The 55,241-nt window shown below is 73.5% G+C and carries 53 protein-coding genes (1 of these 53 running past the window's edge); 31 read left to right on the plus strand and 22 right to left on the minus strand.

Annotated elements, in window-relative coordinates; all coding sequences use genetic code 11:
- The 4 genes from ACYVO2_RS28555 to ACYVO2_RS28570 form a co-directional block, all read left to right on the plus strand.
- Positions 1 to 128 (plus strand): DUF6009 family protein (locus ACYVO2_RS28555; RefSeq protein ID WP_461010976.1); only part of this gene is annotated, 128 nt, incomplete at its 5' end.
- A 550-nt stretch (positions 129 to 678) separates the two neighbouring features.
- Positions 679 to 1,062, plus strand: coding sequence for a DoxX family protein (locus tag ACYVO2_RS28560; protein WP_461010915.1), 384 nt, complete (start codon positions 679 to 681; stop codon positions 1,060 to 1,062).
- Between the two features lie 13 nt (positions 1,063 to 1,075).
- Complete coding sequence (locus ACYVO2_RS28565; protein WP_461010916.1) at positions 1,076 to 1,999, plus strand: RNA polymerase sigma-70 factor; 924 nt, start codon at positions 1,076 to 1,078, stop codon at positions 1,997 to 1,999.
- A 142-nt stretch (positions 2,000 to 2,141) separates the two neighbouring features.
- Positions 2,142 to 2,711, plus strand: coding sequence for a hypothetical protein (locus tag ACYVO2_RS28570; protein ID WP_461010917.1), 570 nt, complete (start codon positions 2,142 to 2,144; stop codon positions 2,709 to 2,711).
- Positions 2,712 to 2,730: 19 nt separating this feature from the next.
- Here the strand turns inward: ACYVO2_RS28570 and ACYVO2_RS28575 are convergent, their stop codons facing one another.
- From ACYVO2_RS28575 to ACYVO2_RS28595, 5 genes are all read right to left on the minus strand, one after another.
- Positions 2,731 to 3,609, minus strand: a complete 879-nt coding sequence (locus ACYVO2_RS28575; RefSeq protein ID WP_461010918.1) for a TauD/TfdA dioxygenase family protein — start codon at positions 3,607 to 3,609, stop codon at positions 2,731 to 2,733.
- Between the two features lie 46 nt (positions 3,610 to 3,655).
- A complete protein-coding gene (locus ACYVO2_RS28580) occupies positions 3,656 to 4,522 on the minus strand; it encodes an ABC transporter ATP-binding protein (RefSeq protein WP_461010919.1) in 867 nt (288 codons plus the stop codon).
- Positions 4,506 to 5,555 (minus strand): taurine ABC transporter substrate-binding protein, encoded by a 1,050-nt coding sequence (locus tag ACYVO2_RS28585; RefSeq protein WP_461010920.1) that lies wholly within the window; start codon positions 5,553 to 5,555, stop codon positions 4,506 to 4,508. Before ACYVO2_RS28585 ends, ACYVO2_RS28580 begins: the two co-directional genes overlap by 17 nt.
- Before the next feature lie 67 nt (positions 5,556 to 5,622).
- Entirely contained in the window at positions 5,623 to 6,498 is an 876-nt protein-coding gene (locus ACYVO2_RS28590) for an ABC transporter permease (protein ID WP_461010921.1), read from the minus strand.
- Between the two features lie 459 nt (positions 6,499 to 6,957).
- The gene (locus ACYVO2_RS28595; RefSeq protein WP_461010922.1) at positions 6,958 to 7,602 is read right to left on the minus strand and encodes a TetR/AcrR family transcriptional regulator; all 645 of its coding nucleotides are present in this window, start codon (positions 7,600 to 7,602) and stop codon (positions 6,958 to 6,960) included.
- Between the two features lie 153 nt (positions 7,603 to 7,755).
- On the opposite strand from ACYVO2_RS28595, the gene ACYVO2_RS28600 reads away from it, so the two are divergent.
- Positions 7,756 to 8,655, plus strand: a complete 900-nt coding sequence (locus ACYVO2_RS28600) for a Vgb family protein (protein ID WP_461010923.1) — start codon at positions 7,756 to 7,758, stop codon at positions 8,653 to 8,655.
- 98 nt (positions 8,656 to 8,753) lie between these two features.
- The gene (locus ACYVO2_RS28605) at positions 8,754 to 9,425 is read left to right on the plus strand and encodes a DUF5701 family protein (protein ID WP_461010924.1); all 672 of its coding nucleotides are present in this window, start codon (positions 8,754 to 8,756) and stop codon (positions 9,423 to 9,425) included.
- A 6-nt stretch (positions 9,426 to 9,431) separates the two neighbouring features.
- On the opposite strand, the gene ACYVO2_RS28610 is transcribed toward ACYVO2_RS28605, so the two are convergent.
- On the minus strand, positions 9,432 to 10,118 hold the full coding sequence (locus tag ACYVO2_RS28610) for a TetR/AcrR family transcriptional regulator (protein ID WP_461010925.1): 687 nt from the start codon (positions 10,116 to 10,118) through the stop codon (positions 9,432 to 9,434).
- Positions 10,119 to 10,235: 117 nt separating this feature from the next.
- Between ACYVO2_RS28610 and ACYVO2_RS28615 the strand changes: the two genes are divergently transcribed.
- From ACYVO2_RS28615 to ACYVO2_RS28630, 4 genes are all read left to right on the plus strand, one after another.
- Positions 10,236 to 10,610 (plus strand): cupin domain-containing protein, encoded by a 375-nt coding sequence (locus ACYVO2_RS28615; RefSeq protein WP_461010977.1) that lies wholly within the window; start codon positions 10,236 to 10,238, stop codon positions 10,608 to 10,610.
- 86 nt (positions 10,611 to 10,696) lie between these two features.
- Entirely contained in the window at positions 10,697 to 12,133 is a 1,437-nt protein-coding gene (locus ACYVO2_RS28620; protein ID WP_461010978.1) for an MFS transporter, read from the plus strand.
- Between the two features lie 2,353 nt (positions 12,134 to 14,486).
- Entirely contained in the window at positions 14,487 to 15,407 is a 921-nt protein-coding gene (locus tag ACYVO2_RS28625; RefSeq protein ID WP_461010926.1) for a ParA family protein, read from the plus strand.
- Positions 15,404 to 16,012, plus strand: a complete 609-nt coding sequence (locus ACYVO2_RS28630; protein WP_461010927.1) for a hypothetical protein — start codon at positions 15,404 to 15,406, stop codon at positions 16,010 to 16,012. The genes ACYVO2_RS28625 and ACYVO2_RS28630 overlap by 4 nt, the downstream gene beginning before the upstream one ends.
- A gap of 108 nt (positions 16,013 to 16,120) precedes the next feature.
- Here the strand turns inward: ACYVO2_RS28630 and ACYVO2_RS28635 are convergent, their stop codons facing one another.
- The gene (locus tag ACYVO2_RS28635; RefSeq protein ID WP_461010928.1) at positions 16,121 to 17,086 is read right to left on the minus strand and encodes a helix-turn-helix transcriptional regulator; all 966 of its coding nucleotides are present in this window, start codon (positions 17,084 to 17,086) and stop codon (positions 16,121 to 16,123) included.
- Positions 17,087 to 17,163: 77 nt separating this feature from the next.
- Here ACYVO2_RS28635 and ACYVO2_RS28640 point away from each other — a divergent pair, with 77 nt between their 5' ends.
- A complete protein-coding gene (locus ACYVO2_RS28640; protein WP_461010929.1) occupies positions 17,164 to 18,543 on the plus strand; it encodes an FAD-binding oxidoreductase in 1,380 nt (459 codons plus the stop codon).
- 35 nt (positions 18,544 to 18,578) lie between these two features.
- The gene (locus ACYVO2_RS28645; RefSeq protein WP_461010930.1) at positions 18,579 to 18,947 is read left to right on the plus strand and encodes an antibiotic biosynthesis monooxygenase family protein; all 369 of its coding nucleotides are present in this window, start codon (positions 18,579 to 18,581) and stop codon (positions 18,945 to 18,947) included.
- Positions 18,948 to 18,996: 49 nt separating this feature from the next.
- Here the strand turns inward: ACYVO2_RS28645 and ACYVO2_RS28650 are convergent, their stop codons facing one another.
- Together ACYVO2_RS28650 and ACYVO2_RS28655 are read right to left on the minus strand one after the other, a co-directional pair.
- Positions 18,997 to 19,464, minus strand: a complete 468-nt coding sequence (locus ACYVO2_RS28650) for a PaaI family thioesterase (protein WP_461010931.1) — start codon at positions 19,462 to 19,464, stop codon at positions 18,997 to 18,999.
- Positions 19,465 to 19,593: 129 nt separating this feature from the next.
- Positions 19,594 to 20,889, minus strand: coding sequence for an MFS transporter (locus ACYVO2_RS28655; RefSeq protein WP_461010932.1), 1,296 nt, complete (start codon positions 20,887 to 20,889; stop codon positions 19,594 to 19,596).
- A 100-nt stretch (positions 20,890 to 20,989) separates the two neighbouring features.
- Between ACYVO2_RS28655 and ACYVO2_RS28660 the strand changes: the two genes are divergently transcribed.
- The 5 genes from ACYVO2_RS28660 (at position 20,990) to ACYVO2_RS28680 (ending at position 28,201) form a co-directional block, all read left to right on the plus strand.
- Complete coding sequence (locus tag ACYVO2_RS28660; protein WP_461010933.1) at positions 20,990 to 22,072, plus strand: DUF5937 family protein; 1,083 nt, start codon at positions 20,990 to 20,992, stop codon at positions 22,070 to 22,072.
- Positions 22,073 to 22,234: 162 nt separating this feature from the next.
- Positions 22,235 to 23,572 (plus strand): MFS transporter, encoded by a 1,338-nt coding sequence (locus ACYVO2_RS28665; RefSeq protein WP_461010934.1) that lies wholly within the window; start codon positions 22,235 to 22,237, stop codon positions 23,570 to 23,572.
- Between the two features lie 1,416 nt (positions 23,573 to 24,988).
- Positions 24,989 to 26,074 (plus strand): bifunctional DNA primase/polymerase, encoded by a 1,086-nt coding sequence (locus ACYVO2_RS28670; protein WP_461010935.1) that lies wholly within the window; start codon positions 24,989 to 24,991, stop codon positions 26,072 to 26,074.
- A complete protein-coding gene (locus ACYVO2_RS28675) occupies positions 26,071 to 27,618 on the plus strand; it encodes a DNA primase family protein (protein WP_461010936.1) in 1,548 nt (515 codons plus the stop codon). The genes ACYVO2_RS28670 and ACYVO2_RS28675 overlap by 4 nt, the downstream gene beginning before the upstream one ends.
- Positions 27,619 to 27,817: 199 nt before the next feature.
- On the plus strand, positions 27,818 to 28,201 hold the full coding sequence (locus ACYVO2_RS28680) for a DUF6009 family protein (protein ID WP_461010937.1): 384 nt from the start codon (positions 27,818 to 27,820) through the stop codon (positions 28,199 to 28,201).
- 106 nt (positions 28,202 to 28,307) lie between these two features.
- On the opposite strand, the gene ACYVO2_RS28685 is transcribed toward ACYVO2_RS28680, so the two are convergent.
- Positions 28,308 to 29,609: a right-handed parallel beta-helix repeat-containing protein gene (locus ACYVO2_RS28685; protein WP_461010938.1), complete on the minus strand. Its 1,302-nt coding sequence runs from the start codon at positions 29,607 to 29,609 to the stop codon at positions 28,308 to 28,310.
- 282 nt (positions 29,610 to 29,891) lie between these two features.
- Positions 29,892 to 31,196, minus strand: coding sequence for a DUF4158 domain-containing protein (locus ACYVO2_RS28690; protein ID WP_461010939.1), 1,305 nt, complete (start codon positions 31,194 to 31,196; stop codon positions 29,892 to 29,894).
- A 145-nt stretch (positions 31,197 to 31,341) separates the two neighbouring features.
- On the opposite strand from ACYVO2_RS28690, the gene ACYVO2_RS28695 reads away from it, so the two are divergent.
- From ACYVO2_RS28695 to ACYVO2_RS28710, 4 genes are all read left to right on the plus strand, one after another.
- Positions 31,342 to 31,512, plus strand: a complete 171-nt coding sequence (locus tag ACYVO2_RS28695) for a hypothetical protein (protein WP_461010940.1) — start codon at positions 31,342 to 31,344, stop codon at positions 31,510 to 31,512.
- A 45-nt stretch (positions 31,513 to 31,557) separates the two neighbouring features.
- On the plus strand, positions 31,558 to 32,430 hold the full coding sequence (locus ACYVO2_RS28700) for an SDR family NAD(P)-dependent oxidoreductase (RefSeq protein WP_461010941.1): 873 nt from the start codon (positions 31,558 to 31,560) through the stop codon (positions 32,428 to 32,430).
- A gap of 19 nt (positions 32,431 to 32,449) precedes the next feature.
- Entirely contained in the window at positions 32,450 to 32,923 is a 474-nt protein-coding gene (locus tag ACYVO2_RS28705; protein ID WP_461010942.1) for a MerR family transcriptional regulator, read from the plus strand.
- A gap of 351 nt (positions 32,924 to 33,274) precedes the next feature.
- On the plus strand, positions 33,275 to 34,078 hold the full coding sequence (locus ACYVO2_RS28710) for a DUF4253 domain-containing protein (protein WP_461010943.1): 804 nt from the start codon (positions 33,275 to 33,277) through the stop codon (positions 34,076 to 34,078).
- Positions 34,079 to 34,156: 78 nt separating this feature from the next.
- Here ACYVO2_RS28710 and ACYVO2_RS28715 read toward each other — a convergent pair whose 3' ends face one another.
- Both ACYVO2_RS28715 and ACYVO2_RS28720 read right to left on the minus strand, forming a co-directional pair.
- Complete coding sequence (locus ACYVO2_RS28715) at positions 34,157 to 35,266, minus strand: pyridoxal-phosphate dependent enzyme (protein WP_461010944.1); 1,110 nt, start codon at positions 35,264 to 35,266, stop codon at positions 34,157 to 34,159.
- Positions 35,212 to 36,369, minus strand: a complete 1,158-nt coding sequence (locus ACYVO2_RS28720) for an acyl-CoA dehydrogenase family protein (protein ID WP_461010945.1) — start codon at positions 36,367 to 36,369, stop codon at positions 35,212 to 35,214. The genes ACYVO2_RS28715 and ACYVO2_RS28720 overlap by 55 nt, the downstream gene beginning before the upstream one ends.
- 317 nt (positions 36,370 to 36,686) lie before the next feature.
- On the opposite strand from ACYVO2_RS28720, the gene ACYVO2_RS28725 reads away from it, so the two are divergent.
- From ACYVO2_RS28725 to ACYVO2_RS28735, 3 genes are all read left to right on the plus strand, one after another.
- A complete protein-coding gene (locus tag ACYVO2_RS28725; protein WP_461010946.1) occupies positions 36,687 to 37,394 on the plus strand; it encodes a helix-turn-helix transcriptional regulator in 708 nt (235 codons plus the stop codon).
- Positions 37,391 to 38,563, plus strand: coding sequence for an alanine racemase (locus ACYVO2_RS28730; RefSeq protein ID WP_461010947.1), 1,173 nt, complete (start codon positions 37,391 to 37,393; stop codon positions 38,561 to 38,563). Before ACYVO2_RS28725 ends, ACYVO2_RS28730 begins: the two co-directional genes overlap by 4 nt.
- Before the next feature lie 124 nt (positions 38,564 to 38,687).
- Positions 38,688 to 39,881, plus strand: coding sequence for a serine hydrolase domain-containing protein (locus tag ACYVO2_RS28735; RefSeq protein ID WP_461010948.1), 1,194 nt, complete (start codon positions 38,688 to 38,690; stop codon positions 39,879 to 39,881).
- Between the two features lie 333 nt (positions 39,882 to 40,214).
- Here ACYVO2_RS28735 and ACYVO2_RS28740 read toward each other — a convergent pair whose 3' ends face one another.
- Positions 40,215 to 40,577, minus strand: coding sequence for a MerR family transcriptional regulator (locus ACYVO2_RS28740; RefSeq protein WP_461010979.1), 363 nt, complete (start codon positions 40,575 to 40,577; stop codon positions 40,215 to 40,217).
- A gap of 52 nt (positions 40,578 to 40,629) precedes the next feature.
- Here ACYVO2_RS28740 and ACYVO2_RS28745 point away from each other — a divergent pair, with 52 nt between their 5' ends.
- Positions 40,630 to 41,466 (plus strand): NAD(P)-dependent oxidoreductase, encoded by an 837-nt coding sequence (locus ACYVO2_RS28745; RefSeq protein WP_461010949.1) that lies wholly within the window; start codon positions 40,630 to 40,632, stop codon positions 41,464 to 41,466.
- A 131-nt stretch (positions 41,467 to 41,597) separates the two neighbouring features.
- The gene (locus tag ACYVO2_RS28750; RefSeq protein WP_461010950.1) at positions 41,598 to 41,993 is read left to right on the plus strand and encodes a hypothetical protein; all 396 of its coding nucleotides are present in this window, start codon (positions 41,598 to 41,600) and stop codon (positions 41,991 to 41,993) included.
- Here ACYVO2_RS28750 and ACYVO2_RS28755 read toward each other — a convergent pair.
- On the minus strand, positions 41,973 to 43,508 hold the full coding sequence (locus ACYVO2_RS28755) for an MFS transporter (RefSeq protein ID WP_461010951.1): 1,536 nt from the start codon (positions 43,506 to 43,508) through the stop codon (positions 41,973 to 41,975). The two genes, ACYVO2_RS28750 and ACYVO2_RS28755, sit on opposite strands and share 21 nt — an antisense overlap.
- A 104-nt stretch (positions 43,509 to 43,612) precedes the next feature.
- Between ACYVO2_RS28755 and ACYVO2_RS28760 the strand changes: the two genes are divergently transcribed.
- Entirely contained in the window at positions 43,613 to 44,512 is a 900-nt protein-coding gene (locus ACYVO2_RS28760; RefSeq protein ID WP_461010952.1) for a helix-turn-helix transcriptional regulator, read from the plus strand.
- Between the two features lie 44 nt (positions 44,513 to 44,556).
- Here the strand turns inward: ACYVO2_RS28760 and ACYVO2_RS28765 are convergent, their stop codons facing one another.
- The gene (locus tag ACYVO2_RS28765) at positions 44,557 to 45,258 is read right to left on the minus strand and encodes a DUF3152 domain-containing protein (protein WP_461010953.1); all 702 of its coding nucleotides are present in this window, start codon (positions 45,256 to 45,258) and stop codon (positions 44,557 to 44,559) included.
- 78 nt (positions 45,259 to 45,336) lie between these two features.
- On the minus strand, positions 45,337 to 47,319 hold the full coding sequence (locus ACYVO2_RS28770) for an AfsR/SARP family transcriptional regulator (protein ID WP_461010954.1): 1,983 nt from the start codon (positions 47,317 to 47,319) through the stop codon (positions 45,337 to 45,339).
- A 159-nt stretch (positions 47,320 to 47,478) separates the two neighbouring features.
- On the opposite strand from ACYVO2_RS28770, the gene ACYVO2_RS28775 reads away from it, so the two are divergent.
- Positions 47,479 to 48,357 carry an alpha/beta fold hydrolase gene (locus ACYVO2_RS28775; protein ID WP_461010955.1) on the plus strand — a complete coding sequence of 293 codons (879 nt, stop codon included), beginning with the start codon at positions 47,479 to 47,481 and terminating at the stop codon, positions 48,355 to 48,357.
- Between the two features lie 30 nt (positions 48,358 to 48,387).
- Here ACYVO2_RS28775 and ACYVO2_RS28780 read toward each other — a convergent pair whose 3' ends face one another.
- The 3 genes from ACYVO2_RS28780 to ACYVO2_RS28790 all read right to left on the minus strand — a co-directional run bounded on the left by ACYVO2_RS28780 (position 48,388) and on the right by ACYVO2_RS28790 (position 50,387).
- On the minus strand, positions 48,388 to 48,774 hold the full coding sequence (locus ACYVO2_RS28780; protein ID WP_461010980.1) for a VOC family protein: 387 nt from the start codon (positions 48,772 to 48,774) through the stop codon (positions 48,388 to 48,390).
- A complete protein-coding gene (locus ACYVO2_RS28785; RefSeq protein WP_461010956.1) occupies positions 48,771 to 49,064 on the minus strand; it encodes an ArsR/SmtB family transcription factor in 294 nt (97 codons plus the stop codon). Before ACYVO2_RS28785 ends, ACYVO2_RS28780 begins: the two co-directional genes overlap by 4 nt.
- A gap of 117 nt (positions 49,065 to 49,181) precedes the next feature.
- On the minus strand, positions 49,182 to 50,387 hold the full coding sequence (locus tag ACYVO2_RS28790) for an erythromycin esterase family protein (protein WP_461010957.1): 1,206 nt from the start codon (positions 50,385 to 50,387) through the stop codon (positions 49,182 to 49,184).
- 58 nt (positions 50,388 to 50,445) lie between these two features.
- Here ACYVO2_RS28790 and ACYVO2_RS28795 point away from each other — a divergent pair, with 58 nt between their 5' ends.
- Together ACYVO2_RS28795 and ACYVO2_RS28800 are read left to right on the plus strand one after the other, a co-directional pair.
- Complete coding sequence (locus ACYVO2_RS28795) at positions 50,446 to 51,174, plus strand: TioE family transcriptional regulator (RefSeq protein ID WP_461010958.1); 729 nt, start codon at positions 50,446 to 50,448, stop codon at positions 51,172 to 51,174.
- Positions 51,175 to 51,980: 806 nt separating this feature from the next.
- Positions 51,981 to 53,009, plus strand: a complete 1,029-nt coding sequence (locus ACYVO2_RS28800; RefSeq protein WP_461010959.1) for a PLL family lectin — start codon at positions 51,981 to 51,983, stop codon at positions 53,007 to 53,009.
- Between the two features lie 136 nt (positions 53,010 to 53,145).
- On the opposite strand, the gene ACYVO2_RS28805 is transcribed toward ACYVO2_RS28800, so the two are convergent.
- The gene (locus ACYVO2_RS28805; protein WP_461010960.1) at positions 53,146 to 53,973 is read right to left on the minus strand and encodes a hypothetical protein; all 828 of its coding nucleotides are present in this window, start codon (positions 53,971 to 53,973) and stop codon (positions 53,146 to 53,148) included.
- Between the two features lie 145 nt (positions 53,974 to 54,118).
- Positions 54,119 to 55,033, minus strand: coding sequence for a class A beta-lactamase (gene bla, locus ACYVO2_RS28810; RefSeq protein ID WP_461010961.1), 915 nt, complete (start codon positions 55,031 to 55,033; stop codon positions 54,119 to 54,121).
- Between the two features lie 163 nt (positions 55,034 to 55,196).
- Here bla and ACYVO2_RS28815 point away from each other — a divergent pair, with 163 nt between their 5' ends.
- Positions 55,197 to 55,241, plus strand: partial view of a LysR family transcriptional regulator gene (locus ACYVO2_RS28815; protein WP_461010962.1) — the beginning only. Its footprint extends 876 nt past the window's final position; 45 of the gene's 921 nt are visible here — the first part of the coding sequence; its start codon is at positions 55,197 to 55,199; the stop codon falls past the right edge of the window.

Raw genomic sequence — 55,241 nt, forward strand, 5'->3', positions numbered from 1 at the left:
GCCTCTACCACAACGGCACCCCCAGCGAAGCCGTAGACCCCCGCACCCTCGCCCCCCGCATCAAAGGCCACAAAACCAGGCGGTCGGAGGGCCTGGCGGCGAACGACGCGGAGGCGTGCGGCTCCTGAGGCACGGCAGCCCGAGCCCGGGGAGTCGCCGGGGCCGCCGGGCTGCTCGGGCCCGCTCGGAGCTACCGAAGCTACTGACGCCCGGGAACGGGCGGTGCTTCGGCCTGCCTTCCCGGCCGCAGCGACTGAACGCCCAGCGACCGGGATCTGCGACTGGACCGTTCAGTCGCTGCCGCCATTGAGACGCCAAAAGCGCAGGTCAGAGGGGTCGCCACAATGAGGACAGCGACCGAAGCGACTGAAGTTCACGCATTATGACGGCATTGGCGTGCGCGCGTGCGCCCGTGTGCGTCATAGATAGGAGGCTTCAGTCGCTTCAGTCGCTGATTCGGGCTGCGGCCCCTGTGTGACCTGCGGTTTCCTCTGAGCGACCGGAGAGCGACCAAAACAGGCTCGGTCGCTGCTCAGCGACCGAACTTCAGTCGCTGAGCAGCGACCGCGACGGCCTCGCCCTCGCGGGCCTCCCGGCCGCCGCCTCCGGTGATGTCACAGCCGGAGGCCGCTGTCTCGTCGTAGGGGTTGCAGGCAGTTCCCGATCGAGGAGTGGATGATGAACCTGGCGCTGTGGATCGCCGCCGGAGCGCTGGCCGCGCTGGCCCTGGGCGGCGGCGTCACCAAGACCTTCGTGCCCAAGGAGAAGCTGGCCGCGGTCCATGGCGGGGGCTGGACCGGGGACGCCGGCGCCGCCTTCGTCAAGACGCTCGGCGTCCTGGAGCTCCTGGCCGCGGCGGGCCTGGTCCTGCCCGCCGCGCTCGGCGTCGCCCCGGTGCTGGTGCCGGTGACCGCGCTGTGCTGGGTCCTGCTGATGGTCGGCGCGATGGTCACCCACGGCCGCCGCGGCGAGCACGGGTTCGTGGTGCTGAACCTGGCCTACCTCGGGCTCGCTGCTTTCATCGTGTGGGGCCGGTTCGGTCCCGAGTCCTTCACCGGCTGACGGGGGAACCGGCATGAGCAGGATCGAGGAGTTCGAGGAGCTGCGGCCGCTGCTGTTCTCGATCGCCTACCGGATCCTCGGCAGCGTGAGCGAGGCCGAGGACGCGGTCCAGGAGACCTGGTTGCGCTACGAGGCGTCCCCGACGCGCCCCAGGTCGGTCCGGGCCTTCCTGTCGGCCGCGGTGACCCGGATCGCGATCGACGTGCTGCGCTCGGCCCGCGCCCGGCGGGAGGAGTACGTCGGGCCGTGGCTCCCCGAGCCGCTGCTCGCCGACCCTTACCAGGACCCGGCGCGGTCGGCGGAGCTGGCCGACTCCCTGTCGATGGCGGCCCTGCTGCTGCTGGAGCGGCTCAGCCCGCTCGAGCGGGCGGTGTTCGTGCTCCGGGAGGTGTTCGGTTTCGGCTTCCCGGAGATCGCGTCGGCGGTGGGGCGCTCGGAGGCGGCGTGCCGCCAGCTCGCGGTGCGGGCACGGCGTCACATGGCCGAGGGCCGACCGCGCTTCGAGGCGGACCGCAGAGAGCGGGAGGAACTGGCGGCACGGTTCTTCGACGCCCTCCGCGAAGGGGACGTCGACGGCCTGCGGGAACTGCTCGCCGCCGACGTGTCGTTGGTCGGTGACGGCGGCGGCAAGGCCCCGCGACTGGCCAGGGCCGTCGCCGGCGCGGAGAACGTGGCCCGGCTGCTCGCCTCCGTCTTCCCCTGGATGGCCCGGATCGACGTGACGTTCGAGCCGCACGAGGTCAACGGCCAGCCGGGCGCGATCTTCCGCGACGGGCGCGGCAGGGTGCTCCACGCACTGGCGCTGGACGTACTGGACGGGCGGATCCAGACGGTCCGGGCGGTCATCAACCCCGACAAGCTCGGGCACGTGGGCCCGGTGGCGGACGCCTGGGCGATCGACCGCGCGGTCAGACGGGCCCGCAGGCCCACGCGATGAGGCGAGGACGACCGCCTGGGGGCACCCACGCCATGGGCGCCCCTCGGGAACGTTCATCGGATGTTCATCGCCCTGCCCGACCGTGGGCGCGAACCCGGCGGTCAGCCGGGATCGCGCCCCCACGGACCCGGGAGGAACCACCATGAGCACGTTCGCCATCAGACGCACGGCCGCCGCCCTCACCTGCCTGGCCGCGCTGACGGCCCTCGGCACCACCCCGGCGGCGGCCGCTCCCGGCCGCGCCTCGGACACCGCCGCGTCCGAGGGCCCCTCCGCGCAGGCCACCTGGTCCCGCATCAACCTCTCCCGGATCCACGTCATCGACCTGGAGGAGGACGGCTGGCTCGGCAACGGCGACGAGATCCGGGTGGAGGTCTTCTCCCCGCAGAAGGGCTTCGCCCACATCTGGCCCGCCAACGCAGCCACCTTCAAGGTGGGCAAGGACATGACCTGCATCGCCTTCGGCCACGTCTGCGACACCAGCGGCACCAACTACGCCACCGCCCTGGACGGCGGTGGCGTCGCCGTCCAGGACTACACGGTGGGGGACCAGCTCTCCGTCCGCATCGTCGAGGACGACACGGTCGGCCCCGACATCCTGGCCGAGGCCCGGATCACCGTGGACGGGCAGCACCAGACCTTCCACGCCCACAGCCCCGCGGACGCGAGCTTCGCCTACATGATCTACGGCACGCTCACCCCGATCGGCTGACGCCGCCCGCCCCCCGGCCTCAGGCCCCCGGGCCGACCGGGACGTCGCCCTGGAGGGTGACCCGGTGCATGATGCGGCGGAAGTCGCCGTAGTCGCGGTTGGCGTAGTGGGCGGTCGCCCGGTTGTCCCACATGGCCACGTCCCCGGGCGCCCAGCGGTGGCGGACGATGTGCTCCGGCTTGGTGATGTGGGCGTGGAGCAGGTCGAGGATGCCGCGGCTCTCCGCGTCGGACACCCCCACGATGTGCGAGGTGAAGCCGGGGTTGACGAACAGCCCCCGGCGGCCGGTCTCCGGGTGCACCCGCACCACCGGGTGCTCCACCGGGTCCAGGCTGCGGTACCGCTCGCCGTCCCACTCGTTGCCCTCCCCGCCGCGCCGCTGGGCGAGGTAGTAGCCGAACTCCCGCGACCCGTCGTGCACCGCGGTGAGCCGGTCGGCCAGCTCCCGCACCGGCGCGGACAGGGACTCGTACGCCAACTGGAGGTCGGCCCAGCTCGTGTCCCCTCCGGTCGGGGGGAGCTGGACGGCGCGCAGGATCGAGCCCAGGGGCGGGCGGCGCACGAACGTGACGTCGGTGTGCCACACGTCCGCGAACCCGTTGTCGGCGGCGTCGATGGCGTAGATCTCCGGGTGGGCCTCGTCCACGCCGGGGACGACGGGGTGGGAGGCGGTCAGCCGCCCCAGCCGGTTGCCCAGCGCCACCTGGCCGTCCGGGGTCAGGGCGTGCTGCCCGGGGAAGAACAGCACCTTGTGCTCGGTCAGGGCGCGGCGCACCGCGGCGATGCCGGCGTCGTCCGCCGTGGCCAGGTCCAGGCCGTGGACCCGGGCGCCGAACCCCGGGCCGAGGGGTTCGAGGGACAGCCGGGTGCCGGCGGTTGAGGGGGACAGGGTGGACATGGATCCTCCATCCGGGAAGGGGCGGGAACGGTTTGGGGCGCGAGTTTCAGGTGGCGGCCTCGCGGACCGCCGCCGCGATCTCGGCGCGCAGCGCGGCGTACCGGGGCAGGCCGCGCAGCTCGTCCGGTGGCGTGCCGGTGCGGGGCAGGTCCACGGCGATGTCCAGGGCGACGGTGCCGGGCCGCCGGGTGAGCACCACCACGCGGGTGCCGAGGAACACCGCCTCGTCCACGCTGTGGGTGACGAACACCGACGTGGACCCGGTGCCGGAGCTCATCCGGCGCAGGTCCTCCTGCAACCGCTCCCTGGTCAGCGCGTCCAGCGCGGCGAACGGCTCGTCCAGCAGGAGCAGCCCGCGGTCGCCGGCGAGGGCGCGGGCGATGGCGACCCGCTGCTGCTGGCCGCCGGAGATCTCCCAGGTCCTGCGGTCCGCGGTGTCCCCCAGGCCCACCCGCTCCAGGAGGGCGGCGGTGCGCGCGGCGCGTTCCGCGCGGGGGACGCCCGCGTACCGCAGGGCGAGGGAGACGTTGCCGCCGACGGTGCGCCAGGGCAGCAGTCGGGGCTGCTGGAACACCACCCCGGCGTCCCTGCCGGGCCGCGGCGCCTCGCCGTGCACCAGGACCTCGCCGCTCGTGGCCCGTTCGAATCCGGCGATCAGGCGCAGCAGGGTGCTCTTGCCGCAGCCGGACGGGCCGACCAGCACGAGGAACTCCCCCGCCGGGACGTCCAGGGACAGCGGCCCCAGGGCGGTGACCGCCGCCTTGCCGCGGCCGTAGGCGTGGGTGACCCCGCGCACCCGGACGGCGTCCGGCGCGGTCGGGCGGGGGCGGGCCCCCGCGCCGGACGGGGTGCCGCCGGACTCTTCCGCGGCCTTCTCGGTGGCGCGGCCGCCCGTGTCAGGAGGAGACGTCATCGGCCAGCCCTTCGACGTAGACGGCCTTCTCCAGCGCCGCGAGGTCCGGCGCGGCCTCGATCTGCTTCTGGCCGACCAGGAACTCGGCGGCGCTGCGCAGGTTCTCCGCGACCCCGCCGACCGCGCCCGGCCTGCCGAGCCACTTCTCGCTCGCCTGGTCGGCGGGGGTGAGGAAGACGCCCTGGTCGAGCTGGGCCCTGGCCTGCCGCGCGCTGACCCCGAGCTGGTTGCCGACGGCCGCAGCCGCGGCGTCCGGGTCGTCGTGGATCAGCTTCAGGGCGCGGGCCTGCACCTTCCGCCAGGCGGCGATGACGTCCGGGTGCTCGTCGATGAACGCGGTGGACGCCACCCCGAGGTCCAGGGTGGGCTTGCCCGCCGTGGCCAGCTCCCGGCTGGTCACCAGCACGTCGCCGGTCTTCCTCAGCTCGTCCAGCGTCGGCAGCCACAGGTAGGCCGCGTCGATGTCGCCACGGGTCCAGGCGGCGAGGATGTCCTGCGGCTCCAGGTCCAGGATGTCCACGTCCGACGCCTCGACCCCGGCCCGGTCCAGCGCGGCGAGCAGGCTGTAGTGCGCGGTGGAGCTGAACGGCGTGGCCACCTTCCTCCCGGCCAGGTCCCTGACGTCGTCGATGCCCTTGCCGCGCCGCGCCACCAGCGCCTCGTTGTCCCCGGCCACGTCCAGGACCCAGGTGACCCGGTAGGGGATCCTCAGCGGCGCGGAGAGCCCGCGGGCGACGGGGCTGGAGCCGATGGCCGCCAGGTCCACGGAGTCCGCGATGAAGGCGGTGTTGATGCTCGCCCCCGAGTCGAACTTGGACCACTTGACGGTGTAGCCGGGCAGCGCCTCCTCCAGCCAGCGTTTCTCCTTCACGACCAGGTCGCCGCTGGGAAAGGCCTGGTAGGCGATCCGGACCGTCTTGCCGCCCCCGGAGGACCCGGAGCCGGATCCGGAGCCGCAGGCGGCCAGGGTGAACAGCAGGCCGAGGGCCGCGACGAGGGTGAGGGCGCGGCGGGCGCCGCGGAGTCGGGTCATGGAGGTGCTTCCTTGTCTGCGAGGGCGGGAGCGGGGCGGGGACGGCGCCGGGGGCGCCGTCCGCGGGTCAGGTGCGGCCGCGCCAGGGGACGAGGCGCCGCTCCAGGGCGTGCAGCACACCGTCGATGAGCAGGCCGGACAGGCCGATGGCGAACAGGCCGAGGACGACGACGTCCGACTGGTTGTAGCGCTGGGCGTCGCGGATCATGCCGCCGATCCCGGGGACGCCGTTGACGGTCTCGGCGGCGACCACCGACGAGTAGGCGATGCCGAACGCCAGCCGGATGCCGACGAGGATCTCCGGCAGCGCCGAGGGCAGGACCACCGCGGTGACCACCTGGGCGGGCCGTGCGCCGATGGCCCGCGCCGCCTCCACCAGCGGCAGCGGGGCCGAGGCGACGGAGGAGGCGGTGGCCACGGCGACCGGGGGCATCGCGGCGATGGCCAGCAGCCAGATCTTGGGGGACTCGTCGATGCCGAACCAGATGATCAGCAGGCTGAAGTAGGCCAGCGGAGGCAGGGTGCGCAGGAAGGCGACGGCCGGTTCCAGCACCACCCGCACCCAGGGCAGCGTGCCCATCAGCACCCCGAGCGCGAGCCCGGCGGCCACGCCGAGCCCGGCGCCGACGGCGATGCGCCGCAGGCTGGTGCCCAGGTGCTCGATCAGGTAGTGCCCCTGGTAGCCGCGGACTCCGTCGTGGGTGGTCGAGGTGTCCACCAGCGCGTCCAGGACGTCGGCGGGCGAGGGCACGAGCAGCGGCGACCACAGGCGCAGCCAGACCGCGGTCTGCCACAGGCCGAACAGCACGAGCAGGGCGAGCACCCGCAGCCCTGCGCGGCGCAGCCGGGCGCCGCCCGGGCCCGTGGGGCGTTTCCGCGCGGGCGGCGGTTTCTCGTTCGGAGCGTGGTCGTGCTGCTCGGCGGTGGACACGGCCGTGGGCATGGCAACTCCGCGGGAGGGCGTGGCGAGGAGACGCGGCACGGCGCGCACGAGGGCGCGTGGGCGCGTGGGCGCGTGGGCGCGTGGGCGCGTGGGCGCGTGGGCGCGTCACGGGGGAAGGCGGAAAGGGGCCGCTCGGCGGGCTCGCGGTGCGGAGCGGGGCCGGGGGCGGGTTACGAGGTGTGAGATCCCGTCAGAGGGATCACCGGGTACCGCCGCGTCAGGCGCGACAGAAGGCGCTGGAGGTGCGGCAGAGGTCGATGGAGAGCCGCTCCACGAGGTACCGGTCGGCGATCACGCCTGGATTTCTAGCACGATCACGTGGCCATCACCAGGGCGTCTCCACCAAGTGAGACGGCGGCGCACCGCCGCTCCCCCTGCGCGAGGGCTCGGCGGTGCGGGGGTCGGGCAGCGTCGCGGGGCGGCCGGATCCGTCGGGCCCGCCGGGCGGTCGGCGGTCGGTCAGCGGGCGGGGCGGACGGCGTAGTCGGCGAGGGAGGGGGCCAGGGCGTCGAAGGCGGTGCGGGCGTGGGCGGTGACGGTGCGCGCGATCTCGTCGTTGGGGTGCCCGTCCAGGGTCAGGCGCAGCGTCTCCTCGAACAGCAGGCGGTGGACGGCGCCCAGTTGGGCCGCGGCGACCCGGGGCAGGATGTCGCCGGGGGCGGCGCCGGTCTCCTCGGCGAGGACGCGGGCCATGGCCCTCTCGCGGTCGTCGTGGAACTCCCGCAGCCGGGCAACCAGCGTGGGGCTGCTGGCGATCATCCGGGCGAACTCCGGCCCGGAGAAGCCGATGACCGGGTCCTGCTCGGCCACCGAGGCCAGGTAGGCGCGGCGCAGCGCGGCCAGGGCCGACTCGCCGGGCTCGCGCGCGCGGATGGTGGTGGCGGGCATCTCGATGAAGACGTCCTGGAGGTCCAGCGCGAGGTCCTCCTTGCGCGGGAAGTAGTTGGTGACGGTCATCTTGGCCACCTGCGCCGCCGCCGCGACCTCGGCGATCGTGACGTTGTCGAAGCCCCGCTCCAGGAACAGCCTGGTGGCCTGGCGGGAGATGTTCTCCCTGGTCCGGGCCTTCTTCAGAGCCCGCAGGCTCGTCGTCTCTCCGCTCATGGCACCACTATAGCTAGGTCGGACCAAAAAATTTGCTTGACATATTCATAGGTCAAACCTAAATTTAGGTCATGGCTGGGCCGAGCGCACCATGCTCGGGCCCCGACCCACCCCTGCCCCGATCCCCGCCGAACACCGTCTGGAGAAGCCCCTTTGACACACGTGACCATCGAGGAGCACACGGTTGCCGACCGCGGCAGCGGGCCGTACGCGCTCACCACGGGCCCGGACGGCGCCCTGTGGTTCACCCTGGTCCACAGCGGCCGGATCGGGCGGCTCGTGCCCGGCCAGGAGCCGACGAGCCACCAGCTCGACCCGGAGTGCGGCCCGACGATCATCGTCTCCGGCCCGGACGGCGCCCTGTGGTTCACCGAGTACCGGGCGCACCGGATCGGCCGCATCACCACCCGCGGATCCATCGACGAGTTCGCGCTGCCCACCCCGGACTGCGGGCCGTTCGGCATCGCCGCGGGGCCCGACGGCGCGCTGTGGTTCACCGAGTCCGCCGCCGACCGCATCGGCCGCGTCACCACTGACGGCGATGTCACCGAGTTTCCGCTGCCGGTCACCGGCGCCTTCCCCTCCGCGATCACCGCGGGCGGCGACGGCGGACTGTGGTTCACCATGAACCAGGCCAACGCGATCGGCCGGATCGGCGTGGACGGCGCGGTGACGCTCCACCGGCTGCCGACCGAGGCCGCCGCACCGGTGGGGATCGCCGCCGGGCGCGACGGCGCCGTGTGGTTCACCGAGATCGCCGCCGGGCAGATCGGCCGGATCACTCCCGACGGCCGGGTCACCGAGTTCCCGCTGCCCGACCGCGCCGCCCGGCCGCACGCCGTCACCACCGACGGCGACGGCACCCCGTGGTTCACCGAGTGGGGCGCCAACCGCGTCGGCTCCCTCGCCCCCGACGGCACCGTCACCGTGCACGACCTGCCCACCCCCGGCGCCGAGCCGCACGGCATCGCCCTGGGCCCGGACGGCGCGCTGTGGACGGCGCTGGAGATCGGCGCCCTGGCCCGCGTCGCCCCGGCGGACAGCCGCTCCTGACCACCGCCGCGCCCCCCGGCCCCGGCCCGACCGACCGCTGCCCCACCGGCCCGACCCACCGGCCCGACTCACCGACTCCGTCTCGACGAAGGGACTTCATGACACACCAGGCACCTCTCGACGCCGCCGCGGAGTTCGACCGCCAGGTCCGCAACCTGACCGAACTCGGCTACCCCGCCCTGGCAGGCGTCGATCCGGCGGAGTTCGACGCGATGCTCAGCCCCCTGCGCGACCTCGCCGCCACCACCGGACCCGCGCCGTACGACCCGTACGACCCGGAGTCCGGCCGGGTGCCCTTCCTGCTCGTGGTCACCCGCGAGGTCGCGCCCGTCGAGCAGGCGATGCAGCGCACCACCCTGCACGGCAGGGACAAGCCGGGATTCGTGGACCACTCCTTCGAACCGGGCTCCCTGGAGCGGTTCGTCGCCACCGAGGCCACCGCCCTCCCCGACCCGCGCGCCTACCTGCTGTTCGACGTGGAGCGCGGCGAGGAGTTCTGCGGCGCCGTGCCCAGCGACGCCATGGACGCCATCGCCGGGCGGGGACGGAACCTGCTCACCATCGAGGAGGGCATCGCCCTGATCACCCACTTCCCGTGGATCCTCGTCAAGAACAAGTGCTTCTCCCTCGGCGGTTCACGCTCCGGTGACCGCCGGGTCCCGGCGATCTGGATCAGCCGCAACACGCCCAAACTGGGCTGGTGCTGGCAGGGCAACCCGCACACCTGGCTGGGCATGGCCTCCGCGGGCGCCCGCCGCGCCGCCTCGTAGCGACACTCAACCGACCGCGCCCCGGCCCGTCCCGCCACCACCGGCGGGGCGGGCCCGCGCGTTGTCGAGACCGGAGATGATGAGGTCGAGACCGGAGTGGAACTCCCGCTCCGCGCTGCTGGTCGCGGCGGCCCCGGCGATCTCGATCAGCCGGGGGAAGCGGTCCGGCGGCAGGGCGCGCACGCGGTCGATGATGGTGGCGGCGTCCTCGTCGGGCGCGATCGACAGCGGGCCCGCCAACTCCGCCTGCGCGAAGCCCATGACGAAGCCGGACACCGCGCGGAAGGCGACGAGCAGCTCGGCCCCCGAGCGCCCGCTCCGCGCCAGCGCGGCGAGCAGGTGCTCCCCGCCGGTGAGCGTGGGCAGGTCCAGGCTGCGGCGGGTGAGGATCAGCGGGATGACGTCCGGGTGCGCCCGGTACGCGCGCCAGTGCGCCTCGGCGAGGGTGCGCACGTCGGCGCGCCAGTCGTCCGACGGTACCCCCGGCACGTGCTGCACCGGCTCCAGGACGGCGGCGACCAGCAGCGCCTCCAACCCGTCGCGGCCCTCGACGTAGTTGTAGATCGTCATGGCGCCGGTGCCGAGCTCGGCGGCGAGGTTCCGCATGGTCAGGGCCGCCAGTCCCTGCGCGTCGACCAGCGCCAACGCGGCCGCTCGAAGCTGGTCCTCACTGAACTTCCGTGGCGCGGGCATGCCTTCCTCCCTTGATTCACGTACATCGTACGTGGTCCACTTGCCCGCGACCACGTACGACGTACGTGAACGTGAGCGGTACGCCGCAGAAAGGGGCCCTCCGTGACACCCATCGACATGTTCGCCTCCGCCATCCGCCTGCACGGCGACGGCACGGTCCTGGCCGAGGAGCGCCGGATGACCGGCGACCTGGACGGCTGGACCGTCGCCGCCTTCCACGTCGAGACCGACGAGGACGTGCACGCCGACCACTGGGAGATGCACCCCGACGCCGACGAGGCCGTCTGCGTCCTGTCCGGCGGGGCGCGCCTGACCCTGCGGGCCGACGGCGACTGCCCCGAGCGGTCGGTCGCCCTCGCGGCCGGTCAGGCCGTCATCGTGCCGCGCGGGCGCTGGCACCGCGTCGAACTGGCAGGCCCCAGCGACCTGATGTCGCTGACCCTGCGCAACGGCACCCGCCTGGAGCGGCGCGAGGACGGCGAAGCCCGGTGACGGCGCACAAGGACACCCACACCCGGTCCCACTCCTCGCCGCTCCACCCGTCCTCGCCGTCCCCGCCGTCCCCGCCGGGGCGGCGGCTGCTGGCGGTGGTGCTGACGGTGCAGTTCATGGTCGCCCTCGACGCCTCCGTGGTGAACGTCGCCCTGCCCGACATCCGCTCGGGGCTCGGCTTCACCGGCGACGGCCTCACCTGGGTGGTCAACGCCTACGCCCTCGCCTTCGGCGGCCTGATGCTGCTCGGCGGGCGGCTCGGCGACATCGCGGGCCACCGCCGCACCCTGCTCGCCGGGCTGGCGCTGTTCGGCGCGGCCAGCCTCGCCGGAGGGCTGATGCAGTCCCCCGGCGGGCTGGTCGCCGCCAGGGCGGTGCAGGGCGCGGGCGCGGCGGCCCTGGCCCCCGTCGCCCTGTCCCTGCTCACCACCAGCTTCCCGCCCGGCCCGGCGCTCTCCCGCGCCCTGGGCCTGTGGGGGGCGACGGCGGCGGCCGGTGGCGCCACCGGCGTCCTGGCGGGCGGTGTGCTGACCGAGTGGCTCGGGTGGCGGGCCGTCATGCTCGTCAACGTGCCGATCGTGGCGTTCGCCTACGTCATGGGCGCGGGACTGCCGACCGGCCACCGCCGCAAGGCCGCCACAGGGCGTCTGGACGTCCTCGGGGCGGTGCTCGCGACCGCCGGGGCCACCACGCTGGTGCTGGGCGTCGTGCGCACCAGCACCGCGGGATGGGGCTCCGCGGCCACCGTGCTCACCCTCGGCTCGGCGGCCGTGCTGCTCGCCGCGTTCGTCGCGGTCGAACTGCGGGTCCGCGACCCCCTGTTGCGGATGGGCCTGCTGGCCCGCCGACCGGTGCTCGGCGCGAACCTGTTCATGATGCTGCTGTTCTCCGGCCAGTTCGCCGCCTTCTACTTCACCTCCCTGTATCTGCACCAGGTGCTCGGGTTCGGACCCGCCACGGCCGGGGCCGCGTTCCTGCCGTTCTGCGTGGGCATCGTCATCGGCTCGGTGATCGCCACCAGGACCGTCGCGACCCTCGGACTGCGGCGCCTGCTCGTCGCGGGCGGACTCGTCGGCGGATGCGGATTCGCCTGGTTCGGGGCCGCGTTCGCCGCCGAGGGCGGCTTCTGGGCGGCGATCCTCGGGCCGTCCCTCGTGGCGAGCGTCGGCATCGGGATGTGCATCGTCCCCCTGGGCACGGCCGCGACATCGGGGGTCCCCGCGGACGAGGCCGGGATGGCTTCCGGCCTGATCAACACCTCCCGCCAGATCGGCGGCTCCATCGGCCTTGCCGCCCTGGACACCCTCGCCGTCACCGTGATCGGCGACCACCACGGCGGCTCCCCGGCGGGACAGGCCGACGGCTACGGGGCGGCGATCGGCGCCACCGCGGTCCTCCTCGCCGGAGCGGCGGCGGTGGCGGCACTGCTCATCCCCGGACGCGGTGCACCCGGAGCCCCGCCCGGGGCACCGGAGAGCGCGCCCCTCGAGGGGCCGGGGACGGCGGGGGGAGAGGCGCGGTGATGCGGGGTCGGTGTCCGGAGGACGCATCGGGGTGCGTTCGGGAGGACGTCGGCGCGTAGCGTCCGTCAGGCTGTGCGCCTCCGGTCGGGGTTCCGACCGGAGGCGCTTTTCTGCGTCTGCCCACCACAGATGCTTCCAGCTTGAACCAGTTCTCTGAGAAGCCCTGAGAGCCACACCCCCCTCCCCGCCCGATCGCCCTTTCCGGCGCCCCTTGGGCCTCTCCCGCCCGGCCGAGCACCCCGCTCTCCCACCGGCCACCTCCCGCACCGGCGTCCGTCCTCCGCCGTGCATGGGCTCGATTTCTGGGCAGATGAAGACGGGGAGGACGGTCGGTCTCGGGCTGGGTGCGCGCGACCGCGAGATGGCTACCGGTCAGGTGTGAGCATGAGCTGACCAGTAGGAGCGGTGCGCTGTGGGCAGGGCTAGTCGAGGTGAGCGTGCCGCATGCCGTGGGCTGGGCTGGCTGGTGCAGTGAGGGCTTCTTGAGGGCCCGTGGGAACGCTCGTCGGACATCGGACCACCTCTCCGCCGCAACATCGGTTCCCGGACCTCGCCACCGGCCCGAGGGCACCTGAGCGCGTGGATCCACGTCAACCTCTGGATCCGATGCCAGGCAGTCCGCCCACCGATCCTCTGCTGCCGTGGAATCCCAGCGAGCGACGCGGGGCGCAGCGGAGGGGGGCGAGCCGGAAGGGATTGGCGCTTCCCTGCGACGAGATGATGGTCCGAAGGTGCCGTGCACATCGGACGCTCGGGCTTCTTTTGCTTGAGGATGTGCTCCTGTAGGTCCGCCCTTTGGTGGGCTCGGTGGTGAGATTTTTGAGTGCCGAGTCGCTTGAACCGTGGCTCCTGATGGCTGCTGGAGAGACGCAGGAATCGATCGTCCCAGTGGCAGTAGGCCATCACGATGGAGGGCAGCTTTGATGGAGAGAGGAGATGAAGCTACCCGCCGATCAAGCCTCCGTCGTGAGCAATCCGGAGTCGCGAAGGGGACGACATCTCAAGCCCCTCCCCCGGAGAGAGATGCCTCGCCATGCATCAAAACTCAAGCATTCAGCAGACCCAGGCAGAGCGACTCATGCTGACATGTGACTGCAAGAGAGGCGGCATATCCCTAACCATGGTGCGGTGACTAGAGGCACGAGCGCTCTCCCATCTGGGTGCAACTGGTAGCACCATGAGGAGACGTTAGTGTGCCTGGTACGGCCTCTTGATGCCCAACTTTCATGGCCTGTGACGCACGAGGTTCTCGACGCAGAAAAACTACTCTGACCTGCAAGAACAATCATCTATGCAAACATGCCAGCAAGCTTGAACGCAAGCATTGGAGCTAACCCTATGCAGCACAGTGACAGTTGTCATTATAGAGGTGGAGTATCGAGCGTGCCATCAAGTCGATACAGCCATAGACGACAAGGTCTTGGATCACGCCAGCGTGACTGTCGTACTCTAAGTGTATTTGCAAGCGAAGGCGCAAAGGAACTTAGAGACGTGTTGTCGAGTGGGTGGATGTGCAGATTCGATCGTAAGTCGTATGGCACGGCAGCAAGCTGATTGCAGTACGGGCATGAAAACTAATGGGGGCGCATGCTTATTGACTGATGCGCCAGCGAAGTCACAAGTCCACTAGTGAACTTAATACGTCCCTTAATGGGCTACCCACCCTAAGGTGGATGCGTAAGCTTCTGGGTAAGCGCATGCGGAAATGCATACTCAAACGAATGTAGACGCTTGCTTGTCAGTCTCGGCGCACACAAAAGATTCAACTGGAATGCAAACCAAATGTTGAGCGCGTATGCAGATAGAACGACATACAAGCGTGTTCATCTGCAAGCACGCCTAGGCGGATACGGGCTAAGCAACTCGACGACACACCGAGCTCATCACCAACTCACACATCCCCTCGAAGACAAGCCCGCCACCTCATCCCCTGGCACACCCTCACGCGTGTCGGCCTGTCAGGGTGTTGATCAGTCTGCTAGCCTGGCGCCTCGTCCGTGTGGGAGTAGAGGTCAAGGTGAAACCGGAGACATGTGGTTCCGCCGCAAGGCAGGCCGGAGAGGCAATACGTGTCTTAGCCATACCCTCAGCGGAGCCGTCAACGGTGACCCCCGCGAGGAAGCAGACTGTCGCGGTGATGGGGAGCCAATCCCGCCCCACCCCCTCTGCCTGCGCCAACGGCCTTTCTCGCGGTGTCGTGCGGCTCGTTTCCGGGGTTCCGGGCCCCACCAGGAGCCCTTACCGCCCTCGGTGGAGCGCAGAGCGCTTCTCGGCGAAGAACCAGCACAGCAAAGCTCAGCAAAAGGGACATAACCAGCCCGCCAGGCGGGCGTGAGTCACAGTGAGAGGCCCCATGTCCAGTCCCTTCTCCCCGCCCGCCGCCCAGCCGCACGCGGCCATCCCGTGGGCGCGGCTGTCGCACATCTTCATGTTCGGCAACGGCAAGGGCGGGGTCGGCAAGTCGTCGACCACGGCCAATGTCGCCGGAAAGGCGGCGCGCAGCGGCCTGCGCACCCTCGTCATCGACTGCAACGCCCAGGGCAACATCGCGCGGGAGCTCGGCTACAAGAAGGCCGACTGGAACGACTTCGGCGCCGGGTTCCTGGAGTCGCTGCGCACCGGGAGGCCCCTCGTGCCGCGGGAGAACGTCCGTGAGAACCTCGACGTGATCATGGGCGGGCCGCACCTGGGGGACGAGTTCGGCATCTTCTTCCACACCCTGCTCGCCAAGGAGGGCCCGGGCGCCTACCTGCGGCTGCTCCAGTGCCTGCTGCCGATCGCACACAACTACCAGATCATCGCGGTGGACACGCCCCCGGAGAACCCGTCGCTCCAGCGCTTGGCGCTGGCGGCGTCCCGGTGGCTGGTCATCCCGGTCAAGAGCGACGGGGGAGCGGAGGACGGCCTGGCCCAGATCGGCCTGGAGTTCTCCTACGTGAAGTTCCGCAGCCAGCTCAACCCCCATGTCTCGCTGCTGGGCGTCCTGCTGTTCGACACGGGGCGGAACTACAGCGGCATCCACGCCGATGTGCGCAGGCAGGTCCAGCGGGTCCTGGGGGAGGAGGCGCACATGTTCAAGCACATCATCGGGCACACCGAGTCCGTGGCCAGGCTGGCGCGCAAGCGCGGCATGCTCGTCTCGGAGCTGGCCGCGATGCGCCAGGGGGGGGACCGCACGATCCCTGAGACGGTCGAGTCCCTGCACAGCGACTACGAGGGCTTCACCGAAGAGATGTTCGCCCGCGCACTGGAACTCAGGAAGGAAGCGGCATGACCGGGCCGAAGGGGAAGAAGAAGGACGACGACCAGGGCATGTCGGACGAGGGCGTGGGCGGCCTGTTCAGCGGCGCCTCTCCCGGCGGCGCGCTCGCGGGCTGGGGGGCCTCGGTCGCGGCGGACCTGACCCCGGAGGTCCCGGCCGTCGCGGCCCCGGTGGAGCCCGCCCGTCCGCTGAGCGTGATCCCGCAGCCGGTGGTGCCGCAGCCGCAGGACGCCTCCGTCGACGACGCGGACACGGCCAAGCCCGTCGGCTTCTACGTCTCGGCGAGTGTGGCCTCGCGCTTCCGCAAGTTCCGCAGCCAGCAGGGGCTGACGAGCACCCAGGTGGTGCTGCTCGCGGTGGAGCACGCCAACGAGAAGGGCATCGCCTCGGTCGTGGAGGCGGCGCGCCGCCCGCCGAAGATCCAGTCGAAGCTGTTCCCCATCAAGCCCGACGACTCCGATCTGCGCGGGCTCGGGCCCGTCCAGCTCCAGTACAAGCCGACGCGGGCCCAGCGGTCGGTGATCGACGCGCTGGTCGCCGAGTCGGGGCTTCCGGACCACACCAAGTTCCTCGCCGTGGTCCTGAACGACTTCCTGCCCGGGCGCCGGGACACCTGAGGCCCGGCTCACCCGCCGAGAGGACCGCCCGGCAGGCGCCCGGCGGTCCCTCGGCCCGCGGCGCCTCGCCCGGGTGGGCGTGCGGCCGTCCACCGGTGGAGCCGCGGTTCAGGCCGTGCCGTAGAGCTCGGCCAGTTCGGTGATGGCGCGGCTCAGTTCCGCGCGGGCCTCGGCAGGGGCGACGACCTGGACGTCGGGGCCGAACTGCAACAGGTGGCGGACCGCCGCCACGACGGGGTAGACGACCTCCACCCGCAGCCACTCGCCGTCGCCGGGCTCGGGGACGGGCGGTCCCGCGAAGTAGCCGCCCGCGATGCGGGTCACCCTGTCCTGCCACTCCCGGCGCAGCCGGACGGTGATGGTGACGCCGCCGCCGCGGTCCTCCACCTCGCGGCGCAGGTCATGCCAGACCTCGGTGAGCTCCACGCCCGTGCGGCGGCGCACCTCGGCCTCGACGACATCGACCCGCGCCAGCCGGTCGGTGCGGAAGAGCCGCGGCCTGCCCCTGTGGTCGGCGACCAGGTACCAGGTGCCTGCCTTGGCCACCAGCCCGTACGGGTCGAGGGTGTAGGTGCGCAGCGCGGTGCGGCCGCTGTGGCGGTAGCGGACGCGCAGGCGGCGGTCGCTGAGGACCGCGGCGTACAGGGCCTCCAGGTCGGTGTCGGGGCGGGGCCCGGCCCGCCAGCGGTCCGGTTCGACGAGGATGCGACGGCTGGTCAGCTCGGCCGCCGGGCGGTGCGGTGCGGGCAGCGCGGCCATCACCTTGCGCAGCGCGGAACCCAGGGCCCGGTCGAGGCCGAGCGCCGAGTGGGCGCTCTGGGACGCCAGCACGAACAGGGCGCGCGCCTCGTCGGTGGTCAGGCCAGTGACGTCGGTGCGGAAGCCGTTCAGCAGCCCGATGCCGCCGTCCCTGCCGCGCTCCGCGTACACCGGGACACCGGCCGCCGACAGCGCCTCGACGTCGCGGTAGATGGTGCGCTGGGACACCTCCAGGCGCTCGGCGAGCTCCTTGGCCGGGACCAGGTCGCGGTGCTGGAGCAGCAGCACGATCGAGAGCAGGCGGTCGAACTTCACCCGCGCAGAATATGACGGTGGATGTCATATAAGCCCATCAAGATCGCTCCCGTTGGCACCGACGAAGGAGCGGAACCGTGGAACGTCACGACATCCAGTCCCTGGCGGCCCGTGTCGAGGGACCCGTGCTGGTCCCCGGGCAGGAGGGCTTCGACGAGGAGCGGACGGGCTTCAACCTGGCCGTGCGGCACCGGCCGGAGGTGATCGTCGGCGCCGCGCGGGCCGAGGACGTGGCGGAGGCCGTCGCCTTCGCCGCCGCCCACGACCTGCCGGTGGCCGTGCAGAACACCGGGCACGGCTTCTCGGTGGCCGCCGAGGGCGGGCTGCTGGTCACCACGCGGCGGATGGGCGCGGTCCGCGTCGATCCGGCGAGCCGCAGCGCGCACGTCGCGGCCGGTGCCCGCTTCGAGCAGGTCGTCCGGGAGGCGGCCCGGCACGGCCTGGCGCCCCTGAGCGGCTCGGCCCCGCACGTGGGCGTGGTGTCCTACACCCTGGGCGGAGGGCTCCCGCTGCTCGGACGCAGCCACGGCTGGGCGGCGGACCGGGTGCTGTCCATGGACGTGGTGACCGCCGACGGGCGGCCGCGCCACGTCACCCCGGACACCGACCCGGAGCTGTACTGGGCGCTGCTGGGCGGGCGGGACAACTTCGGCATCGTCACCGGCATGGAGTTCGGCCTGGTCCCGGTGGCCCGGCTGTACGGCGGCGGGCTCTTCTTCGACGCCGAGCAGGCCCCCGGTCTCCTGGAGGCGTACCGGCAGTGGACCGCGACGGTGCCCGACGAGATGAACTCGTCCGTGGCGCTGATTCCCTTCCCGGACGACCCGCAGGTGCCCGAGCCCATGCGCGGACGCCGCATCTGGCACGTGCGGATCGCCTGCACCGGCTCCCCCGAGGCCGGGGAGCGGATCGTCGAACCGCTGCGCCAGGCCGGACCGCTGCTGCTGGAGAGCCTGCGCGACATGCCCTACGAGCACAGCGCCGAGATCCACGACGACCCCCCGGTCCCGATGCCGTGGGCCGCCGACGTCGCCATGCTGACGGACCTGGACGCCGACACGGTCCGTACGGTCCTGGAGCACACCGGCCCCGGCGCGGCGGTGCCCGCCGTCGTGGAGCTGCGCCACCTGGGCGGTGCGCTGGCCCGCAAGCCCGCGCACCCCAACGCTGTCGGGCACCGCGACGCGCGCTTCATGCTGGCGGTCGTCATCCCCTTGACGGGCGTGGCCCCCGCGGACGCGCAGGCGTTCCTGGAGCGCGTGTTCACGGACCTGAAGCCGTGGACCAGCGGCCGGTACCTCAACTTCATGGGCCACGGCGACGCCGCCGATCAGGAGCGGACCCGCACCGCCTACAGCGCGGACGACCACCGGCGGCTGACCGCGCTCAAGACCGCGTACGACCCCCGGAACGTCTTCCGCCTCAACCACAACATCCCGCCGCACCCCACCCGATGACACCGACGGGGATGGGTCTTCCTAGAGTTCTGACCATGACCACAGACAACCGGCCCGCGGACGCGCCGAGTTCGCCCGTCACGTTCATCAACGTCTTCGAAGTCGCCGCCGAGCACCTCGACGCGTTCGTCGCCGAATGGGAACGACGCGCCGCGCTCATGAGCGCCCGGCCCGGCTTCCTGGACTCCCGCCTGCACCGCGCCCGTGCGTCGGAGACCAGGTTCCAGCTCGTCAACGTGGCCCACTGGGAGAGCCAGGAGGCGTGGGAGGCCGCCACCGCGGACATCGAGTTCCGCGCGCGCACCCGAGCCGCGAGCGAGGACCCGCAGACGCCGATCACGCCCAACCCGGGTCTGTACGACGTCGCCGCGGAGTTCTCCGCCGTGGTGGCGGAACAGGGGTAGTCACGTCGGCCGCCCCCGGTGTCGGCCACGCCACCGGGCGGCCGGGGCCTCATGGCTCGGGCCGGTCCAGGCAGATCAGAGTCTGCTGGCCCGTCGCGACCAACTGCCGGTGGCCGCCCCGGACACCGAAGACCTCCAGTCGGCACACGGTCAGGGTGCGCCCTGACTTCAGCACCGTGCCCACGGCCTCGATGTGGTCACCGACGGCGGGCGCCAAGAGGTTGATCTTGTACTCGACCGTGAGCACCGAGGTGTTCTCGGGGAACAGCGTGAACGCCGCGTACCCGCCCGCGCTGTCGGCGACGGCGCTGGTGGCGCCCGCGTGGACATAGCCGTTCTGCTGGGTCACCTCCGGCCGGGTGGGCAGCACGAGGCGCACACGTCCCGGTGCGATGTGCGCTATGCGCGCACCGAGGTGGGCCATGAGGCCCTGGCGCGCGAAGCTGGCCCGGATGCGCGCCTGCACCTCGGGGCTCGCCTGCTCCTGGTCCGGCTCCTGCTGCGTCCGGTCTTCCATGTGGTCTCCTCGGGCGGCCGGTGCGGTGGATCGGGGCCTGTGACGCGCCTTGCCCCTCCGGGGTTCGACGGGGCGAGGGCCGTCGTCCGGCGGGGTGTTCGGCGACGGGTGGCCCACTGACGGCGATCATCATGGCACCGCCGGGGCGGACGGCCGCCGCCCGCCCCGCGCGGCGCCGGGCTCACCGGCGGGGCCGCTCGCGCCCGGCGGCGCCGTCGAGCCGTCTTCCTCGTGGTCCTTCCCGGTGGCGACGGCGCAGGCGGACAGCAGCGTCCCGGCGGCGAGGCTGCCCCAGAGGGCGGCCGGGCCGTGGGGGGCCAGAGCGGTGATGGCGACCGGGGAGACGGCGAGACCGAAGCCCGTGGACAGCTCGAAGCGGGCGACGGCGCGCCCCAGGACATGGGCCGGGGCGAGGACGGTGACGAGCGCGGTGGCGCTGCCGGCGTAGACGATCTCGCCGATGGTGCAGACCACGGACACCGCGGCGACGGCCGGGGCGCCCCAGCCGGGTCCCAGTGAGGCGGCCGCGAGGAAGCCGAGGTAGGACGCGGCGAGCAGCACGCCGCCGAGGGCCAGCACGATCCGCCGGGGAAAGCGGGACAGCAGCATGGTGACCGGGACTTGCAGGGTGACCACCAGCACCGTGTTGGCCACGAAGACGGCCGCCGACCACACCGGGGACGCGTCCAGTTGCGTCACCAGGATCAGGGGGAGCGCGATCTCGGGCACGTTGAGGCAGAAGGCGTAGATCACGTTGGCGGCCAGCAGCGCGCGCATCCGGGGCGCGGGCCCGTCGCCTCCGCCCCCGGCCGGGAGGGCGGCCGGACGCGCGCGCAGACGGACCGACCACGCCAGGGCCGCCGCGGCGAGGTAGGCGAGCCCGGTGACGACTGCCAGGGCCCGCAACGCGGTGGTGCCGCCCGCCAGGCACACGGTGGCGAGGAGCGCGCCCACACCCAGGCCGGCGTTGCGCAGGGCCCGGCCTCCCGCGAGGGCGGCGTCGCGTTCCCGGCCGTGGGCGACCGTGGCCACCAGCGCCGCGTGGGCGGCCGGCCACGCCTGGTTGCCGATGCCGAGGAACAGCGCCGCCGCCGCGAACAGCCAGGCGTGCCCCGCCGGGGTGGCCAGCAGCAGCGCCACGCCCACCACCCGCACCAGCATCGACGCGGCCACGACCGTGCTGCGCGCCCCCCGGTCCAGCCAGCGGCCCACCGCGGGCATGCACACCAGGCCCACGACGACGCCGACCGTCATGGCGATGCCGGTGACCGGCGCGGACAGCCTCAGCACCGCCACCCCGTAGAGCAGCAGGAAGGGCCGCAGCAGGCCGGTGCCGAGCGCGTCCACGGCCAGGGCGACGGCGTAGCGGGGGCCTCCGGAGGCACGGACGAGGGCGCGGGGCCGGAGCCCGGTGGTGGTTGCCATGCCGCCAAACGGTGCGCCCGGACGGCGGGCCGGGCACGTCGGTTGACGGACACCGTCAACCGACGCCGCCTCCGGGCGTCCGGGCGGTGAGGATGAGGGGGTGACATTGAGGATCGACATCAGCGGCCTGCCGCCCGAGCGACTGCGGTTCGCCGCCTCCCCGCTGGCCGAGCTGACCGCGATGCTGCACGTGCTGGCCGAACCCGGGCACCATCCGCAGCACGCCGCCTGGGCCGGGGAGGTCTGGGCCGGGCTGCGCCCGGAGCTGGCCGAGCGGCTGCGGGAGGCGGAGTTCCTCTGGCGGTCCTCACAAGCCGACTTCCTGCTCCCCGCCCGGCCCCGGGCGACCCTCGCCGAGGAGCTGGACGACGTGGACCGGATCGACGACGAGACGTACGCGACCGCCGCGCTCGTCACCACGTGCGGCGGCCGGGCCCCCTTCGCCGCTCCGTCGCCGCTCACCGACGCCACCGCCCGGGAGCGGGCCCTGGAGCTGGCCCAGGCCCGCGGCGCGCGGCAGGAGGCCTTCGCGGAGCGGCTGCTCGCGGACCCGGCCGCTGTGCGGGCGCGGGTGCGCGACACCCTCGAACAGTGCGCCGAGCCCTTCTTCGACGCCGCCTGGACGGGCGCGGCCGTGCGGCTCGCCACCGATGTGCGGCTGAAGAACGACCTGCTGAAGCGCCACGGCATCGGGGCGGCCCTCGCGTCGGTCTCCGGCGCGGTCGGCCTGGCACCGGACGGCGACTGCATCGTCGTGGACAAGCTCCAGGACAAGGCGACCGCCGCCCACGGCACCGGTGTCACCTTCATCCCCAGCGTCTTCGGCCACCCGCACCTGGTGGTGGTCCACGCGCCCGGGTGGCAGCCGGTGGTGCAGTACCCCGTGGCCGAGCCGGACCCCGGCGAGCCGGTGCCGCTGGAAACGGTCACCCTGCGGCTGGAGGCACTCGCGCATCCGGTGCGGCTGCGGCTGCTGCGCACCTTGGCCCGGGGCCCGCACACCACCGGTGAGCTGGCCCACACCTGGGAACTGTCACCCCCGGAGGTCTCCCGCCACCTCGCCGTGCTGCGCCGCGCGGGCCTGCTCACGGCCCGGCGCCAGGGCCGCTACGTCCGCCACACCCTCAACCTGCCCGCACTGACGGCGCTGGGCACCGACCTGCTGGCGGCCGTACTGCGCTGAGCGGAACCGCCCCGCCGGGACGCGGCGACCGCCGACCAGAACATCGACACAACGCGGGGTTGTGCCTTGCGGTCGGGTCGGTTGTTTGCTCCGGGCGCCCGCTCCTCGCTTTGATGCCGTGGTCATCGTGCGGTTGTTCGGTCGGCGAGAGTGGCGTTGGGTATGGCGGGCAGGCGGACGCTGGGGCGGCGGTTCGGGCGGCTGTGGGCCGCGTACGCCGTCAGCGCGTACGGCACCTCGCTGGGGTTCGGCGCGTTCCCCCTGGTGGCGCTGCTCGTGCTGGACTCCGGCCCGGCCCAGGTGGCGGCGCTGTCCGCCACGGGGCGGGCCGTGGGGGCGCTGGTGGCGGTGCCGCTCGGCCCGTGGGTGGAGTTCCGCCGTAAACGGCCGGTCATGGTGACGATGGACCTGATCCGCTTCGCGGCGCTGATGAGCGTCCCCGCCGCGTATGCGCTCGGGTGGCTGGGCTTCGCCCAACTCCTGGTGGTGTCCGTCGTCGTCGCCGCGGCCGACATCGCCTTCAAGGCGGCCTCCGGCGCGTACCTGAAGGCGCTGGTGCCGCCGGAGGACCTGCTCGTCGCGAACAGCCGGTTCGAGGCCACGACATGGAGCGCGACCATGGTCGGACCGCCGCTCGGCGGGGCCGCGATCGGGGTGTTCGGCCCGGTGACGACCATGGTCGCCAACGCGGTCAGCCACCTGCTGTCGGCGCTGGGCATCCGCTCCATCGGCGGGACGGAACCCCGCCCCGCGCGCACCGGCGCGCACCGGCTGCGGGCAGGCGACCTGCTCGAAGGCTGGCGCCACATCCTCGCCCACCGCGCGCTCCGCCCGCTGTTCCTCAACGCGGTCGCGGTCAACGGCCTGATCATGGCCTCCGAGCCGCTGCTCGCCGTGCTGCTGGTGCGCGATCTGGGGTTCGCGCCGTGGCAGTACGGCCTGGTGTTCGCGGCCCCTTGCGTCGGCGGCCTCGTCGGCTCACGCCTCGCGCACCGGCTCGTGGCGCGGTTCGGGCAGCACGAGGTGCTGCTCACCGCCGGAACGCTGCGCGCGTGCTGGCCCCTCGGGCTGGCGTTCGCCCAGCCCGGCGTCCCCGGGATCGTCCTCGTCATCATCGTCCAGCTCGGTCTGGTGACCTGCTGCGGCGTGTTCAACCCGGTGCTGGCCACCCAGCGGCTTCACCACACCGGCCCCGACCGGGTCGCCCGCACCCTGGCCGCCTGGTCGGTCAGCACCAGCGCCGCCATCGCGGCCCTGACCGCCGGATGGGGCCTGCTGGCCGCCCTCACCGGCCCCCGCGTCGCGATCGCGGCCGCCGGAGTCCTCCTCCTCACCACCCCACTGCTCCTCCCGCGCCGCGAGGGCACACCCGCGCCCGGGCCGGGGCTCCACGGCGGCCGCCATGGCCCCGGCACGGCCGGGGCGCCGGTGCCCGACCCGGAACGGGCGATCAACGCGGCACACGGGACGGAGCGGCGGGAGCGGGGCGCGGGGGAGTGAGCGCGGGAGCGGGGAGGCGCACTGGGCCCGAGGAGGGGCGGGGACGCCTACCGGGTGGCGTCGGTCCCTCCGGTCCTGCGGGGCAGGCCGCGGTGACCTCATGACGGCACGTCACTCGATCTGGTGATTTTTCGGGTGCTGTGGTGCCGGTTGTGTGTTCGGAGGAGTGTGGCCAGGCGGTGGCGCAGGGACTGAGCGGGTGCCCGTGGCGGGGGAGAAGGGCCTGAAGAGGGGCGATAGGCGACCTGGAAGGCCGTTCTGAGCCCTTGGAGGGTCTGGAGGAGCGGGCGAGGGCCCCCGGGGCGCCAGGGAGCCGCTGCGGGCCCGGAGAGGGGCGGAAGGGCCCCTGCGGCTTCAGTCCCTGGTGCCGTTCGGTCCCTGCGGCGGGAGGCGCCACGCGTTCGGTCCCTGAGGGCGGGGGAGGGCCGAGAGGGACCGTTCTCCGGCCGTGGCGGCGGTCGGAAGGGCTGCCGTTCAGTCCCTGCCCGGCAATCGCGGGCGCCTGACCTGGGCTTTCCTGCTGGCAGCGAGGTCTCGGCGGCGTGCACGGCCGGTCCCTGACGGGCGGGGAGGCGCCGGGCTCGGCACCGCGACCCGCAGGGACCAGGGACTCTCGCCGCCCCCGTGGCAGAGACCGAGAAAAAGTCCGGTCCCTTCGGTCTCTGTCCGGGTCCCGGGCATCTCCGCAGGTCAGAGCGGTTCGTGGGCCCGAATCAGGGACTGTAGGGACTAAAGACTCTTAGTTATGAGCTACACAAGACAACACAAGGCATGTTCTTCGTACGCGCGCCCGCGCGTACGTAACCCTCATGTATCTATACGGCTCATAATTGCGAGTTTGAGTCCCTACAGTCCCTCCCGGAACCGCAAAACCGGCTCTGACCTGCGGAAACAGCCAGGGACTGACGCCAGGACCGATCTCCGGCCGGGACCGGCCATCAGTCCCTGCGCGGCCCGCCGCCGCACATCACCGCAGGTGACAGCCCTGTTCCGCCCCGAAAACGGGCTCAGCCCCGGACCCTCCGCGTTGGTCCCTGAGTCCCTCGCGACGCCCCTCCTTCGGTCCCTCAGTCCCTGCGCGGGCCCGCCGAACCCCCGAACCGGATCCGGCGGCCCCCGCCCCCCCCCGCCGGACCCGCCGAGGGGCGAGGGTCCGTTCGGTCCCTGGTCCCTCGGCGCCGACCTGCGCAGGCCGAGCCGGGGGAGCGTTCCGCTGTCCCAGCGACCGAAGGGACTCAAGGGACTGAGAGAACTGATAGAACGGCACACGATGGAGGTTCCCGGGCTTCCGTACCCTGTAGCTCTAGACTCTTCCCGGAACACAGTCCCTTCGGTCCCTGATGCGGCATCGCCCACCCGCGTGGCCAGGCGCTTTCCTCTCAGGGACTGAGCAGAGACCTGACAAGGACGATCCGCGTGCCGCGCCCTGGTGAGACCGACGCGCCTGCAACTCCGGGCAGGCCGGTGACGCCGCATGCTGTAGCCCGCTGGTGCGCCGCGCAGGGCTGGCCCGTCCATCCGCTCGCCCCCGGCCGCAAGACACCGGCCGCCAACTGCCCGGACTGCCGCGGCCGCGGGCACGACCCGAGGACGTGCCCCTGCCTGCCCGCGGGCCGCCCCTGCCACGGGTTCCACGCCGCGACCACCGAGCCTGCGCGCATCGACGCCTGGTGGACCGCCACGCCCGCGGCGGGCGTGGGCGTCGCCTGCGGCCCGGCCGGGCTGGTCGTCATCGACGTCGACGCGCATCCGGCCCCCGTCCCCGACCGCGCCCGCCTGCTGCCCGGCATCCCCATCCCCGAGGAGGTGAACCTCGACGGCCTCGCGTCGGGATTCGACACCCTCGCCCTGCTGGCCGCCTACCGTCGCCGCCCCGACCCCGCCCGGGACACCGGCACCCTGCGGGTGCGCACCCCCTCCGGCGGCCTGCACATCTGGTACCGCAACCCCGACCCGTCGACCCGGTTCCGCTGCTCCACCGGCACCAGCCCCAAGGTCGCCCTGGCCTGGCAGGTGGACGTCAGGGCCGACGGCGGCTACATCGTCGCCCCCTCCACCCGCACCGGCCAGGGCACCTACCGGGTCGAAGGGACCGCCAGGAAGCCCGCCCCGCTGCCCGAGTGGCTCCGCGCCGAACTCGTCCGCACCGGCCACGTCGTCGCGCCCCCGCCGCCGCGCCCGCCCGCCGCCGCCCTGCCGCGCCCCCGCCGCTCCCGCAGGCCCGTGGCCGCGCACCGGGTCCTCGACCCGCTGGTCGACCAGGTCGCCCAGTGCGCGGCGGCGGCCGAGGGCACCGGGTTCACCGAGAAGCTGAACCGGGCCGCCTACACCGCGGGCGGTCTCGTGGCGGCCGGGCACCTCGAGGAAGCGGCCGTCCGCAGCCGGCTGCTGGACGCGGCCAACCAGGCCCGCCCCTGGCAGACGGCCCGCAACGAGAAGATCATCGACGACGGCCTCGCCGCAGGGGCCGCTCGACCGTTCCACCTCGAAGGACGTCCATGAGCAGGGCCGAGAACGCGCCGCGGTTCGATCCCCAGGCCGCCGCTCAGCAGATGCTCGACCTCCAGGTGGCCGAACACGCCGCCACCATCGTGCTGCCCGCGCAGTCGTCCCCCGCCCCACCGGACGTCCCCGCGCCCGCCGGCCCCTGGCACGCGCACACCCAGTTGCCGCCGTCCCTCACCGACCGCGGCAACGCCCGCCTGTTCGTCCAGCTCTACCGGGACCAGTTCCGCCACGTGGAGGGCCTGGGCTGGTTCGCCTGGGACGGCTACCGCTGGAAGCGCACCGGCGGCGAGAAGGCGGCGCTGTGGGCGGCGGGCGAGATGGCCGAGAACATCCCCGACACCGACCCGCGCGGCATCTTCGGTGACCGCGAACTCGCCGCCCACAAACGGCGCGCGCTGTCCACCACCGGTCAGAAGGCCCTGCTCACCCAGGCCAAGGCGTCCCCGGACCTCTCCGTGGACCCCGACACCCTCGACGGCGACCCCTACGCCCTGTGCACCCCCGCGGGCATCGTGGACCTGCACACCGGGCGGCTGCGCAAGGCCGACCCCACACGGGACTTCCACTCCCGCGCCACCAGCGTCTCCCCCGAGCGGATGGACACCCCGCGCTGGCACCGCTTCTTGGCCGACACCTTCGGCGACGACGCCGAGGGCCGGGAGATGATCGACTTCCTGCATCTGCTGCTCGGCTACTCCATCACCGGCGACGTCGGCGCCCAGGTGCTGCCGTTCCTCCACGGGGAGGGGAAGAACGGCAAGTCCGTCCTGCTCGACACCATGATCCAGATCCTGGGCGACTACGCGGACGCCGCCCCGCCCGGCTTCCTGATGGACCGCGGCGCCTTCTCCGAGCACTCCACCGAGCTCACCGAACTGCACGGCCGCCGCCTCGTGGTGTGCAGCGAGCTCAAGCCCAACGACAAGTTCGACGAGGCCCGCGTGCGCCTGCTGACCGGCGGCGACAAGATCAAGGCCCGCAGGATGCGGCAGGACTACTTCTCGTTCACCCCCACCCACCACCTGTGGCTGCTGGGCAACCACCGCCCCGAGGTGTCCACCGGCGGCTTCGCCTTCTGGCGCCGCATCCGCCTGCTGCCCTTCACCCGGACCGTGCCCGCCGAGCGGCGGATCGACAACCTCGCGTTCGAACTCGTCCGCGACGAGGGCCCCGGCATCCTCCAGTGGCTCATCGAAGGCGCCCGCCGCTACCTCGCCACCCGCGACCCCCTCGAGGGCCCCGACCGGGTCCGCATCGCCACCAGCGCCTACGCCACCACCGAGGACCACATCGGCCGCTTCCTCGCCGAGTGCTGCACCCGCAGCGGCGACACCCCCGGCGAGTTGCGCGTCGAGCAGGGCCTGCTGTACCAGGAGTACAGCTCCTGGTGCCACGCCAGTGAAGGCATCCGCCCGGCCACCCCCCGGGCGTTCGCCACCCGGGTGCGTCAGGAGGTCGGCCTCGCCTCACCCGCCGACATGATCAAATCGAACGGACGCAAGTACTACCCGGGCATTGCCCTGGTGAGGAACGAATGACCCCCCTCGCCCGCCCGAAGGCTGCGCCGCACGCTCTACACCCCCGCCTCCGGCCGCCTTACGATGAAACCCAGGCCCCGCTCGCGGTGGCCGCCACGCCACACTCCGCCGCCGTCCGGCGCGCGGATCGCAGCAACACACGCGCACGCCAGGCCGCGCCCCGCAGCGGGAGCCGGCCGACGAAGGAGGGGCCGCAGCCATGAGCTCGCTGTTGACCGAGAGCGACCTCATCCACGAGAAAGAGGTGGTATGGCTGGAGAACCCCGACAACCTCGACTACGTCCGCCAGGCCCTTGACAAGACCAAGCGCCGCAACACCAAGCCCCCCTACGCGCGCGACGGCCGCATGGTCGGCTACGCCCTCCTGGACGACCAGGCCGAGCCCGACCCCGACAGCGGCCTGTACAAGCGCCGGGTGTTCTTCCTCCTCCCGCACGACCGCGACAGCCTGCCCGACGGCCTGTACCGCGAAGGCGCCCCCGGCGAGGCGGTGGACCCGCGCACGATCGAGCCGAAGAAGCCCGGCGCCAAGACGCCCCGATCCCAGCGCGGCCCCGCGACGATAGCGTCCGCGCCGTCCTGAGCCCCGCGGGCGGGGCACGCCGGGCGGCGGGCCCCGGCCGGACGTGCCGCGGCCCCGCCCGGCAGGGCCGGACCGGGGCCGCGGTGAAGGGCGTCGGGCCGGCTGCTCAGAAGCGCGCGCCGACGTCCGCGCCGTTGCCCGGGCGCAGGAACGTGGAGGACGGGATGGAGCCGTCGGCCGCCCTGGGCCCGGTGATCGTGCCCGGGTCGGTGCTCACGAACGACCAGGAGCCGCCGAGGTTCCACGAGTTGCCGCTGCCGGTGGAGTTGCCGCCCAGCGAGGCGTTCGTGCCGTTGGCCACCGCGAGGTTCTTGGTCAACGTGCTGGAGGAGCGGTTGAAGTTGAACCCGGTCCCCGGGTTGTCCCACGCCGTGGAGCGCTCGATCCTGTGCTGGCCCGGGTTGTTGTTGTCGATGAAGCCGCCGACCGCGTTGTCCCAGGTCATGCTGTTGCGCACGGTGTGATTGGCCGCCACGCCGTTGCCGCCGAGCTTGAAGCCGTTGCCGTCGCCGGTGAAGTCGGGCAGGTTCCACCGGTTGAATCCGTTGCCCCAGGCGAGGGAGTTCTCGGTGAGGATCGGCGACTGGAACATCCACCAGTCGAGCCCGTCGTCGGAGTTGTTCCACAGCCGGGCGCCGCGCACCACGTTGCCGCTGCCGGAACCCTCCTTGATGGCCAGCCCGTCGGCGCTCTCCCCGTTCTTGCGCGGGTCGCGGTTGCCGTGGCTGTCGAGGTTCAGGATCTGGTTGTTGCTCGACGCGCCCTGGAGGTGGAGCCCGGACTCGTAGTTGTCCCGCGTGACGAGGCGCTCGAAGACGCTGTTGTTGGTGTCCAGGCCGAAGACGCCGTACGGGCCGTGGATGATCTCCAGGCCGCTCAGCCGCCAGTGGTCGCCCTCGATGTGGATCGCGCCGCGCTCGGGGCGGGGGATGGAGGAGCCGACCGCCCCCGGTGTGTAGGGCATGTTCTCGCCGTCGATGACCACCCGCTCGCCGTTGTGGTTGCGCATGGTGATCGGCTGGCTCGACGTGCCGTTCTTGAGCAACTGGATGTTGGTGCTCGGCGCGTACGTCCCGCCGCGGATCAGGATCGTGGTCCCCGGCTGCGCCAGGTCCACCGCCCGCTGGATCGTCTTCAGCGGCGCCGTCTGGGTCCCCGCGTTGCTGTCGTTGCCGTTGGTCGCCACGTACAGCGTGGTCTCCGCGGCGTTCACGGCGGACCGCGCGGCGGCGCACGGGCCGGTTCCGGCGAAGGCGGAGTGGGCGGAGCCCATGGTGCCGTTGCAGCTCGCCGTGGAGCCTTGGGCGTCATGACGCGTGGGCGCGGCCTGTGCCGTGCCGCTGGACAGCGCGACCAGCGCGCCGGTCAGCAGACCGGCGCACGCGATGACGGACTTCGGGCGCATCATTCGTCTCCATGGTGGGTGGGTGGCTCGTGCGGCCGGCCGTTTCCGTGGCGGCGCGGACGCGCTTGATGCGGCGGTTCCGATGGGCGCGGGCGGCCCGAACACGCGAGAAAGCGCTTACCATCGGACGGTAGGGGCGGGTGGCGAAGGGCGTCAACGGTCCGAGCACATGTTTTTCGTTCACATATGGAGACGGCGAGCTGTGTCGGCCGACACCCCCGCGTCCCCGCCGACCCCCTCCCCGGACGGGCCGCACTCGCGCCCGCCCGCCCCGCCCGCTCGGCCCTAGGGGATCACCCGGAGCCGGTCCGGCCCGGTGGGGTCGTGGGCGATCGGGTCCTCCGGGTGCTGGAAGTGCACCGCGAGCCGGCCGCCGGCCCGGTAGGCGTCCAGTCCGGCGTGGCAGTAGGCCACCATCGGCGAGGGCAGGGCGCCGAGCGGGTGCCACTCCATCGCGTCGCACACGCCCGGTTCCATGATCCGGGGGGTGCCCTGCCAGCGCCGCACTTCCAGGAAGAACCCGACCCGCGCCCCGCCGTGGGGGCTGCGGTGGTGCACGGTGACGGCGGCGCGCACGTCGGCCGGGTCGATGGCCACGCCGGTCTCCTCCCTAGCCTCCCGGATCAGCGCGGTGACCACGTCCTCGTGCGGGCCGTCCAGGTGGCCCGAGGGCACATGCCACAACCCGGAGGCGTACACCGGCCCCGCCCGGCGGGACAGCAGCACCTCCGGCCCCGCCCCGCCGTCGCGCCGCAGCAGGAGATGAACGTCCACGGGTTCGGTGTGCCGATCCCGGCCGGTCCGCTCGGGTCGCGGCGAACGGCGGTCCGGCGGCGCGGCCGTCCGCGGGGGCTCGGTGGGGGACTCGGGCATGGTGGTCCGCCTTCGGGGGTCGGGAACGAGAGCTTGCTTCGGGGGCCGGTGAACGAGGGCTCGTCCCCGGGGCTCAGGTGTTTCCGCCGGGGGAGCGTCGTTGGTGGTTGCGGTGCGGGGCCCGGTCTTCGGCGTGGTCCCGCCGCTCATGCTCCCCACCTCGTATTCGGGGGTGCTGCTCGGCGGTCGGGCGGACGCAGGCCCGGCACCTGTCCGCACCGGTGGACAGGCCCGGCACCGGGCGCTGTTCGAACACGGCGGGGGCGTGCACGGGAGCGGATACGGAATGGACGCCGATCCCGGTGAACACCTTCCCCGGCGGACAACGCCCTCGGCCCGCACCTGTTCCTCGCGGCGCTCCTCGTGCCGGATCACGTCGACCAGATGCCCGACGAGCTTGACCTGGTCGGTCTTGGTGCACTCGTGCCGGCCGGTCAGATCCCGCAACTCGCTGCGGTGCCGCTTAGCGGCACGGGAGGTGAAGTCGTGGAGCCCCAGCTCGGAGGCGGCGACGCCGACCTGCCTGGCGACGTGCGCGACGGCGTCGGGGGGCAGCTCCAGGCGCATCTTGGGAAACCGGCCGCGCCAGGTCAAGAACTTGAGCTGGACGGCGAGGCCCAGCCTGGTGGCGCCGGTCTTGTTCCGCAACCAGCCCACCTCGTCGCTGTTCAGGGTGAAGTGGTCCACCACCCCGTCCAGCCCCGGATCCCGCCCCACTGGCCAACCCCCTTCCCGTACACCCCGGTGATCAGCAGTCGGGCTGGACGGTAGGGGCGGTGGTGTAGAGCGAGCGCGGGTATCGGCGAGGTGACCCGGCTGGGCGTGGTGACCTGGTAGAAGGACCGGCTTCTACCGCAGGACGGTGTCCAGGTCGCGGGTGTGGATGACCGCGCCCTCGTCCGGGGCTGAGGGCTCGCAGCGGGCGTACCTCGCCGAGCGCATCGGCGCACTCCCCGGCGTGCACCGCGCCGAGACCGAGATCGTCGCGCAGTGGATCAAGCGGGCCGGACCGCTCGTCGCCTCCCGAGCCTGAGCGCGGCTTGCTTTCAAGCGCGCTCGAAGCTTTAGCGTCGGGGCCATGACCACGACGAACGAGACGAAGACATGGATCATCACGGGCGCGAGTTCGGGCCTCGGCCTGGCGCTCGCCGAAACGGCACTCGCGGCCGGCGAGCATGTGATCGGGACCGCGCGACGGGCCGACCGGTTCGACGGGCTCAAGGCGCGGTACGGGGATCGGCTCCTCGCCATCGAGCACGATGTGCGCGACACGGCGGGAGCGGCCGCGGTCGTGCAGCGGGCGCTGGAGGTGTTCGGGCGCGTCGACGTGCTCGTCAACAATGCCGGTGCCGGACAGGTCGGCGCCGCCGAGGAGATCACGGATGCCGCGCTGCGGGCCATGCTCGAGCAGCACCTGTTCGGCCCGGCCGCCTATGTGCGTGCCGTGCTGCCCCACCTGCGGGAGCGTCGCTCGGGTGCGATCGTGCAGATGAGCAGCCAGGGCGGACGGATGTCGTTCCCCGCCGTCGGCAGCTACTCAGCCGGCAAGTTCGCGCTCGAGGGCTGGTCGGAGGCGCTCGCGGGCGAGGTCGCACCGTTCGGCATCCGCGTCCTCATCGTCGAGCCCAGTCGCTTCCGCACCGCGTTCAACGCCGCCGACGTGCTCAACACAGCGCAGCAGAGCCCGATCTACGACGAGGCCATCGGTGCCGTGCGCGCGAACATGGCCGAGGCCGACGGCATCCAGGAGGGCGACCCGGCACGCGCCGCCCAGATAATCCGCGACATGCTCGACACCCCCGACGCGCCGCTCCGGCTCCCGCTCGGTGCCGAGGCGGTTCGCAATCTCACCCGCGTCTACCGTGGTGCGCTCGACGACGTCGAGAAATGGGCGTCTGTGAGCGAGTCGGCGGACTTCCCAGGCATGCCGCCCGCGGTGCGCGCGTTCTGATCGCCGTACGCTGTGGGCCATGGCCACTGAAGCGCTGATCGAACGCATCCTCGCTGCCAGCGACGGGCCATCCTCGTCGGCGATCGATGCGCTGCACGAGCTGCTCGACGACGCCACGATCGAGGCCTCGGCGACGCCCAAGAGTGTCGCCGAGGCCGCCCGGCTCGTCGGCCTGTCGACGCACACCCTCCGGTACTACGAGCAGGAGGGACTTGTGCGGCCCGCTCGCAACGCCTCCGGGTACCGCGAGTACTCCGCGTCCGACCTGCGTCGCCTCGTCTTCCTCACCCGGATGCGTCTGTCCGGCATGACCATGACCGACCTCAAGCGCTACATCCTGCTCGTCGAGCAGGGCCCGAGCACCATCCCGGAACGCCGCCGCATCATGCTCGACCAGCAAGACCGAATCACGCGGCAGATCCGTGAGCTCGGCCTGGCGCTGGAGACCACCGAGTACAAAATCCGCGTCTACGACGGGCACCCGGAAGGCTGACGCCCGCCCGCTGTCCGACGGGCTGATGTGGGCGTGTTCCATAGGCGTTCCGCCTGTGAAACAACCAGCGCCGACGGCGCCGACCTGCTGCTGTCGCGTTTCATGGGTTGTTGCAAACGCCCGAGTCCGCCCGCAAGCGCGGCAAGACCATCGGTGGCGCCAGCGTCGCCGACGCCGACATGCTCTCGATGGCCCTCCACCTGCGCGAGCAGGAGATGAGCCTGCGCGACATCGCCGCCGAGCTCGTCATCACCACCGGCAGGAAGAAGGGCCAGCACCCTTCACCCGCGACTGTGATGCGCATGCTGCGAGACCACCCGGGCTGTCGGTGCTCGCCGCTACGGTGGCCGCATGGCGATGGCGATCTCCGAGTTGCGGCAGCTCTGCGCCGGGCGGAGCCTGGCCCTGCCCCCGTTGCGCCGGGCCGCCGACGCGCTCGACGGCACGCCCGTGTACGTCGGCGAACTCGCGGGAACGGACGCCTTCCGGCTGTGGAGCGACCTGCGGGCGCTGCATCCCCGCTCCGGCTGGTGGCCCGTGCTCGCGGGGAAGCCCGAGCTGCTGCACAACGTCTTCGTCGGCCTGGCGCCGGAGTTCGCCCCGCCGCGGGGCCGGGCGGAGGACCGCGCGCCGGACGGGCGCGCGGTGCTCGTCCGCTGGGCCCGCGAGGCCGAGCAGTACGCGCGCTCCCCGGACGATCGGGTCCCGGCCGGGGAGGATCCCTTCCACGGGCCGGCGCGGCGCCTCGCCGCCCATGTGGCGCCGGAGGCGGACCCCGACCTCGTCGGCGGCCCCCACATCTCCGCGCTCCGCCAGGAGCGCACCGCCGTGTGCCTGGTCCGGGCGGCCGACGGCCATGACGTGCCGGCCCTGCTGAACTGGCTGGGCGCCTGCAACTACGACATCGGGGGCGCCGAACACCGGGCCGTGCTGCGCTACTTCCACGAACGGTACGGCGCGGAACTGGTCACCCTGGAGGACCAGGTCATCGAACTCCTGGTCACCCGCGGACCGCGCACCCCGGAAGGCATCGCCGCCGCCGCGCTGGAGCAGTACACCTACTGCTCCGACATCGTCGATCAGGGCGTCGGGAGCGTCGAGGAGCTCGCCCGGACGCAGGTACGGTGCGGGAGCTGGTACTTCTGGTGGGACTGAGCCCTGGTGTCCTGAGTCGCCGCCTCGGTCCGGATGTCCGGCGGGGCGTCCGCCCGAGCGCCGTGACGCGCCGGGCGGTCAGGCCGACAGGAGGCGGCCGAGCAGGGCGGGTGCCTGGTCCACGGTGACGCTGTGGTGCGGGGTGTAGGTGCCGGCGGCGGGTCCGGATCCGCCGGTGTAGACGACGAGGGCTCGCTGGCCTTCCGGGATGAGTCCCGTGGTCGCCGCTTCCAGGGTGCCTGCCAGGGAGAACAGGCCCGCGCGTTCCCGTGGCGCGCCGCCGGGGGCGCGGGTGAGGGGAATGCCGACGTTCTCCAGGAGGTCGATCGCGTACGGCTCCCAGTACAGGTAGCGGTCGTTGGGCAGGCGCCGGACGGTGCCGTGCGTCTGCCGGCACAGGCGGCGCATCCGGTCGACCAGGTCGGGTGTGAGTGTGCGACGGAACAGGGTGGGCTCCAGCATCGGCCGGCCGTCGGGCGCCGGGGCGGCGCCGAGGGCTTCGGCGTAGGGCGCGACGGCTTCCTGTTGGACGCCGAGCAGACGCGGCGGGGCGGCCGGGGAGCCTTCGGTGGCCGTCTGCCATCCGCGGTAGAAGCCGAAGGGGCCGTAGGCGCTGGAGAGGGCCTGCACGTGCCAGTGCCACTGGTCCCCGAGGGTCGCCATGGCGTCACGCAGGTAGTGGGCGCGCAGGCTGTTGCCGTCGATCTGGTCGTGCAGCGGCGGCAGCGCGGGGACGCCGGCCGCGGCGGTGGCCTCTCCGAGGAGGCGTTTGATCTCGGCCTCGGGGGCGTCCACCTCGACGAAGGTCACCGCCGGGTGGTGAGCCAGGTGCGGCAGGATGCGCCCTCTGGAGGCGGGTGGGTGCATGGCGACCAGGCGGAGTCCGGCGCGCGGGGCGTAGGCGGCCAGCGCGTTGGCGGTGTTGCCCGAGCTCTGCGCGGCCACCAGCCGGTGGCCGTGGCCCGCGGCGCGGGCCACGGCCACGCAGGCGACCCAGTCCTTGAAGGTGCCGGTGGTGGAGAGGGTGGAGAGGTCCAGAACGTCGATGCCGACGCCGTGCTGCGGGGCGAGACGTAGGATGCGGGCGCCTTCCCGCTGCGAGATCGCGGACAGGGCCTGGCGGGCGAGGTCGGTCAGGTGGGAGGAGTAGCGTCGCACGACGCTGGTGTCCTCGCGGTGGAGTTCCATGAGGTCTCCTGGGCGATCTCCCCGGCTCCGATGCGGCTGAGCAGGGTGTCGTTGGGGACGCCGACGACGGTCAGGGCGAGGGCGTCCCGGTAGTGGCGTCCCAGCGGGCCCGGCCCGGCGTACCCGGCTCCTCCGCATAGCTGCACCGCTGACCGCAACAGGTCCTGGAGGACCGACGTGCACACCACTTTGGCCTGCTCGCCGGTGAGTGGCGGGTCCGGCAGGGACAGGGCGCGGTGGAGGGCCTCGATGGCGGCGCGACGCGTGGCCAGTTCTCCCAGCCGCAGCTCGATGGCCCCGCGGGCCCGGTCCGCCCGGGCGCCGATGCCGCCGGCCACGGTCTCGCGCGCGCAGGCGTAGACGGCATCGGCCGATCCCGCGGCGCGCGCCGCGTACCCGGCGACGCCGTAGCCGCGGAAAAGGGGCGTCAGGTCGTGCCCGGGGCCGCCCAGGATCTCCGTGTCCGGGTCGAAGGCGTACTCCCGCAGGTCCACCTCCGCCAGGGAGACCCCCCACAGTCCGGGCCGGGGAAGATCGGGTCCGATGCGGATGCCGGCGCGTCGGGGGTCGGCGAGGATCGCGATGGTGGCGTCGCCGCAGCGGGCCGGGACGAGGATGCGGTCGGCGTGCCGGGCGTTGGTGACCCAGTCCTTGTGGCCGCTCAGTGTGCCGGTGCCACCGGTGACGCGGGCGCTGGTGCGCAGGCGGGCAGGGTCGTGCACGCCCCGCTCGTGGTAGGCCCTGGCCCAGATCGCGCGACCCCGGGCCATGGCGGGCAGCAGTTCCCGCCGTTGCCGGTCCGTGCCGTGTTCCAGCACCAGACGGCACAGCTTCAGGTGGGTCGCCGCCAGCCCCGCCAGCGACTGCCACGAGCGACTCAGCTCGTACTCGACGCGGCCCGCGTCCACTCCCCGCAGGGCGCCGCCTCCGTACTCCGGGGGCACCGTCACGCCGAGCCCCCCGAGCTGTGCCAGCCGCTGCACCAGTTCACGCGGGTACCGGTCCTCCGGGTGGGTCCGCAGGTACTCCGGCACCTCCTGCGTGGCGAACGCCCTGAGCGCGTCCGGACCGCCGCCCGGGCCGCAGACGCCGCCGTCCACCATCAACGCTCCTGTCCTTCGCGCTCGGTCCTGCCTGAGGGCGTACTCGCGTGCGGCGCCACTGCCGACGCCGGCCGTACGAGATGCCTGGTTGTGGGCGGTTTTTCCTGTTCTCCCACCACGCTAATCCGGCATCGCGCAGCTCGCCTGATGGGCCTGCGCCCCAGGCCGTGGCGGCGCCGCGGCCGACGCGACGACCGCCGCCCGGGACCGGGATATGGACTGACTGTCCAACCCCCGGCCATTTCGTCTAGGCTCCCCGCTCGGGGGCCGCGCCCGCCGCCCCCGGCGCGGAACCAGCCCGGAAAGGTCGTGTGCGCGTGTCCGAGCGCTCCCAGGACGCCATACTCGGCGCCCTCCGCCCCGTGGTGGACGGGCTCGCCGCCACCTTCGGGCGCTCCTGCGAGGTGGTGCTGCACGACTACCGGCGTCCCGAGCGCTCGGTCGTCGCCGTCGCGGGGGAGGTGACGGGACGTCATGTCGGCGGGGCCATGAGCGAGATCGGCCTGGCCGTGCTGCGCCGCGGCGACGACGCCGCCAACGACCTGAACTACGTCACCCGCACCCCCGACGGCCGGGTGATCAAGTCCTCGACCATGCCGCTGCGCGACGAGGACGGGCACGTCTTCGGCGCCCTGTGCGTCAACGTGGACATCACCGCGCTCCGGCAGGCGGGCGACTTCATCGACTCCCTGGTCGGCGCGGTCGGCCCCCAGTCGGCCGGCATCCCCGCCACGACGTTCACCGACGACTTCGACGAGGTCGTCGACGCCGTGGTGCGCGAGCAGCAGCAGGCGCTGGGCAAGCCGCCGGAGAGCCTCACCCGCCCCGAGCGGCTCGCCCTGCTGCGGGCCCTGGACGAGCGCGGCGTGTTCCGGGTGCGGGGCGCGGCGCCGCGGGTCGCGACCAGGCTCGGGATCTCCCGCTCCGGCCTGTACGCCGACCTCGCCGCCTGCCGCAGGGACACCGCGCCGCCCGCGGCGGGCGACGCCCCCGCCACCTCCGACGACCAGGGAGAACCCCGTTGACCAGCGCCCCGGCCGGGACGACCGCCGCCTCCGCCCGCACCCTGCACGACCCCGAGACCCCCTTCCTCGCCCTCGACGCGGGCAGGCTCGAGGCCAATGTCGCCCGCCTGCGCGACCGGCTCGCCGCCCTGGGCACCCGGCTGCGGCCGCATGTGAAGACCGCGAAGTCCGTGGAGGTGGCCCGGCTGCTGTCCGGCGGCGGCACCGGGCCGATCACCGTGTCCACCCTCGCCGAGGCGGAGGCGTTCGCCGACGCCGGGTTCACCGACATCCTCTACGCCGTCGGCATCGCCCCCGCGAAGCTCCGCCGCGTCACCGCCCTGCGCGCACGCGGCGTGGACCTGACGGTCCTGCTGGACAGCGTGGAGCAGGCGACGGCCGTCGTCGACGCCTCCCGGGCCGCCGGAGCACCCGTCCCCGCGCTGATCGAGATCGACTGCGACGGGCACCGCGGCGGGGTGCTGCCCGGCGACCCGGCGCTGACCCGCATCGCCGCCGCGCTCGCCGACGGCGGCGCCGAGCCTCGCGGCGTCCTCACCCACGCCGGTGAGTCCTACTTCGCCGACGGCGCGCGGGCCCTGGCCGCCGCCGCCGAGAACGAGCGGCTGGCCGCGGTGCGCGCCGCGGACCGGCTGCGCGCCGCAGGGCACGCGGCGCCCGTGGTGAGCGTCGGGTCCACGCCGACGGCGCACTTCGCCGCCGATCTCACCGGCGTCACCGAGGTCCGCGCGGGCAACTTCGTCTTCTTCGACCTGGTGATGGCGGGCATCGGCGTGTGCCGCGTGGCGGACCTCGCCCTGTCCGTGGTGGTCACCGTGATCGGCCACCGCCCGGAGAAGGGCTGGATCCTCACCGACGGCGGCTGGATGGCGACCTCCCGGGACCGGGGCACCTCCCGCCAGCGCGTCGACCAGCGCTACGGGCTGGTCACCGCCCTCGACGGCACCCCGTACCCGGACCTGCTGATGAGCGACGCCAGCCAGGAGCACGGCATCCTCACCGTCCGCGAGGGCAGCGGCGCGCCACTGCCGGACCTGCCCCTCGGCACCCGCGTGCGCGTCCTCCCGGTGCACGCCTGCGCCACCGCCGCCCAGCACGACGCCTACCACGTACTCGACCCCGACCGGGACACGATACGAGCGGTGTGGCCACGCGTCCGCGGCTGGTGAGGCGGGCCGCCGCGGCCACGCGCGCACCTGCCGGGTTTCGTCCGGGGGGACGGTCCCCTCGATCGGGGATCGTTCCGGGACGAACCCCGATGCCCGGGCGCGTTCCCGCTGACAGTGTGCGGGCATGACCTCACCGCGCATGTCACGAAGGGCTTTTGCGGGCGCCGCCCTGTGCGGGGCGGCCGCGCTGACCGCCACCGCGGCTCTGCCCGCGCGCCGCGCCCATGCCTCCTCCGCGCCGCTCCCCCCGCTGGATCCGACTGCCCTGCAAGCGGCGATCGACGACCTGGAGCACCCGCCGTCGACCGCGGCCCAGCTTCGGGTCGGCGGCACGGCCGGCCACTGGTCCGGCACCTCGGGCGTGGCCGACCTCGGCACCCGGCGGCGGGTGACGGCACGTCACAAGGTCCGGATCGGCAGCATCACCAAGGTCTTCGTGGCCACGGTGGTGCTGCAACTGGTGGCGGAGGGTCGGGTCGATCTGGACGCGGCGGTGCGGCGCGTCCTGCCGGGACTGCTGCCGGCCCGCTTCGCGGCCGTCACCGTGGCGCACCTGCTGAACCACACCAGCGGACTGCCCGACCACGTCGGCATCCCGGAGCCGGACACCGCGGAGGAGGTGTTCCGCCACCGCTTCGACCACTGGACGCCACAGGAGTGGGTGGCGACGGCGACGCACGGGCCGCTGAAGTTCGCCCCGGGCACCCGGCAGGAGTACCGCGGCATCAACTACGTACTGGCCGCCCTGATCATCGACAAGGTGACCGGGCGCCCGTACGGGGAGGCCGTCAGGGCCCGCGTCCTGCGTCCGCTGGGCCTGGCGGGCACCGTCGTGCCCGGCGACGACCCGCGCATCCACGGCCAGCATGTGCACGGCTACCTGTGGACGGCCGACGGCGGCCTGCGGGACATCACCACCTACGACCAGTCGTCCTCCCGCGGCGAGGGCGACATGATCTCCACCACCGGCGACATCGACCGGATGCTCGCCGCGCTGTTCTCCGGTGAGCTGCTGCCGCCCGAGCTGCTCCGGATGATGTTCACCCTGCCGCCGGACGACGTGCGCATGCTGGACGGCTCCCCGGCCCGCTACAGCACCGGGCTTCAGCAGGCCACCGTCAACGGCGTGACGCTGTGGGGCAAGACCGGCGAGACGTACGGCTACAAGAACGCCGCGTTCTCCACTCGTGACCAGCGGCGCCGCTTCGTGCTCGCGTACCACCCGACGACCGTCCGCGACGGCGGGGAGAGCCAGATGATCGCTCGGGTCGCCGACCTGCTCACCCGCGGCCCGGGCGCGGGAGGCTCGGCGGCCTAGGGCTGCCGGCTCTGTGGTGAAGGCGCCGCGTTCGGGCCCGGCGGGGTGCTGGTGGGCGCGGGCCAGGAGCCCGGGCGGCCGGGGGAAGGGCCGCCCGGGCCGCGCGGGGGCGGCGGGTGATCGGGACCGGATGTGCCGCCGCGGGCCGGGTCGCCGCCGCGGGCGGGTGGCGGCGACCCGGGGTCACGGGTGCGCTGTGCCGGTGGCCACCCGTGACGAGCCGCGGCGGGCCCTCCCCCGGCCCCGCTCCCCGGCTCACCCCTTCCTACGGCGGGCCCGGCCGGACGGTTCGGTGCGGGGTGCGGGAATTTCCGGCCGGCCCCTGCCCGTCGCTCAGCCCGCGCGCCGTTCCCTGGTGATGAGTGTGTCGAGGTTGGCGCGGGTGGCCTCGAGTTCGCCGATGGCCTCGTCGATCCGCTCCCGCTGCCGCACCAGCCCCTCGACCAGCTCCGGGCAGCCGGGCGTCAGCAGGCCGTCGTCGTCATCGACGATGCAGGGCAGCACTTCCTGGATCTGAGTGGTGTTCAGTCCGGCCGCGAGCAGGATCCGGATCCGCCGCACCGCCGCCACGTCCTCGTCGCCGTACACGCGATAGCCGCTCGGCCGTCGCCGCGGAGCCAGCAGGCCCTGCTTCTCGTAGTACCGCAGCGCGCGCTCGCTGACACCGGTGCGCCGCGCCAGTTCCCCGATCCGCATCCCCGCTCCGGCGTTGACTTTGACGCTGATGTCAAGGTTTAGCTTAACCGGCATGACCTCAGTGACCGTTCTGGGACTCGGCCCCATGGGCCATGCCCTGGCCGCCGCGTTCGCCGCCGCCCACCACCCCACCACCGTGTGGAACCGCACCCCGGGGAAGGGGGACGATCTCGACGCCACCGTCGCCGGCACCGCCGCCGAGGCGATCGCCGCCAGCCCGCTCGTCGTCGTGTGCGTGCTGGACTACGAGGTGGCGCGGTCGGTGTTGGACGCCGAGGCGCTCAAGGGCCGCACCCTGGTGAACCTCAGCGGCGGCTCCCCCGAGCAGGCCCGCGCGATGGCCGCCTGGGCGGCGGAGCACGGCGTCGACTACATCGACGGCGTGATCGTGGCCACGCCCGAGGCCGTCGGCGGCCCGGAGGCGGCTCTGTTCTACAGCGGGCCGGGCGACGCCTACGACACGCACCGGTCCACGCTGGCCGCGCTCGGCGGGAACGCGAACCACCTCGGCGAGGACCCCGGCCGGGCCGCCGCGTTCGACGCGTCCCTCCAGGACCTGTTCTGGACGGCGATGAGCGGCGTGGTGCACATGTTCGCGCTCGCCGGCCGGGAGAACATCGACCCGGCCGACATCGCCGGGCACGCGAAGGCGATGCTCGGGTTCTTCCCCGACCTGATCGACCAGGTCGCCGGGCAGGTCGCCGCGGGGCACTTCCCCGGGGACATGGCCAGGATCACCTCGGTGGCGGCGGTCATGGACCACATCCTGGCCGCCGTCCGGGCCAAGGACCTCGACAACGGTGTGCTCAGCGCCGCGCGAGCCGAGGTGCAGCGGGCCATCGACGCCGGGCACGGCTCGGAGGGCTTCGGCCGGCTCGCCGCCCTCTAGCGGGAGGTTCACCGCTCCGAGCGGCGTCCGCCGATTCCGGTCCGGAACCGTGACACTCCGCGGTGAACCCCGGCGACGGTCCTGACGTTCAGGGGGAGAGAACCGGGGAGCAACAGCGGCGGGAGCGAGCGATGGACTGCGAGCGCGCGAGAGTCGAGCTGGCCGCCCGGGAGCTGGGCGGCGGCGACTTCGAGGACGCCGTCGCCGAGCACCTCGAGACCTGCCCGGACTGCCGCGCCGAGGGGGAGGCCGACGCCGCGGCCGCGGCGATGCTGTCCGCCGTCGAGGCGTTCGAGCTCGACGGCGTTCCCGTCCCCGACCCGGAGCGGGCGATCGCCCGCCTGCGCCGCACCGAGCGGCCCCCCGGGCGGGCCGTGGGCCCCTCGCCCGCCACCCGTGCCGCCCGCGGGTACCGCAGGTCCCTGTTCGTGCTGGCCGCCGTGTTCGCGGGCGCGGTGCTGGCGGGCGGCGGGGCGGTGGCGGCGGCGCGTCGGCCGCCGGCCGCGTCACCGCCCCGAAGGGGCTGACCGCCGCGGACGGGGAACCCGGCCGCGGGTGACGCGCCGTCCGGGGGCGGCCGACGGTATCCAGCGGAGGGCGAGGACGCCCAGGGCGCCGTGCAGGACGCCCGCGATGGCGGCGACGGCGTGCAGACCGGTGACGAAGGCGGTCTTCGCGTCGTCGGCCACCGCGGGCGCGAGCCCGGGAATCGTCAGGGTCTCGTCGAGGGTGCCGGCCAGGTCGGGCCCCTGGAGCCGGAAGACCAGGGCGGCCAGCGAGCCGAGGAGCGCGATGCCGAGGGCGTTGCCGATCTCGTTGCTGGTCTCGGCGATCGCCGCCGCGGACCCGGCCCGTTCCGCGGGAACCGCGGCGACCGCGGTGTCGGCGACGACGCTGAACGAGATGCCGTAGCCGATGCCGGCGACGACGGTGGACGCCGTGTACCAGCCGACCCCGCCGGAGACGCCGGTGGGCAGCAGCAGGAGCAGACCCGCGGCGATGAGGAAGTGGCAGGTGATGAGCGCCGCCCTGGCCCCGACACGGGCGACCGCCGCCGGTGTGACGACGCAGGTGACGGTGAGCACGACGGCGCCGGGCAGCGCCACCAGGGCCGCGTCGAGGACGGGCAGTTCGAGGACGGACTGGAGGTAGATGCCGCCGAGGTAGGCCACCGCCGACCACGCGGCCAGCGGCAGCAGCCCGGTGACGGCCGCGATCGTGAACACCCGGTCGCGGAAGAGGCGGAAGTCGATCAGGGGCTGGTCGAGGCGGGGCTGCCGCCGCACGAACCAGGTCAGGGCGACGACGCCCACGACCCCCGTGGCCAAAGGCGTCGCCGCCGGCCCCTCCGCGGCGGCGTGCTTGATCGCGTAGACGGTCAGCAGGATGCCCGAGGCGGAGAGCAGGACGCTCGGGACGTCCACGCGGCCGGGCCGGGTGGCGCGCACCTCGCGGAGCAGGACCGGGGCCAGGAGCAGGAACAGCAGGACCACGGGGAGGTTGATCAGGAAGACCGACCCCCACCAGAAGCTGCTCAGCAGTTGTCCGCCGACGACCGGGCCGATCGCGAATCCGGCGGCGAAGGTGGCCGCGAAGATCCCGATCGCGTGCGCCCGCCGGCGCGGGTCGGTGAACAGTTCGCTGAGCACCGCCAACGCCGACGGCAGCAGCGTGGCACCGGCCACGCCCATCAGCGCCCGGAAGGCGATCAGCAGCTCCGGCATGGGCGCCAGCGCCGCTCCCGCCGAGCCGGCGCCGAACACCGCCACGCCCGTCATCAGCAGTTTCAGCCGGCCGTACCGGTCGCCGATGTTGCCGAACGCGATCAGCAGGGACCCGACGGCGAACCCGTAGACGTCCAGGATCCACAACGCCTGGTTGGCGGTCGGCGACAGCTCCTCGGTGATCTCGGGCATCGCCAGGTACAGGACGGAGCCGTCCATCGCGACCAGCAGCACCGGGCCGAGCACCACCAGCAGACCGAGCCACGCCCGCGGCCCGGGAGAGGGGGAGGGGGAGGGGGAGACACGCTGTTCAGTCATGCGTCCGACGGTGTGGCGCCGCCCGTCCGGCAACCAGACCCGCGCCGTGGGTACACCTCGCAGGGGCACCCGGGGGCGGGCCCGTGGCGCCTACGCTCGCAGTCATGGAGCTGGAGAGCCTCGGGGCCTATCTCAAGACCCGCCGCGACCGGGTCACGCCCGCCGACGTCGGACTGCGCACCTACGGCACCGCCCGCCGCGTACCTGGCCTGCGCCGCGAGGAACTCGCCCAGCTCGCGGGGGTGAGCGCCGGCTACTACACGCGGCTGGAGCAGGGTCAGGCCGGAACCGCCTCCCGGCAGGTCCTCGACGCGCTCGCCACCGTGCTCAGGCTCGATCCGGCCGAGACCGCCCACCTGCACAACCTCGCCCGCCAGCGCCCCACGGCCCGCCTGGTCCGGCCCCGCCCCGAGCGGCCGCACCGACGGGTGCTGGCGCTGCTGGCCTCCATCGGCGAGACCACGCCGGCCGTGGTGCTCGGCCGCCGCGGCGACGTGCTGGCCTGGAACCGCGTCGGCCACGCCCTGGTCGCGGAACACGTCGACTTCGACGCGCCCGGCGATCCGGCGCGGCGGCCGTCCATTCCCCGGATGGTGTTCCTCGACTCCCTCACCCGCGGCCTGCACCGGAACTGGGACGAGGTGGCCCGTGTCCACGTCGCCTACCTGCGGCTCACCGCGGGCCGGTACCCCACCGACGCCCGGCTGGCCGAGCTGATCGGCGAACTCGCCATGCTCAGCGGCGACTTCGCCACGCTGTGGGCCAAGGGCGAGGTCGCGGACTGCACGGTGGGCACCATGCGGCTGCGGCACCCGACCGTCGGCCGGGTGGACGTGGACTACCAGGTGTGGCTGCAACCCGACAGCCCCGACCACCGGCTCGAGGTCTACACACCCGCCGACGGCGCCTCGGCCGACGCGCTGCGACTGCTGTCCGGCCAGGTCGCCGAGCAGCGGGCGGCCGAGGCCGCCCGGCCGGAGGCGGCCCGCCGACCGGGCGGGTAGCGCCAGCTCCCGCGCGCAGTGGGCGGGCCCGGCGGACGCGCGGGTCAGGGGACGGCGGGGCCCCGGATCAGGCGGCCCGCGCGGTCGTGCGGCCAGGCGTTGGGTACGCAGCCGTCCAGGCCCTTGATCTGCTGCATCATCACCGGGGCGGGGCTGCCGGGGGACGGGCAGCCCTGGTGGCCGTGGCCGAGCCAGTGACCCACCTCGTGGTTGACGATCAGGGCGCGGTACTCGCCGATGGGCCCGTCGAACGTCGGCGAGCCCTCGCGCCACCGCTTGAGGTTGACCACCACGGAGGAGCCGACCCGGCAGTTGACCTCCCCCCGGGTCTCCAGGCCCGCCGCCCCGCAGATCTCGTCCACCGTGCGGGGCGTGGCGATGGTCACCGCGAAGTCGGCCGTGCCGGAGTCGACGAGCCGGAAGCCGATGCCGTCCCGCGCCGTCCAGCCCCGCGGGTCGGCCAGCACCGCGGCGACCTCGTCGGCCGCGTCCTCCGCCGCCAGGCCGACGCCCTGCTCGACCCGCACCATGTACCGGTACATCCGCCCCTGCCCGGCCGCGGGCCGCTCCTCCCGCGCCAGGTCGAACCGCTGCTGCCCCAGCGCCGGGTCGAGCAGGCCGCCCACCAGTCGGTACCAGCCGAACAGCAGAATCCCGAGCACCGCCGCGAGCGCGACGCACGACCACACTCCTGACGCCGGGACGGCCCGGTCGCGCGACGGGCGGACCACCATGGCTGCTCTCACGTCCCTCCGCTCGGCCCGGCCGCCGGCCGGCGGCGCACAGGTCACCGACGCGGGACACGTGCGGACGGAGGGATCGGTTCAGGGCGGGTTCCCGCCGAGCGCCGCCGCCAGGTCGTCCAGGTGCGCCGAGACCGGGCCGACGGTGAGCAGGCCGCTGCCCGCCCCGGCCAGCTCGCCCGCCGCCGGGGCGAGGGCGGTGCGGGCGCGCCGCATCGCCTCCCGGTCGCCGACGGCCAGGGCCGCCCGCGCGGTGAGGCACCACAGGGCCTCCTGGAGCAGCCCGCGGGGCGGTTCCGGCACGGCGCGCAGCACCCGGGCGGCCTCGGCGCGGCGGCCCCGGTCGAGCAGGAGCAGGGGGCGGACCCACGGGGCGTGGGGTCCGAAGCCGGTGTCCTCGCCCGGGTCGAGGGGCAGCGCGTGCCGCAGCCGCAGGCACAGCAGGGCGAGCGGCAGCAGCCCGTCGGCGAGGCCGGGCATGCCGGCGCCGTCCAGCCGGGCGGCCGCGTCCCGGTAGGCCGCCTCCACCTCGGGCAGCGGCGCCCCGCCGGTCGCGTCCAGCCGCAGCGCCGCGTACCAACCGGTGAACACGCGCACCAGCGGCCGTTCGTGGCGCGCGGCCAGGCGGTCGGCCGCCGCCGCGTGGCGGTCCGCCCCGGCGAAGTCCCCCAGGGCGCCGCGGGCCTGGACGCGGATGAGGTGTCCGAGCACCTCGAACGCGGTCAGGCCGTGCCGGGCGGAGACGGCGACCAGCTCCGCCCCGATCGCGTCGCGGCGCGGGGCCAGCCCGGTGCGGTGGAAGCACTGCATGAACGCGGCGTTGAGGGCGAACGCCAGCAGCGCCGGGTCGTCCAGGCGCCGGGCGATCCCCTCGGCCTGCCGGGCCGCCTGGGGGCCGCGGGCGTGCGGGGTGCCGCGGGACTCCACGGCGACGGTGGCCAGCAGCCGCGCCCTGGCCGCGTCGTGCCCCTCGGACGGCAGGGCGGCCAGGGTGCGCTCGGCGGCGGCGACGACGCGGGCGGCCTGCTCCGGGTCGTCCAGGCGGGTCCACAGCGCCGGGACGTCGTAGGCGCCGATCACCCGGGCGGTCAGCTCGGCGTCGCCCAGCTCCTCGGCCGCTGCGATCGCCGCCACCCGGTGCTCCCGGGCGGCCAGCAGCCCGCCGCCGCCCGTCAGGGCGAGGTTCCGCAGCAGCCCGACCGTCGATTCCAGGCGGGCCCGGGCCGCGGAGGACACCGTGCGGTCGTAGACGGCGGCGACCCGCTCCCACACCCGCCCCGCCGCCCCGCCCGGGTCCGGCGCGGCGGGGCCGAGCCGGTCGTCCTGGGCGAGGATGTCCGCCTCCAGGGAGCGCAGCCCCGCGCCCGGGTCGATGCCGAGCTGCTCGGCCAGCAGCGCCCGGGCCCGGCGCAGCACGTCGAGCGCGTCGCCCTGGCGGCCGGTGCGGTACAGCGCCAGGGCCAGCAGGCGCCAGGCGTTCTCCCGCCACGGGTGCCCGGCGGTGTGCGCCTGGAGCTCGGCCGCCGCCCGGTCGGCCAGGCCGAGCGCCAGCAGGGCCTCGGCGTGCTGTTCGACGGCGTGCAGCCGCAGTTCGGTCAGGCGGCGGCACTCGGCCCTGGCCCACGGCTGGTCGGCGAACTCCGCGTAGGCGGGGCCGCGCCACCGGCCGAGCGCCTCCGCCAGCCGGGCCGCCGCGGCCTCGGGCGGCAGCCCGGCGGCCTCGGCCACGTCCCGCTCGAACCGCCAGGAGTCCACCGCGTCGGGGGCGGCGCGCAGCGCGTACCCGGGGCCCTCGGTGACCAGCAGCCGGGCGGGGGTGCGCGGCGGGCGGTCCGGCTCCAGGGCGCGGCGCAGCGCGGCGACGAAGGTGCGCACCGCGCCCACCGCGTCGGCGGGCGGGTCCGCCCACAGGTCCGTCACGAGGCGGCCGACGGGGACGACGCGCCCGCGGGCGAGGAGGAGCCGGGCCAGCACCGAGCGGTGCCTGGGCCCCTTCAGCGGGATCGCCTCACCCGCGGCGTCCCAGGCCACCACCGGACCGAGCACCCCGAAGACGACCGCCATCCGCGTCCTCACCGTCCCTTCCCGCCGCGCCGCCCGGTGCGCGGGCCGCCGCGTCGCTGCTCATCCAACACTCATCCGCGGCCGCGAGGATCGAGGCACCGGCTCTTCCACGGGAAGCGCCGGCTTCCCGGTGAGACTCCCAGCGAAAGGAGCGGAGCCATGGCGCCCGTCATCCCCGGCTTCGACCAGCACCTCGTCCCCGTCGCCGACGGGGTGTCCCTGCACGCGGCCGTCGGCGGCTCGGGCCCGCCCGTGGTGCTGCTGCACGGCTTCCCGCAGACCCACCTGATGTGGCGGCACGTGGCCGCCGACCTCGCCGCCGACCACACCGTGATCTGCCCCGACCTGCGCGGCTACGGCGCCAGCGGCAAGCCCGCCGAGACCGACGGCACCGTGTACGCCAAGCGCGCCATGGCCGCCGACGTGGTCGCCCTGGCCCGCGCGCTCGGGCACGAGCGGTTCGCGCTCGCCGGGCACGACCGAGGCGCGCTGGTGGCGTTCCGCGCCGCGCTCGACCACCCGGCCGCGGTCACCCACCTGGCCTGCCTCGACGTGCTGCCGACCCTGGACATGTGGGAGGTGATGCACGGCGTCACCGCGGCCGTCGGCTTCCACCTGTACCTGATGGCGCAGCCGCCGGGGCTGCCGGAGCGCATGATCGCCGCCGACCCGGACGCCTTCTTCGGCCACTTCCTCGACATCTGGACGAACGACCCGCGGGCCGTCCCCGCCGACGTCCGCGCCGCCTATCTGGCGGCCTGCCGGGACGCGGTGCCGTCCATCGTGGCCGACTACCGCGCCTCCGCGGGCGCGGACATCGAGCACGACCGGGCCGACCGGGCCGCGGGCAACCGGCTGCGGATGCCGGTGGCCGTCCTCCAGCAGGACTGGGGCGCGGCCCTCGGCTTCGACGCCGCGGCGCTGTGGCGCGCCTGGGCGCCCGACCTGCGGCACACCACCGTCACCTGCGGCCACTTCATGGCCGAGGAGGCGCCCGGCGACGTGACCGCGGCGCTGCGGGAACTGCTCACGCGCTGACGGCGGGCGCCGGGGCCGGGGGCCCGGGTCCTACTCGCTGCGGACGAGCTGGATCAGGTTGCCGCAGGTGTCGTCCAGCACCGCGGTGGTGACCGTGCCCATCTCCAGCGGCTCCTGGGTGAAGCGGACCCCGAGCCGGCGCAGCCGGTCGTACTCCGCGTGCACGTCGTCCACGGCGAAGGCGGTGGCCGGGATGCCGTCGGTGGCCAGCGCCGTCCTGTACGGGCCCACCGCGGGGTGGCCGGAGGGCTCGAGCAGCAACTCGGTCCCCTCGGGGTCCTCCGGCGAGACCACGGTCAGCCACCGGTCCTCGCCCATCGGGACGTCGTGCTTCTTCACGAAGCCCAGCACCTCGGTGTAGAAGCGCAGGGCCTTCTCCTGGTCGTCGACGAAGACGCTGGACAGGTGGATCCTCATCGGGTGCTCTCCGGGGTGTCGGGCCTGAGCCATCGGGTCACGATGTGCTCCAGGGGTTCGGTGTTCAGGTCGTGGAACTTGTAGCGGCCCTCGCGCCGCGAACGGACCAGACCCGCGGATTCCAGTGCGGCCAGGTGCTGGCTGATCGCCTGGCGGGTCAGGCCCAGGCCGTGCTTGGTCGCCAGCCGCGCGCATATCTCGAACAGGGTCTGGCCGTCCCGCTCCACCAGCTCGTCGAGGATGCGCCGGCGGGTGGGGTCGGCCAATGCCTTGAAGACATCGTCCGTCATGACCCCGACCATAGGCAAGTGATGACTTGCCTATCAAGCCGGCCGCCCTGTCGCCCGCCCGCCCGAGGAGGCACCCCTGCCTTCGCGCGACACCCCTGCCTTCGCGCGACGTCGTCCTTACCTTCGCGGGACGTCCCTGACGAACACGAGGCCGTCGCTGTCCGCCAGGTGGGCCGGGTCGAGCGGGGAGTAGCCGAACCAGGGGGACACCCGGGGCGCGGGCCGGGCGTCGCCGAGGGCGGCGGCCAGTCGCGGGGCGTCGATGAGGCAGCGGTCCTCCGGGAGCGCGTACAGGAGTCCTTCGACGGTGTCCGGCGCCGGCGTGTCCACTCCCCGGTGCCGGATCGTGCCGAGGGCCGTGGCCACGAAGCGGTACTCCCCGCCGAGCCGGGCGCTCACCAGCGCGCCGGCGCTCCACCACGCCACCGGCGACCCGCCCATCCGCATCGTGCTCCTGTGCCGCTGGAGATGGCCGTTGTGGGCGTGGACCAGCGCCGGGCCCCGTTCGGCGACGGCGAGGAGGTTCCCGGCCATCATCAGGTCCCGCAGGCCCACCAGCCGGGCCATGCGGGCCGGTGCGGCGTCGGCCATCCAGTGGTGGTAGCGCAGCAGGCCGATGGCGGTGCGCCCGTACAGGCGCGCCCGGTCCCAGTCGTCCCCCGAGGCCGCCGCGGCCAGGTGCGGCGCCTGCGTGTCGAGCAGCGCCACCAGCTCGTCGGCGAGCAGCCGCAGCTCCCTCGCCTCGGCCGACTGCCCCACGGACCGGGCCGGGTCCGTCATCGCGGCGGGATCGGTCCACCGGTCGTCGGCGCCGAGCAGGCGGTCGAGCGTCTCCGCGGTGCAGGGGAGCAGGTCCGCGTCCACCCGGGCCGCGAGACAGCCGTGGAGCGCGGTGAGGGCCTGCCGGGGGCTCTCGGCGTGGGTGATCTCCAGCGGGCCGTCGAAACCGGCGAAGCGGAGCCGCTCGGACTCGGGCCGGCCGTCGTTGTGGGCGCGCATCCAGCGCACCAGCTCGCGGTTGGCCGCGGACGCGCCCCAGTCGTGGCTGAATCCGTGCTCCATGGCCTCGTCGAGGGTGCCCGTGCCCGAGGTGACGTAGTCGTCCACCACCAGGCCCCGCAGGCAGTCGCTCTCGATCGCGATCGTCCGGAAGCCCTCCTGCTCGACGAGCTGCCGGAAGAGCTCGTTGCGCAGATCGAGCAGGGCGTCCTCGCCGTGGGTGGGCTCGCCCAGGCCGAGCAGCCGGGGCCGGGCCGGGAGCAGCCGCATGACGGCGGCGGCCTCGACGGAACGGGCGGTGTCCAGGATGTCAGCAGCAACCATGGCTTCAACGGTATCGTTGAAGAAACGGTTGAAACTTTTCCGCGGAATCAGCAGGTTCATGGGGCGAGACCTTCAAAGTGGCGAACGACTCAGGCCGGTTGATCTGGCGCGGGTGCACGGCCTGTCCACGCAGGCGATCAGGAACTACGAGGAGGCCGGCATCCTCCCGGCCGCCGATCGCACACCCCACGGCTACCGCACCTACACCCCGCTGCACGCCCGCGCGCTGCGCGCCTTCCTCGCCCTGGTGCCCGGCCACGGCCACCGGACGGCGACGGCGATCATGCGGGCGGTGAACGAGGGCGCGGCCGGGGAGGCGTTCCGCCTCATCGACGAGAGCCACGCCCAGCTCCTCGACGACCGCAGGACCCTCCAGGCCGTGGAGAGCGCCCTCGGCCACCTGGCCCCCACGGCGTCCGGGCCCGACGCGGTGTCCGGGCCCGGCGGCACGTTCATCGGGCCGCTGGCGGGGCGGCTCGGGATCCGGCCCGCGACGCTGCGCGCCTGGGAGCGCGCCGGGGTGGTGCGTCCGCGCCGCGATCCGCGGACCGGGTACCGCGTCTACGACGAGGCCGATGTGCGGGACGCCCGGCTGGCCCACCAGCTCAGGCGGGGCGGCTACCCGCTGGACCGGATCGCCCCGCTGATCGCCCAGGTGCGGGCGGCCGGCGGGCTCGAACCGCTGGAGGCCGCGCTGGGCGACTGGCGCGACCGGCTGTCCGCCCGAGGTCGGGCGATGCTGACCGGGGCCGCCGAGCTGGAGGGGTACCTCCGGGAGCGCGGCTGAGGGCTCCGGCCGCCGACCGAGGACGACAGGGCGCACCGACGGTTCCGCCCCGGCCGGCCCGTCCGCCGGGGCCGCCACCGCCGCGGTGCGGCAGGGCGTCATGGCTGACGTTCCTCGCCTTTCTTGCCTGATTCCCCTCCTCGCGCCCGCCGGAGCCGTACGGTTCTCCCTACGGCAGGAACCGACCAGGACTCGGCAACCGGCTCCCGCGTTCGGTAGCTACCGAAGCGCGGGCCGCGAAAGTGCAGGTCAGAGGCGGTTCATTTCGGTGGGCAGCGACTGAAGCGACTCAAGTTCGGGATTGCCGTACGAAAATGGGACCGGTCCCACGCCCGCCGCCGCCGGACACCCCGGCCACCTCCTCCGTCCCGGCCCCTCCGCGGGAGGGAGCGAACGGCCTTGACCGCTTCCGCGACCGTCTCGTGCGCCGCAGCCGACCGGGCGGGCACGTACAGGGTTGGGCAACCAAGCAAGCTTGAGGCCGAACATTGAGCCAGGCAGGTACGCAAACATCTCTCCAAACATCTCTCCAAACATGGCTTCAAACATGGCTCCAAACAAGCAGCCAATTGAAGTCCTCGTTGCTTGGTAAGCGGGAGGACAAACATCATTTCCAACTCTGAGTCAAAGATGTGGTCAAATTTCACGCCAAGCATTGACCAGTGCGACGACGGCCCACCTCCCCCGCTTGGGGGACGAGGGAACGTACACAAAAGGCAAAATCGGTCATAGGGGTTGGATTTCTCCCCCACCCGGCTCCGTATGGTGAACGTCCCTTTCCGCACGGAAAAGAAAGAGGTCCCCATATGTGTGCATGGCGTGGATTCCAGATCGCCCCGGCGGGGAGCGCCGCTCCTGACACCGGCATCGCGGCGGTGTCCCGGGTTCCCGCAAGCGTGGAGGCGTGGTGGGTCGGGCCCAGCCTCTCCGTTGAGGGTGGGTATCGGTACGACGACCACCCGTGGGGCCGCTACCAGTTGGCGCCCCGCAACAGCGCGGCGGAGATCGGGCATCTGGCGGCGGTGTCGCGGATCCCGACCAGCATGGAGGTGTGGTGGGTCAGCCCCCACAACTCCGTGGAGGGCGCGTACTGGTACGAGGGCCACCCCTGGGCCCGCTACCAGCTCGCACCGAACAACACCGCCGTGGGAGACGTCGCCGCTGTCTCCCGTGTCCCGGGGAGCATGGAGGTCTGGTGGGTCGGCCCGAACGGGTCGGTGGAGGGCGCGTACTGGTACGACGGGCAACCGTGGGCCCGCTACCAGCTCGCGCCCGTCGGCAGTGCCGGTGTGACCGGGGGCATCGCGGCGGTGTCGCGGATTCCCGGGAGCATGGAGGTGTGGTGGGTCGGCCCGAACGGGTCGGTGGAAGGCGCGTACTGGTACGAGGGTCACCCCTGGGCCCGCTACCAGCTCGCCCCGGACAACAGCGGTCGGCTGGACACCGGCATCGCGGCGGTGTCGCGCATCCCCGGGAGCATGGAGGTCTGGTGGGTCGGCCCGAACGGGTCGGTGGAGGGTGCGCACTGGTACGACGGGCAACCGTGGCCCCGCTACCAGCTCGCCCCGGGCGGCAGTGCCTACGGCGGGACGCCCCTCGCCGCGGTGTCCCGCGTTCCGGGGAGCATGGAGGTGTGGTGGACCGGCCCGAACGGGTCGGTGGAGGGCGCCTACTGGTACGAGGGGCAACCGTGGGGCCGCTACCGGCTCGCCCCCGAGTCGTCCGCCTCCGGCGACGGCATCGCCGCGGTGTCACGCACCCCGGGCAGCATGGACGTCTGCTGGCTCACCCCGTCCGCCGCGATACGGGGGGCCGCCTGGACCGACACGGCGTAGGCCGGCGGTGCCGCGGGAGGCGCCGCCGCACGGCACCGGCCCCCGGCGCGGAGAACGCTCCGCGTCGGGGGCAGCCGCACGCTCACCGGGGGCGGCTCCGGGACGACGTGCCCGGACGGGCCGCCGGTCGGCATCCCTACTGCTCCCTGATCTCCACGGCGATGCCGTCCTTGCCGATCTCCACCTCGGCGCGGATCTTGCCGGTCTTGGCGGCCTTCTCGAGCTGCTCCACGGTGCACTCGCTGGCCGACTGGCCGGCGGCGTCGCCGCAGATGCCGCCCGCGCCCCAGATCTGCGTGTCGGTGGCGACGAAGAACGCGCGCTCGCCCACCATGAGCTTGCCCGGCGCCAGGTAGGTGAGGACGCCCGTCACGGTGCCGTCCCCGCGGTCGTCCTCGGCCGCCCCGCCGCCGGAGGACGACCCGGCCGCCTTCTGCTCCCTGATCTCCACGGCGATGCCGTCCTTGCCGATCTCCACCTCGGCGCGGATCTTGCCGGTCTTGGCGGCCTTCTCCAGTTGCTCCACGGTGCACTCGCTGGCCGACTGGCCGGCGGCGTCGCCGCAGATGCCGCCCGCGCCCCAGATCTGCGTGTCGGTGGCGACGAAGAACGCGCGCTCGCCCACCATGAGCTTGCCCGGCGCCAGGTACGTCAGCGTGCCGGTCACGGTGCCGCTCTGCGCCGTGGCGGGCGAACCGGCCTGGGTGCCGCCGCTCGCGGAGGCCCCGCCCTTCGCCGAGGTTCCGCCCTGGGCCGCCGCTCCGGTCGCGGTCGCGGTGCCGCCCTTTCCGTCCTTGCCGTCCTTGGCGGCGGAGCCGCCGTCGGCCGCGGCCCCGGCGGTGGAGGTGGAGGACTTCGTCGGCGTCGAGGCGGCGGAGTCGTCGCTGCCGCAGCCGGTGAGGAAGAGCCCGCCGGCCAGGAGGACACCGAGGGCGGGGAGGAGACGGGTACGGGTGGCAGTCATGGGATTGAGCCTTTCGCTCGTGCGTCGATCGGAACACCCGCCAGCACGGCCACCACCCGGGGCGGGTTCGACGACCCCCGCGAGCTGTTGCCCAGCGCCGACATCTGTTACGAACCGCGGACATCCCACCGGTCGGACGCGCCGCCTAGGACAGCGCTTCCACGACCACGGAAGCCGCCTCCGCCACCAGGGCGTCGTCGTACGCGGCGTCCCGGGCGCCGCGGCTGGACATGATCGCCACGACGATGGGCGCCCCCTTCGGAGGCCACACCACGGCGATGTCGTTGCGCGTGCCGTAGCCTCCGCCGCCGCTCTTGTCGGCCACCGTCCAGTCGCGCGGGACCCCGGCCCTGATGAGGTTCCCGCCGGTGCTGTTGGTGCGCATCCAGTGCGTGAGCAGGGCGCGTTCGTCGTCCTTCAGGACGTCGTCGAGCAGGAAGGCGCGCAGGTCCCCGGCGAGCGCCCGCGGCGTGCTGGTGTCGCGTGGGTCCCCGGGCACGGCCGCGTTGAGCTCCGTCTCGCGCCGCACCATGTGGGTGACGTCGTCGCCGGCCAGGTCCTCGAGCGCCCGGTCCAGGCCCCGGGGGCCGCCCAGCTCGTCGAACAGCAGGTTGGCGGCGGTGTTGTCGCTGTGGCGCAGGGCCGCGGCGCACAGCGCGCGCAGGGTCATGCCGGTGTCCACGTGCCGCTCGGTCACGGGGGAATGGCTGACCAGGTCCGCGCGCGAGTAGGTGATCAGCTTGTCCAGGCCGTGCACCGAGTGCTTCCGCAGGACCGCGCCCGCCGCGAGGGCCTTGAACGTGGAGGCGTACGCGAACCGCTCGTCCGCCCGGTGGACGACCTCCCGCCCCGTGCCGGTGTCGAGCGCGTACATCCCGAGCCGGGCGTCGAACTTCCGCTCGAGGCCCGTGAACTCGGCGGCGGCGGACCTGCGTTGGAGCGCCGACGGCGACGAGGTCGCGGCCGCGGGGGCGGTGGCCTCGCCGCAGGCGGTGAGCGGGACGAGGACGAGCGCGGCCAGCACGCCTGCGACGGCGCGCCGCGCGACAGCGCGATGCATGGATGCAACCTCCGGCCTGCCGTGCGCCGGAGCGCACGGGGGATGTCCGGGAGCGCCGGCGAAACGCGCCCCCGCGGTCACGTCCCACCCTCGTGCCCCGCCCTCATGCGGTCCAAGACGCCCGTGTGCGGTTCCATGCCGAATTCACATAGGCTGACGTGCCATGGACCTGGTCGCCGCCTGCCGTGCGTTCATCCATGTGAGTGAA

It is taken from the genome of Streptomyces capparidis, from assembly GCF_054782095.1.

Coding starts and splice junctions, on each gene's coding strand:
- ACYVO2_RS28560 (WP_461010915.1), top strand. CDS start 679: ATGAACCTGGCGCTGTGGATCGCCGCCGGAGCGCTGGCCGCGCTGGCC.
- ACYVO2_RS28565 (WP_461010916.1), top strand. CDS start 1,076: ATGAGCAGGATCGAGGAGTTCGAGGAGCTGCGGCCGCTGCTGTTCTCG.
- ACYVO2_RS28570 (WP_461010917.1), top strand. CDS start 2,142: ATGAGCACGTTCGCCATCAGACGCACGGCCGCCGCCCTCACCTGCCTG.
- ACYVO2_RS28575 (WP_461010918.1), bottom strand. CDS start 3,609: ATGTCCACCCTGTCCCCCTCAACCGCCGGCACCCGGCTGTCCCTCGAA.
- ACYVO2_RS28580 (WP_461010919.1), bottom strand. CDS start 4,522: ATGACGTCTCCTCCTGACACGGGCGGCCGCGCCACCGAGAAGGCCGCG.
- ACYVO2_RS28585 (WP_461010920.1), bottom strand. CDS start 5,555: ATGACCCGACTCCGCGGCGCCCGCCGCGCCCTCACCCTCGTCGCGGCC.
- ACYVO2_RS28590 (WP_461010921.1), bottom strand. CDS start 6,498: ATGCCCACGGCCGTGTCCACCGCCGAGCAGCACGACCACGCTCCGAAC.
- ACYVO2_RS28595 (WP_461010922.1), bottom strand. CDS start 7,602: ATGAGCGGAGAGACGACGAGCCTGCGGGCTCTGAAGAAGGCCCGGACC.
- ACYVO2_RS28605 (WP_461010924.1), top strand. CDS start 8,754: ATGACACACCAGGCACCTCTCGACGCCGCCGCGGAGTTCGACCGCCAG.
- ACYVO2_RS28610 (WP_461010925.1), bottom strand. CDS start 10,118: ATGCCCGCGCCACGGAAGTTCAGTGAGGACCAGCTTCGAGCGGCCGCG.
- ACYVO2_RS28615 (WP_461010977.1), top strand. CDS start 10,236: ATGTTCGCCTCCGCCATCCGCCTGCACGGCGACGGCACGGTCCTGGCC.
- ACYVO2_RS28625 (WP_461010926.1), top strand. CDS start 14,487: ATGTCCAGTCCCTTCTCCCCGCCCGCCGCCCAGCCGCACGCGGCCATC.
- ACYVO2_RS28630 (WP_461010927.1), top strand. CDS start 15,404: ATGACCGGGCCGAAGGGGAAGAAGAAGGACGACGACCAGGGCATGTCG.
- ACYVO2_RS28645 (WP_461010930.1), top strand. CDS start 18,579: ATGACCACAGACAACCGGCCCGCGGACGCGCCGAGTTCGCCCGTCACG.
- ACYVO2_RS28650 (WP_461010931.1), bottom strand. CDS start 19,464: ATGGAAGACCGGACGCAGCAGGAGCCGGACCAGGAGCAGGCGAGCCCC.
- ACYVO2_RS28655 (WP_461010932.1), bottom strand. CDS start 20,889: ATGGCAACCACCACCGGGCTCCGGCCCCGCGCCCTCGTCCGTGCCTCC.
- ACYVO2_RS28665 (WP_461010934.1), top strand. CDS start 22,235: ATGGCGGGCAGGCGGACGCTGGGGCGGCGGTTCGGGCGGCTGTGGGCC.
- ACYVO2_RS28675 (WP_461010936.1), top strand. CDS start 26,071: ATGAGCAGGGCCGAGAACGCGCCGCGGTTCGATCCCCAGGCCGCCGCT.
- ACYVO2_RS28680 (WP_461010937.1), top strand. CDS start 27,818: ATGAGCTCGCTGTTGACCGAGAGCGACCTCATCCACGAGAAAGAGGTG.
- ACYVO2_RS28685 (WP_461010938.1), bottom strand. CDS start 29,609: ATGATGCGCCCGAAGTCCGTCATCGCGTGCGCCGGTCTGCTGACCGGC.
- ACYVO2_RS28700 (WP_461010941.1), top strand. CDS start 31,558: ATGACCACGACGAACGAGACGAAGACATGGATCATCACGGGCGCGAGT.
- ACYVO2_RS28705 (WP_461010942.1), top strand. CDS start 32,450: ATGGCCACTGAAGCGCTGATCGAACGCATCCTCGCTGCCAGCGACGGG.
- ACYVO2_RS28710 (WP_461010943.1), top strand. CDS start 33,275: ATGGCGATGGCGATCTCCGAGTTGCGGCAGCTCTGCGCCGGGCGGAGC.
- ACYVO2_RS28715 (WP_461010944.1), bottom strand. CDS start 35,266: ATGGAACTCCACCGCGAGGACACCAGCGTCGTGCGACGCTACTCCTCC.
- ACYVO2_RS28720 (WP_461010945.1), bottom strand. CDS start 36,369: ATGGTGGACGGCGGCGTCTGCGGCCCGGGCGGCGGTCCGGACGCGCTC.
- ACYVO2_RS28735 (WP_461010948.1), top strand. CDS start 38,688: ATGACCTCACCGCGCATGTCACGAAGGGCTTTTGCGGGCGCCGCCCTG.
- ACYVO2_RS28740 (WP_461010979.1), bottom strand. CDS start 40,577: ATGCGGATCGGGGAACTGGCGCGGCGCACCGGTGTCAGCGAGCGCGCG.
- ACYVO2_RS28745 (WP_461010949.1), top strand. CDS start 40,630: ATGACCTCAGTGACCGTTCTGGGACTCGGCCCCATGGGCCATGCCCTG.
- ACYVO2_RS28750 (WP_461010950.1), top strand. CDS start 41,598: ATGGACTGCGAGCGCGCGAGAGTCGAGCTGGCCGCCCGGGAGCTGGGC.
- ACYVO2_RS28755 (WP_461010951.1), bottom strand. CDS start 43,508: ATGACTGAACAGCGTGTCTCCCCCTCCCCCTCCCCCTCTCCCGGGCCG.
- ACYVO2_RS28760 (WP_461010952.1), top strand. CDS start 43,613: ATGGAGCTGGAGAGCCTCGGGGCCTATCTCAAGACCCGCCGCGACCGG.
- ACYVO2_RS28770 (WP_461010954.1), bottom strand. CDS start 47,319: ATGGCGGTCGTCTTCGGGGTGCTCGGTCCGGTGGTGGCCTGGGACGCC.
- ACYVO2_RS28775 (WP_461010955.1), top strand. CDS start 47,479: ATGGCGCCCGTCATCCCCGGCTTCGACCAGCACCTCGTCCCCGTCGCC.
- ACYVO2_RS28780 (WP_461010980.1), bottom strand. CDS start 48,774: ATGAGGATCCACCTGTCCAGCGTCTTCGTCGACGACCAGGAGAAGGCC.
- ACYVO2_RS28785 (WP_461010956.1), bottom strand. CDS start 49,064: ATGACGGACGATGTCTTCAAGGCATTGGCCGACCCCACCCGCCGGCGC.
- ACYVO2_RS28790 (WP_461010957.1), bottom strand. CDS start 50,387: ATGGTTGCTGCTGACATCCTGGACACCGCCCGTTCCGTCGAGGCCGCC.
- ACYVO2_RS28795 (WP_461010958.1), top strand. CDS start 50,446: ATGGGGCGAGACCTTCAAAGTGGCGAACGACTCAGGCCGGTTGATCTG.
- ACYVO2_RS28800 (WP_461010959.1), top strand. CDS start 51,981: ATGTGTGCATGGCGTGGATTCCAGATCGCCCCGGCGGGGAGCGCCGCT.
- ACYVO2_RS28805 (WP_461010960.1), bottom strand. CDS start 53,973: ATGACTGCCACCCGTACCCGTCTCCTCCCCGCCCTCGGTGTCCTCCTG.
- bla (WP_461010961.1), bottom strand. CDS start 55,033: ATGCATCGCGCTGTCGCGCGGCGCGCCGTCGCAGGCGTGCTGGCCGCG.